The organism is Microbacterium sp. TWP3-1-2b2 (assembly GCF_049896145.1).
Taxonomy (GTDB): domain Bacteria; phylum Actinomycetota; class Actinomycetes; order Actinomycetales; family Microbacteriaceae; genus Microbacterium.
Genome location: NZ_JAFCTS010000002.1, coordinates 54,475 through 111,477, shown reverse-complemented (window position 1 = coordinate 111,477; position 57,003 = coordinate 54,475). Strand labels below are relative to the sequence as shown.

Below are 57,003 nucleotides of genomic sequence, written 5' to 3'. Positions count from 1 at the left end.
GCCGAGAGCGGCCACGTCGTGCGGGTGCCTGACGAGAACGACCGTCGACGGGTCTACATCGAGATCACGGATGCCGGCACGGCGGTCGTGACGGCGACCGTTCAGAAGCGCGACGCCGCTCTCGCTGACGCACTCGCAGAGTTCGACTTCACCGACGACGAACTGCACACGCTTCGCGACGCGGCAGCCCTCATGCGGAAGGTGGCCGAACGATGACGGCGATGTTCCGCTCCTTCTCGTCTTTCAACTATCGGATCTGGTTCCTCGGCGCCCTGGTGTCCAACATCGGTGGATGGATGCAGGCCACGGCCCAGGACTGGGTCGTGCTCACCGAGCTGACCGACAACGACGCCACCGCTATGGGCTTCACGATGGCGTTGCAGTTCGGGCCACCACTGGTGCTGGTCAGTCTCACCGGCTGGGTCGCCGACCGCTTCGATCGGCGCAAGATCCTGCTCCTCACGCAGACGGTGCTGATGGCGCTCGCGATCGGCGTCGCCGCGCTTCTGCTCACCGGCGTCATGACGCTGCCGCTGATGTTCTGCTTCGCACTCGCCTTCGGAGTGACGAACGCCTTCGACGCACCGGCACGCCAGGCGTTCGTCTCCGACATGGTCTCGGTGGGCGACGCCTCGAACGCGGTGGCACTGAACTCCGCGTCGTTCAACATGGCCCGACTCATCGGCCCCGCCGTCGGCGGCCTGCTCATCGTCGCGGTCGGCACCGGATGGGTGTTCGTGATCAACGCGGCGACCTTCCTCGCCATGCTCATCGCGCTCGTGCTGATCCGCTCCCGCGAACTGCTTCCCCGCATCAAGAACACCGGACGGACGCGTCTCGCCGAAGGCTTCCACTATGTCTGGGGCCGGAGCGATCTCAAGGTGACATTCCTCATGGTGTTCCTGATCGGCGCGTTCGGCATGAACTTCCCGATCTACGCCTCGACCATGGCTCTGGAGTTCGGGCGCGAGGCAGACGGCTACGGAGTGCTCAGCTCGGTGCTCGCGATCGGCTCCCTCGTGGGTGCGCTGCTGGCGGCGCGACGCGACAGGGCCCGGATCCGTGTGCTGGTCATCGCCGCGGGCGGTTTCGGGATCGCATCCATGATCTCCTCCTGGATGCCGAGCTACTGGAGCTACGCCGCAGTCCTCATCTTCGTGGGCTTCTCCACCGTGACCATGCTCACCACCGCCAACGGATACGTGCAGACCACGACCGACCCCGCGCTGCGCGGGCGCGTGCTGGCGCTGTACATGGCCGTCGTCATGGGGTCGACTCCGATCGGCGCACCGATCGCCGGTTGGATCACGGACGCCGCCGGCCCCCGGGCATCGATCCTGGTCGGCGGAATCGCCGGACTCGCCGCCATGGCGGTCGGGGTGACCTGGATGCTGGCCTCGGGGAGGCTGCACCGCCGGAAGAACACGCGATTCCGCCTCACGTTGGATGAGACGCGGCCGATCTCGGTCATGCGCGCCGACCCGGTGGAGTTCAGCGACGAAGTGGCCGCCGCCACCACGCCGATCAGGACAGTGCGCGCGGACTGACTCTCCCGCTCGCCCCCGTATCTGGCTAGCGTGTAGCCATGAGCGAACCGGAGAACAGCGAGAATCAGGGCGCTTCACCCGCCGCCGACACCGACGTCGTCGCTGCGCTGCCGAAACGTTCCCTCCCGCCGGTGCAGCGCTGGGTGTTCTGGCCCGCAGCGGTGATCGTCATCGTGTTCGTGGCCTTCACGCTCATCGCCCCCGACATCGCCGAGGCCATGTTCAAGACGATCCAGACCACGATCGTCAACGCCTTCAACTGGTACTACGTGCTCATCGCCGCGATCTTCGTCGCCTTCAGCCTGTATCTCGGATTCAGCAGGTTCGGCGACATCAAACTGGGTAAGGATGACGACGAGCCGGAGTTCTCGTTGATGAGCTGGTTCTCGCTCCTGTTCGCTGCCGGAATGGGCATCGGACTGGTGTTCTACGGAGTGTCGGAGCCACTGACCCACTTCGTCGATCCGCGCCCAGGGGTGGCGGGAACACCAGAGCAGCTGGCACAGGCCGCACTCGGTCAGACCTACCTGCACTGGGGCGTGCACGCCTGGTCGATCTACGTCGTGATCGGCCTCGCCTTGGCTTACGCCATCCACCGCCGCAAGCGCCCGATCTCCATCCGCTGGACTCTGGAGCCGTTGCTCGGCAAACGGGTCGAGGGCGGGTGGGGTCACGCGATCGACGTGATCGCGCTGGTCGGCACGCTCTTCGGCGTCGCGACGTCGCTCGGTCTCGGGGTGCTGCAGATCAGTGCCGGCCTCGATGCTGCCGGCATCGCCAAGCCCGATGCGACCACTCAGGTGATCATCATCCTGGTCATCTCGGTGTTCGTGCTCGCGTCGGTGCTCTCCGGTGTCACCAAGGGTATGAAGTGGCTGTCGAACATCAACCTGGTCATGGCCGGTCTCCTCGTTCTCTATCTGCTGGTGATGGGGCCGAGTGAGTTCCTGCTGCGCGACTTCGTCCAGTCGATGGGGTACTACATCCAGAACTTCGTCGGACTCTCGTTCAACGTGAGCGCTTTTCAGGGCACAGCGGGAGAGGAGTGGCAGGCCCAGTGGACCTCGTTCTACTGGGGCTGGTGGATCTCGTGGGCACCGTTCGTCGGGATCTTCATCGCGCGCATCTCGAAGGGCAGGACGGTGCGCGAATTCGTCGCCGGTGTCATCCTGGTGCCGACGCTCCTCGGCATCCTGTGGTTCTCGGTGCTCGGCGGCTCAGCGCTCGCACTCGAGCTGGCGGATCCCGGCACGCTCACGAACGCGGCCGGCGAGGTCGACCTGCAGGGTGCGCTGTTCGAACTGCTGCAGCACGTGCCCGGCGCCGGCATCGTCAGCGTTGGCGCGCTTCTCCTCATCGCGATCTTCTTCGTCACTTCGGCGGATTCCGGCGCACTGGTGATGGGGATGATCGCGACCGGCGGGCAGCAGAACCCGAAGCGCTGGATCCGCACGTTCTTCGTGCTGGTCACCGCAGCGCTCGCGATCGCACTGTTGTTGGCAGGTGGCCTGACGGCCCTGCAGACAGCGGCGATCACCATCGCGTTGCCGTTCAGCGTCGTGATGCTGCTGATCTGCTGGTCGACCATGGTGGCGTTCATCCGAGAACGGCGGGCGTACGCGAGGGCAGAGCGCGCGCAGCTCATCGACAAGATCGGCGACTACTACGGCCTCGAGGTGGAAGCGCGCGACGAGACTGGTCTGCTCGGAGCGCAGCCACGCTGGCTGCGCAACCTCCAGCGACGCCTCGGACTGCCGGTCGCGCCGACGACGCCTATCCGCATCCCTGCTGAGCTGCTCAGCGCAGAGAGTCGGGCGGATGCCGGCCCCGCGATGCTCGACGTCGACGACTTCGTGTCAGCGGACGAGCTCTCAGCGCATGACGACCAGGATGTGCCGTCGCACGGAGAGGACCAGGAGCCGCCGTTGCGCTGAACTCCGGGCACCGGAGCGCCGACGGCCGGCACCCTCACGTGCCGTCAGGTCTCAGCAGGAAGGATTTCCCGGCTGACATCCGTCGTCAGGCCGGGAAATCCTTCTTCTCACGCGAACGCGTGTCGCGCGCTCAGTGCTGCGATGCAGAGCCCTCGAGTACGAGCCGCAGCTGCTCGAGCGCCCAGTCGATCTCCGTGCTGCGGATGACGAGGGGCGGGGCGATGCGAATGGTCTGACCGTGCGTGTCCTTGACGAGCACGCCGCGTTCCATCAGCTTCTCGCTGATCTCCCTGCCGGTGCCGCGAGCGGGGTCGATGTCGACGCCGGCCCAGAGTCCTGCGACGCGCACGGCGGTGACGCCGTCGCCGATGAGCTTCTGCAGCCCTTCGTCGAGGTGGGCGCCGAGCGTGCGGGCGCGCTCCTGGAACTCACCCGTCTCCAGCATCTCCACGACGCGCAGCCCGACAGCGGCGGCGAGCGGGTTCCCGCCGAACGTGGAACCATGCTCTCCAGGGCGGATCACGCCCAGCACATCACGATCACCGACGACGGCCGACACCGGCAGGATGCCGCCGCCGAGCGCCTTGCCCAGCAGGTAGAGATCGGGCACGACGCCTTCGCGATCGCTCGCGAAGGTCTCGCCGACGCGGCCGAGGCCCGCCTGGATCTCATCCGCGATGAACAGCACGTTCTTCTCGGTGCAGATCTCGCGGACCCGCGCGAGATACCCCGCGGGGGGAATTATCACGCCGGCCTCGCCCTGGATCGGCTCGACGAGAACGGCTGCCGTGTCGTCCGTGATGGCGGCGGCGATCGCATCCGCGTCTCCGAACGGCACCACGTCGAAGCCGGGGGTGTACGGACCGAAGTCGTCGCGGGCCGACTCGTCGTCGCTGAAGCTGACGATCGTCGTGGTGCGGCCATGGAAGTTGCCAGCTGCGACGACGATCCGTGCCTTGTCCGCTGCGATGCCCTTGACCCGGTAGCCCCACGCACGCGCGACCTTGATGCCGGTCTCGACGGCCTCAGCGCCGGTGTTCATCGGCAGCACGAGGTCCTTGCCGCACAGCCGGGCGAGAGCGTCTGCGAAGGGCTCGAGCCGGTCGCTCTTGAACGCGCGGCTCACGAGCGTCACGCGGCCGAGCTGTTCGGTCGCAGCCGCGACGAGATCCGGATGCCGATGACCGAAGTTCACGGCCGAGTACGCAGCGAGCAGGTCGAGGTAGCGCTTGCCTTCGACGTCGGTCACCCACGCCCCCTCACCGGATGCGACGGTGACGGGCAGCGGACTGTAGTTCTGGGCGACGTGCGTTTCCGCGGGCGCCGTCGAGACGGTCATGCGTTCGTCTCCTCGCCACCGGCCGCGCGCAGTTCGAGAGTGCAGCACTTGATGCCTCCACCGCCGAGCAGCAGCTCGGACAGATCGACGGTGATCGGGTTGTAGCCGCGTTCACGCAGCTGCTTCTCGAATCCTGTCGCGCGCGGCGAGATGATGACGTTGTACCCGTCGCTCGCGGAGTTCAGCCCGAAGACGGCACCGTCCGCATCGTCGACGAGAATGGCGTCCGGGAAGCGCTCCTCCAGGATCGCGCGGCTCGCATCGTCGAAAGCACCAGGCAGGTACGCGATGTTCGCCCGCTCCGGCCCGCCGTTCGCGGCGCCCTCGACCGGGTCGAGCACCGAGAGGGCGGTGTCGAGGTGGTAGAAGCGCGGGTCCACGAGATTCAGCGAGATGACCTCACGACCGAACACCTCTCCGACCTCGCGGTGGCTGTCGCCGGTGGAGCGGAACCCGGTGCCCGCGAGGATCGTGTCGCCGACGAGCAGGAAATCGCCCTCGCCCTCGTTGACCTCTTCCGGCTCGACCGTGTCGAATCCGCTCGCACGGAACCAGTCCGCGAATGCGGGCGCCTCACCGGCGCGCTCGACGAAACGGAACTTCGGCACATATGCGCGCCCGTCGATCACGAAGCCGCCGTTGGCCGTGTAGACCATGTCGGGGAAGCCTTCGAGCGGATCGATCAGCTCGACCTCGTGACCGAGTTCCAGATAGAGGTCGTACAGCTTCTGCCACTGCGCCACGGCCTTCGCCGTGTCGGTCGGCTTCGCCGGTTCCATCCACGGGTTGATCTTGTAGCTCACCGTGAAGTGCTCAGGACGGCACATCAGATACCGGCGGTGCTGCGCGGTGCGGGCGGATGTGGTGGTGGTGACGGTTTCTGGCGTCGACATCTTGCTCCTTGAAGAGATGCGGCGGACGCTGTCCAGGGGCCCGGCGGAAGTTCGACCCGCTCGACCCTTCGACTGGCTCAGGGATCGAGGGCGGGGAAGATGCGACGCAGGCACGCCAGAGTTCATTCTGACATTCGAATCTGTGCGCGCGCCAGCGGCGCCTCGAACCCGGGCTCAGCGAAGCAGACCGACGGCGAACTCGTCACTCCTCGACACGGACGACGACCTTCCCCACAGCATGGCCGGTCTCGACACGCGCAAGGGCGGCGGTCGCCTCGGAGAACGGGTACGTGCGCTCGATCACCGGGGCGATGCGTCCCGCGCGCACCAGTTCGATCAGCGCCCGGGTCATCTCCGGCTTCGGCACGGCCAGAAGCGGTCGGATGCGCCGACGCGACCCGATCGAGAGGAGGGCGGCACGCAGCATCCGCGGCAGAGGGCCGAGTACGCTCCCGCCGGCCCCGCTGACCATCACGATCGTTCCCTCGGGGGTCAGGAGATCGCGCAGGGTGGGCAGCGGTTCTCTCCCCACGATGTCGATGATGGCGTCGTACCGACCTGCCTCCAGAACGGATGCCGACGTCACCCGGTGATCGAACGTGCGGGTCGCACCGATCCGCTCGACCAAGGCGCGATTCGACTCGCCGCACGTGGCGTCGACCTCAGCACCACGGTCGACGGCGAGCTGCACGGTGAAGGTGCCGACTCCGCCCGATCCGCCGAGAACGAGCACCCGGTGACCGGCTGCGACACCGGCAAGATCGAGCGCCTGCTGAGCAGTACCGGCCGAGACCGGGGGCGACATCGTCCGGTCGAACCACGATCCTGGCTGCGGGGGCCGCGACGAAGGCGGCGAGTCCTCCCCCGGCGTTCAGTTCGACGATGACCTCGTCGCCGATGCGTTCTCTCGGAACGCCCTCGCCGACGGCGACGACAGTGCCTGCGACGTCGATGCCGCGAATCGGCTGCTTCGGCCGGCGCAGCCCGAATGCGAGTCGCGCCAACTGCGGGTCCCCGAGCAGAAGACGCACATCACCGGCGGCCAATGCCGTCGCCCGCACTTTCAACAGCACCTCGTCCTTGCCGGGGCGAGGGACGATGACGTCCTGCTGTGTCGTGCCTGCGGCAGGGCCGTAATCGGCGCGAAGCCAAGCGGTCATGGTGGCGGGAATTACTGCGGTGTCCATCTCAATCCTCCGGATACTGGAAGAGGTCGTCGATGCCGACCTCGAATGCACGGGCGATCTGAAAAGCGAGCTCGAGCGTGGGCGAGTACCTGCCTTGCTCGATGGCGATGAGCGTCTGGCGCGTGACGCCGATACGGCCGGCGAGATCGGCCTGGGTGATCCCCGCCTCCTCGCGTCGGGAGCGGATGCTGTTGGTGACGAGAGTGGGCTTGACCATCAGACGAGACCCCGACGGTAGGCGATGATCCGCGCGATGCTGCCGATGAACGAGGAGACCGCGAACCCGAGGAACATCGCGTTCGCGATCCAGAACACGTCTGCACCGACGGCGCACAGAGCGATGACGCCGAGACCCGCGATGACGAGGAACGCATGCTCGACGCGCGCGCCCATGCGGTCGATGTCACGATCGCGGATGTCGGTGGCCGTCGCGCCCTTCGGGTCGCGCAACCCTGCGAAGATCCCCCACAGGAGGCTGAGGACGATGGTGGCCGCGATGCTGATCCCGATCGCCCACAACATGATGGGGAACCAGTCGACCGACGTGAGCGGCCCTCCGGCCGCCTGCTGGAGGACGACGACTATGTAGCCGGGGATGATGACGGCCGTGGCGATCAGCGTCGACCAGGTGTTGCGCTCCGTGTAGACCATGACGCCTCCGATGTAAAAGATTCTTGACACTTTGAAGGTACCGCCGCGGCGGCGTCCATGTCAAGAATCTTTTACACGAAAATGAGCGATCGCTCAGATGACGTCGGCACTCCAGTCGTCGGGGTTGCCGAACCGATGAGCCGTGATGCTGATCGACTGCTCGTACACGAAAGGCAGAAGCTCCAACCGTCCGGCTGACGTGACCTCGTTGTCATAGACGGCGACGTCGGGGTCGCCTCCCAGAGCGTCGGCCAGCGAGCGGTGCAGTCGGGCGACCGCACCACGCCCCCCGATGAGCCGCACGCGGACGCCCGACGCGCGTTCCGGCTCGTGCGCGGCAACCGCAGCGGGGGCCGGTTCCTCGCGCCGCAGCATCCGCTCGACCCACTCCGAGTCGCTCTCCACCGCGATGAGTGCGCCGAGGTCGCTGAGCGCACTGCGCACTTCGGCAGGAAGCCCCTCGGCGATGGAGACGAAAAAGCCCGCGCCTGAGCGGATGCCGGCTAGCACCACTCGGAGCACGTCCTGCAGCGGGGCGTCCGCCGTCGCGCGCACCATAACGGGCGCCGGCCGATAGCGGAAGAGATTCCGCTCGATGCCGAGCTGCGACACGTCGCGCACCTGGCCGAATTCACGATCCCATGCGACGGCATCCGACAGAGCCGACTGACGCAGCCATTCGAAGGCTTCGAAGTCCAACGATGACTGCGCCGACTCGATGAGCCCCGAGATACGACTGTCGAGTCCCCGGAGATGCAGGGTGCTCGATGCCCTGCCACGGGGCAACGAACGCCAGGTTCCCAGGCCGATCAGGTAGTTCGGGCCGCCCGCCTTCGCACCGGGTCCGATCGAGGATCGCTTCCAGCCTCCGAAGGGCTGCCGCTGCACGATCGCGCCGGTGATGCCGCGGTTGACGTAGAGGTTGCCGGCCCGCACCCGATCGAGCCAGAGGGCGAGCTCGTCGGGATCCTGGGTGTGCAGCCCTGCGGTCAGGCCGTATGCCACGTCGTTCTGCAGGGCGATCGCGGCAGAAAGGGTCGGCGCGTGCATGATTCCCAGCATCGGGCCGAAGAACTCCTCGCGGTGGGTGCGGGACCCGGGCTGTACGCCGACGCGGATGCCGGGGCGCCACAGCCGTCCGGTCTCATCGCCGCCCACCAGGGAGGGCTTGATCAGCCACTTCTCGTCGTCCTGGAGTTCGCTCAAGGCCCAGGCGAGCTTGCCCCGCGGCTCCTCGATCACCGGACCGACCTCGGCCAGCGGGTCGGTGGGCCACCCGATGTTGAGAGAGCGCACGGAATCCGCCAGTTGTCGGGCGAAGCGCTTGGAGCGTCCTACCGGGCCGACGAGTATCGCGAGCGATGCGGCGGAGCACTTCTGCCCCGCGTGCCCGAACGCGCTCTTCACGAGGTCGGCGACGGCGAGGTCGAGATCAGCTGACGGCGCGATGACGATCGCGTTCTTGCCGCTGGTCTCGGCGAGCAGTGGCAGGTCGTTACGCCAGGATCGGAACAGTGCGGCCGTGTCCCAGGAGCCGGTGAGGATGACGCGATCCACCGATTCATGCGCGATCAGCTGCTCCCCCAGATCGCCCTCTTCGATGTCCACGAGGGTGAGGACGTCCCTCGGGATGCCGGCCTGCCAGAGCGCTTCGGCGACGACAGCCGCGCACCGCCTGGCCTGCGGCGCCGGTTTGAAGAGCACGCCTGAACCGGCGGCGAGCGCTGCGAGCACACCGCCCGAGGGGATCGCGATGGGGAAGTTCCACGGCGGCGTGACGACGGTGACGCGGGCCGGTTCGAATGCGGCACCGGCGACGGCATCCAACTCGCGGGCCTTCGCACCGTAGTAGCGAGCGAAATCGACAGCCTCGCTGACCTCGATGTCCGCCTCGGAGAACACCTCGCCGGTCTCGGATGCCGCGACCTCGATGAGGTCACCGCGGCGGGATTCCAGTGCGGCGGCGGCGCGCAACAGTATCTCGGCGCGCTCGGACGCGGGGCGCGCACCCCACGCCGGTGCGGCAGCACGTACCTGTGCGATCTTCTGCTCCAACACTGCCGCGTCATCGATCCTGGCGTCCAGCACAGTGGAGTCACCGACCGTCGAGGTCGTGATGCGGCCGCGGATGGCGCCTGCCCATTCTCGGTTGGCCGGAAGAACAGGATCAGTGTCCGTGGTGTTGGCGAACCCCGGCGCCCCTGCGGAATCGGATTCCGCCTCACGGCGCGAATACACCGCAGTCTCGACGAACGCCTCGTCATCCGACCCGTCGGATCCTCTGGCGATGCCGAGCACGGCCTTCGTGAGGTCTGCGTCGTCGCTCTGCGAGGCAGACGTGGGCCGAAGCGATTCGTGCACCGGCGTCTGCCTGTTCTGGATGCGGAACGGGACGCGCCTCATCGTGCGATCGCCCGCCCGCTCGAGCGCGCGGAGGAACCGCCCCCGCTCCCTCTCGAAGAGTGTCGGATCATCGTGCAGATGGAACGCGCCGGAGAGGAAGTTCTCCGGAGCCGCGTTCTCCTCGAGCCGTCGGACGAGGTAGCTGATCGCCACATCGAACTCGTCAGGCTTCACCACCGGCACGTACAGGAGCACAGGTCCGACCTCGCGCGAGACGGCCTGCGCCTGCCCCTGCGCCATGCCGAGCAGCATCTCGAACTCGACGTCGTCTCTGACGCCGCGTTCGCCGGCGAGCAGCCACGCGTGCGCGATGCCGAACAGGTTGTGCCCGGCGACGCCGATCCGCACCGCAGCGGTGTTCTCCGGACGCAGCGCCTCATCGAGCAGCCGCAAGTGGTTCGCGTCGGTGTCGAGCTTCGTGTCGTAGGTGGCCAGCGGCCACCCGTGCATCACAGCATCCACACGCTCCATGGCGAGATTCGCGCCCTTGACGAGTCGGATCTTGATCTTCGCGCCGCCGTGCTCGACTCGTGTCTTCGCCCATGCGGTGAGCTCGCGCAACGCCTCGAGCGCGTCGGGCAGGTAGGACTGCAGCACGATGCCCGCCTCCACGAGCAGCAGACGCTCATCTTCGAGGATGCGGGTGAACACCGCGATCGTGAGATCGAGATCGCGGTACTCCTCCATGTCGAGGTTGATGAAGGTGCCGTTCGATGCGGCGGTCACATAGAGCGGCAGCAGGCGGGCGGCGACGGCATCGACGATCTCGTCGAATGCCCACATCGACACGTGACTGATGACGGACGAGACCTTGACCGATACGTAGTCGACGTCGTCCCGCTTGATCAGGTCATGGATGCCGTCGAGCCGGCGCTTCGCCTCCGCCTCGCCCAGCACGGCTTCGCCCAGCAGGTTGAGATTCAGTCGGGCACCCGTCTCACGGAGCTTCTGGATCGCAGCGCCGAGCTTCGCGGGACGCGCGTCGACGACCAGGTGCCCGACCATCTCGCGGAGCACGCGGCGAGCGATGGGCACGGTCGGGGTGGGGATCACGTGGGCGATCCCGCCGCCGAGGCGCACCGCGCCGCGCAGATACCAGGGCAGGAAGTCGGGAACGATCGGTGCGATCCGCTGAAGCTGGGCGGCTGCGGCACTCAGCGACTCCGGCCGCATCACCCCGTCGACGAACCCGAGAGTGAACGGAAGGCCGTTCTTGTCCTGCAGCAGATCGGCCAGGCGCGCAGCCGCCGGATCGACCTCGATCTCTGCCGCTTCGGCGATCCAGCGGCGCGCGAGTTCGACCGCTTGAGCGGCGAGTTGATCGGTCCCATGGGACGACGACTCTGACATGTGCCCAGCCTAAGAGCGCGACCGCACCATGACGCGAGTGACACTGCAAAGCAGCCGCTACTCGGCCCACCCGCACCGCTCTAAGATGTTGCTGTGACCGACCAGGGGGGCAAGCGGCGCTCTTCGAGCACGCCGGAGACTGGCGTCGCCAGGGCGAAGAATGCTGCCGCTCCGACTGCCGCTGCTCCTGATGCTTCGCCGCGTGTGGTTCCGCCGGCATCCGCGGCGCCACCCGCATCCGTGCCGCGGCGCAATCAATGGGCTCGCGCGGCCATCGACCGCGTGCCGGCGAGGTGGCTCGCAACAGGCGCGACCGGAGTCTTCCTCGCTGTCACCGCCGCGTTCGGTGGCCTTGCCTCCGTACCGGAGCCTCCGCTGCCCGAGATCGGTCCAGGCGAGACGTTCACCGGCGCAGAACTGGAGATGACGCCGATGCGGGTCACGGTCGCAGACGAGCTGGAATACTCCGGCCTCATCGCCGACGCGGGGGTGGACGAGCGCGTCTTGACGCTCATCATGGATGTCACGAACCTCAGCGACGTCCCCCGCCGGGCCGCAAGCGACGGTTCTGCTGTAGAAGTGCGCATCGAAGGATTCCCCGATGTCGCGCCCGCGATCGCCCGACTCGAAGACGAGAACTTCGCCGACGCGTGGTTGCAGCCGAACGTCCGGACGCAGATCGCCCTGAGCTGGCTGGTCTCGGCCGCTGATGTCGCTGATCTCACCGAGGTTCGGGTTGTGCTGCACACTGCGACCGAGTTCGTCGGCAGTTCGGTGATGCACGGACGATACTGGGACGCTGTCACCGTCGCTGGGTTCGCCGAACTCCCTGTGGAAGAGATCCCACCCGAGGAGGAATCCTGATGAAGAAATGGCTGCCCTGGGTCGCGACCTTCGTCCTGCTCGTCGGCGCCTGGTTCGTCCAGTTCCTCACGCCCTCCGACGACGCGGCGTCCGAGCCCTTCATCGTCGCCACCGCGGTCGGCTCCGAGACCGTCGGACGCGAGATCGTCGTCACGGTCCTCGACGTACGCGCGGCGAGCGCCGTCACGAGTTCGAACGGATGGAGCGCCGAGGGAACCTGGCTGCTCGTCGATCTGAAGGCCGAAGCCGTCACGACCGACAGTCTCCTCAAAGGCGCGACGCTGACGATCGGCGGTCGCGAATTCCGCGCGAGTGAGCGAATGGACTCGATCTTCTCGACCAAGCTCGTCCCCGGCATCCCTCGCACAGGCACAATCGCGTTCGAACTCCCGGACGACGCGCTGACCGGCACCGGCATCCTGCACCTCTCCCCCAGCGGCGACACCCGTCTCGATTCGGTCATCGAGCTGACGATCCCGCTCGACGAATTGACCATCAGCGCCGAGGAGTCAGTGCACGACACGGAATGGGCGACGCCATGACCGGCTGGTGGCGACGGAACACAGTGCCGCTGATCGCCTTGGCCGTGCTCGCGCCAGTCACGGCTGGAGTCATCGGATGGAACGAATGGCAGGAGTACTTCCAGGGCCGCTCGACCTCTGCTGTCGTACCCGAGACCGAAGACGGGACCGTCGAGCTCGCAGGTGCGACGTGGGGACCCATCCGCGGTCAGTACCTCGAGAACGTCGAAGGCCTGACGCTGCCCGACGGCACCGAAGTGGTCGTCGCCGTCATCCCCGTCGCTCCAGGCGAAGATCCGCCCTCCTGCCTCGCGCCGACGCTGATCGAGCAGAGCAGCGGACGCGAATGGAGTGAGGGGCGCTTCGATCTGGGGGTGTCGTCGAACCCCGACGAGCCGACCATCTGCGACAGCACCGCGACTGAGCCGTACGAGTTGCTCCTGCCCTACATAGTGCCGAAGGATGCGGAGGGCCCGTTCTGGGTGAACATCGCACCGGCGGCGGTCGCCCCGCAGATGGTTCAGTTCTCGATCGACCCCTGAGTCGTCGGCGCAGGACTCGGATCGACCACTTCGGCGGCCACGCGCTCGACGTTCGCCGATTCCGTGCCCTGCGTCGCTGCCACCTGTGGCGTGTCCGACGCCTGAGGCTCCTGTGCTTCCTCGGCCACCTGAGCCCGAAGGGCACCGAGTGTGGCGTCGTACGACGCGGCCACGAGCACGAATCGGATCGGCTCGAGGATCAAGGGCACGAGCAGGAAGATGAGGCTGTCGGCGACCTGCCAGAACGATTCGAGGTCGTTCGGGCCCAGCACACGCGTGATCGCGAGACTGAGCAGCGCGTCGGCAGCGATCACGACCGTGTACAGGAACACGTAGGTGGCGATCATCACGGGGCCGGCCCGCCACATCAGCACGATCGCCTTGCCGAGCGGACGGAAGCGGCCGATGAACTGCTCGCCGAACTCGCTCAGCCAGCGGGACACGGGCCCGGGGAGGCTTTCGACCCGCTGCCGGGTGCGCTTGAAGAAGCGGTGACGCAGCCGTACGTTCTCGGCCACGATCGCCTGCCCGTAGATCACGCCGGAGATGGCCAGCCACGCGAGCGGCTGGAGCAGGATGCCTCCGGCTTCGCCGAGCAACCATTCCACGCCGTCCCATATCCACGCGACCGGCGTGAGCTGCGAGCCGACCCACTCACGGATATCGTCGATCCACACCATGGCGGCGCGGCCGTCGACCCACGAGGTGACGGCCGCGATGCCATCGCTGATGAGGAAAAGGGAGAAGCAGACCCAGACCGCCTCCAGATAGACGGCGAGGAGTGAGAGAACCTTCGGCAGTCGCGCTCCGTACCGCTTCCACGCCCAACGTCCAGCGAAGGCCACCACGATGACGGAGACGCTCGCGACGTTGAAGCCGAGTTGCAGGACGGCATCCGCGGGCAGCGCATTCGCATTGGTCGCGGTGTCGCCTGATTCGATCTGCTCCGCGAGCTGCGTCCATGCCACGCCGGTTCGCACCTCCAGCGCCTGCGTGGCGTAGTCGGTGACGTCGTCTTGCAGGAAACCCCATGCGGCGTAGATCGCGAAGAACGGCAGGATGCTGACGAGCAACGTCTCGAGGAACGTCTTCCGGCGCTCGGCCGCGTTCTCGGACAGGGGCGCGATCGCCTGCAGGTTGTGCAGTCCGTCGCGTACGACGAGGAACATGGCCACGAAGCTGATGAGCTTGGAGAGGATCGCCAACGGCAGCAGCACGAATCCCCAGGTGGAGCTCCACGCGCCGACATAGCCGGCCAGCTGGATCGCGAGATAGTGCCCGAGCGTGCCGGCCGCGAACCACGCCAGCAGAGACGGCCAGTGCCGCAGCAGCACGCGCCCGGTCGTGGCGAGGATCGTCAGCACGCCCCTACGTTAGCGCGCCTCACATCCAGATGCTCGGGGCATCCGCGCGGGTGGCAGGCAGAGCGGACGCGATCGCCCACTCGTGCACCCACGGTTCGACGTCGGGCAGGCCCTCCGGCCGTCCGACGGCCGCGAACAGCTCCTGGTGAGACAGCGTGCCGCCGCTGCGCTTGAGCATGCGCGCGCGGACGATGACCCTGGCGTATATCTCACCGTCGACGACGGCACGGTGCTCGAGATAGATGGCCTTGTCATCATGACCGAGCAGACGCGACTCGATGTCGAAGCGCTGCCAGAGCTGCAGCGATTTGCGAAAAGTCACGGTCTCCGCTGACACGACGGCGTACCACCCGTTGCGCTTCATCGCGTCGCTCATGCCGGTGCGCACCAGCAGATCCCAACGACCGAGGTCGAACAGCGACAGGTATCGCCCGTTGTTCATATGGCGCAGGACATCGAGATCCGTGGGGAGCGTCGTCACCCTGATCCGCCCTACGTCGCCGGGCGCGAGCTGCCCTTCGCGGCGCAGTCTCCGGCGCGCACGCCACATCACGAGGAGGGTTCGCCAGATCACGTTCACGAGGATCGATAGTAGCCAGCGACGCACGAACGTTGAACTCCTTTGTGGGAACCAAACAGGAGCGCCGCTCGATTTCATCTTCGCCCGAGGCGCGCGTAGAGTCACGGGCATGAGCGCCGAAGCCCAGCCAGAAATCATCATCCGTCCGGTCCGTGATGTGGATGCGGAAGCTCTGGGACGCGTGCACGCGCAGTGCTGGCACGAGACCTACGATCACCTCGTCAGCAAGGCCGCTCTGGAGCGCGTGTCGCCCCGCCGTATGGCAGAGCTGTGGACTCACTGGGCCGCGCAAGGCGAGGACTTCCGAATGAGCGCAGCTCTCGTCGACGGCGAGATCGTCGGCTTCGTCGGCTCAGGACCCGCGCGCGACAAGGATGCGCCGGCGTTCCGCGAGCTGTACTTCATCTACCTGCTCGACAAGTGGCACTCCACGGGCCTCGGCCAGAAGCTGTTCGATGCCGCTGTCGAGAAGGACGAGCCGCTGTACCTCTGGGTCGCCGAGGACAACCCTCGTGCCCACCGCTTCTACGTGCGCAACGGCTTCTCGCTCGACGGCGCGAGCCACACCGAGCCCTTCCTCGGCGAGACGCTCACCGAAGTCCGCTTCGTGCGCTGAGACGGCCTTGCTCCCCCTACTTCCGCCGAGACCCCGTCTTCGTGACGAGACCCCGTCGTACTGACGTCAGTACGACGGGGTCTCGTCGATAAAGCGGGGTCTCAAGAAGGTCGCAGGTCAGCGGGCGGAGACGTTCCCGAACAGCTTCGCGATCGGGGCCAGCACCATCGGTCGTGCGGCGACCCACGCGGCGGCGATCACGACGAGCGATGCCACCAGGAACCAGAACCCGGTCCAGTTGTCGGCGTAGGCATTCGGGTCGACAGAGCCCTGCGCGGCGTACATATGGTTGAGATTTCGCAGCGCGCCGGTCGCGAACACGAGGAACACGTGGATCGCGATGAACACCACGAAATACAGCATCACCGGGAAGTGCAGCGCGCGCGCCCACTCGACCGGGTACGCCTTGTTGAGCCTCGCGGCGTTCTTCGGCCAGATGCCACTCATCCGCGCGCCGGTGATGGCGGCGAGAGGCGCGGCGATGAAGATCGTCGTGCCATAGGCGAGTTGCTGGAGAGAGTTGTAGTTCACCCAGCCGTTCTCGGTCGGCCAGTCCAGCGACACGTACTGCAGCGCGGCCGACAGCGCGTTCGGGAAGACGTCCCAGCTGGTGGGGATCACGCGCATCCACTGCCCTGTCGCGAAGAGCAGCACGACGAAGACGATGCCGTTGATCAGCCACAGGATGTCGAGCGACTGATGGAACCAGAGCGTCAGGCTGATCTTGCTCTTCTTGTTTCCGCGCGCAGTCCAGAACGCGGTGGGGCGTTTGTCGTGGCGCACGCTGAGACCTGAGCGGATGATCAGCACCATCAGGAACACGTTGAAGAAGTGCTGCCAGCCGAGCCAGCCGGGGAAACCGACCGGCGCGCCCTCTGGGAGGTGGTACTCGCCAGGGTAGGTCTGCAGGAAGTCCTGCATGCCCGACAGGCTCAGCAGCCAGCGCACGAAGAACACGGCCATCGCTGCGGCGCCGAGCAGACCGATACCTCCGACGATGACGACGCCTGCCCACTGGGCCTTGGTGAACGGTCCGATTCGCTTCGGCTCCGGTGCGGGCGCGGGGCGTGTGAACGCGTTCTTGCCCGCGAACACCGTGCGCTGGAACAGCAATGGACTGCTCACGTCGACCGGCGCCAACGTGGTCGACGGGGCCGCGGAGACGGATGCTGCGACCGCAGTCTCTTCGGCTGTTTCGGTCGCGGCTGCTTCGCTCCCTGAGCTTGTCGAAGGATGCGAGACGGCAGCGGCCGCAGTCGTTGCTGCGACGCGAGTGCCAGCCGGCGGCCACGGTTCAGCGCGGGGGGTGCGCGGCAGGCCACGGCGCAGTGCCGTGCCGTCGGAGGAGGCTTGGGGCCGGTCAGGAGCCGCGCTCGACGTCGCAGTCGCAGCGACAACGGGAGAGGCGACCGGCTCAGCCCTCGCGGACGCTGCGACCGGCTCAGCAACCGCTGAAATCGAGGAAGCTGCAGTCGCCGCCGTTCGCGCTGTGGCATCCGCCGGCGGCCATGGCTCACCACCCGGCGTGCGAGGCAGCCCGCGGCGCAGGACGGAGCCGGCGGCAGCGGCATCGCCCTTCTGGCCGCCGGAAGCGCCATGGTGCGCTGAGCGTGCGGCCGCCCCGGACGCGTCAACCGGTTCAGCTGCCGGCTCGATTGCGGGAGCAGGTGCGCGCACCTCTACGGGCGCAGCATCCACCGGCCCGGCGTCGACATCGGAGCCCGAGCCTGCGGCATCCGCGACCTCGACGTCGCCGGCAGGAGGCCATGGCTCGCCACCGATCACGCGAGGCAGGCCGCGTCTGAGCATCCGCGTCGCCATGGCTACTTCTTCCGCGCTTCGAGCGCCTCGACCACCTGCGGCACGATCTTGAACAGGTCGCCGACGATGCCGAAGTCAGCGACGTCGAAGATCGGCGCCTCGGCGTCCTTGTTGATCGCGACGATGTTCTTGGCGGTCTGCATGCCCGCACGGTGCTGGATCGCCCCGGAGATGCCGACGGCGACATACAGCTGCGGGGACACCGAGACGCCGGTCTGACCGACCTGGTGCGCGTAAGGGATGTAACCTGCGTCGACGGCAGCGCGCGAGGCGCCGATCGCCGCACCCAAGGCATCGGCGAGCTGCTCGACGAGCACGAACTGCTCCTTCGAACCGAGACCCCGACCGCCCGAGACGACCTTCGTCGCGCCGCGCAGCTCCGGACGAGAAGACTCGGCCTCGACGATCTCGATCGAGCCTGCGGTCGCAGCGGCGGCACCGGATGCTGTCACCTCGAGCGCCTCGACGGTCGGCGATGCGACGGCCTCGGCACGAGTGTCGACGGCACCCTGGCGCACTGTGATGATCGGCGCACCGTACGTCGGCGCGGAGTCCACGAGGTACGCGCCGCCGTACACGGAGTGGTGCGCGACGATCCCCTCATCATCGCGGGAGACGCCGATCGCGTCCACCGACAGCGCGAGCTTCTCGCGCACCGCAAGGCGACCGGCGACGTCGCGACCGGCGATCGAGTTCGAGATCAGCACGGCGGCAGGCTGAACCTTCTGGTACGCGGCCTGGAGGGCATCGACCAATGGAACGGTGAGGGATCCGGCATCTGCATCAGCCGTCAGCACGACCGATGCGCCGGCCGCTGCCGCGGCATCCACAGCACGTTGCACATCCGCACCGGGCGATCCGGCAGGAACCAGCGCGACCGGGGATCCGATCGTCGACGCGGCACCGATGAGCGCAGCAGTCGAGCTCGCGGCGTCGCCGGCAGGCGTCACGTCCACGAGGACGAGGATCGAGTTCTCGGGGTAGCTCATCATCACACCAGCCTGTTCTGCACGAGGTATTCGACCAGCTTCGCGCCGGCGTCGCCCTCATCGGTGATCTTCACGCCTGCCGCGCGCGGGGGCTTCTCGGAGACCGTGGTCATGATCGTTCGTGGTGCCGCCGCAGGATCGGCAGAGACACCGAGGTCGTCGAGGGAGAGCACCTCGAGCGACTTCTTCTTCGCCGCCATGATCCCCTTGAAGTTCGGGAAGCGTGCGTCGGGCAATGCCTCGGTGATCGAGATCACCGCCGGGTACGAGGCCGACACGGACTGATTGCCCTCGTCGGCGGCGCGGGTGCCGGAGACACCCTCCGCGGTGATCTCCACGGCATTGAGGGCGGTCGCCTGCGCGTAGCCGAGATGCTCGGCGAGCATGGCGGGGATGACGCCGCCTGAGCCGTCCGTTGAGAGGTTGCCGGTGATGACGAGGTCCGGCTCTGCGCGGCGGATGGCCGCGGCGAGCACCTCTGCGGTCAGCCCCAGGTCGGCGCCGACGAGTTGCTCGTCGACGACGTGCACAGCGGATGCCGCGCCGATGGCGAGCGCGCGACGAATCGACGCCGTCGAAGATTCCGGAGCCATCGCGAGGGCGACCACTTCGACGGAATCGTTCTTGTCGGCGTACGAAAGCGCGACTTCCAACGCGCGCTCTGTGATCTCATCCAGAACCACGTCGCCGGCCGCGCGATCGGCCAACCCGGTCTCCAGATTCAGCTTGCGATCGCCATAGGTGTCCGGCACCTCTTTGACAAGGACGAAGATCTTCATCGAATGCTCCTCACGACACGGCCGAGTCTATCCGCACTGCTCTCTATGTAGCCAAAACAGGTCATATTCTCCAAGTCACTCCCGGAATTGGCGACCTAATGTATACAGAGAGCGACATTCTTCGGTTCGACGCGCAAACGGTAGCGTAGAGTCGTGGCCCTTCCCCGTCCCCTTCCCACCGATCCGCTCGCCGAAGCGAAGCGCCAGTGGCTGGCGCACGGCTGGACGGATGCCGCCGACGGCATGACCGTGGTCACGTCGGTGATGCGGGCGCAGCAGCTGCTGCTCTCGCGAGTGGATGCCGCGCTCAAACCCTTCGGCCTCTCGTTCGCACGGTTCGAAGTGCTGCGCCTGCTCGCATTCAGCCGCACAGGAAGGCTGCCGCTGTCCAGCGTCGTGGCTCGTCTGCAGGTGCACGCCACCACGGTGACGAGCACGGCGGAGCGCCTCGTGCGCGACGGTCTCATCGTGCGCGAACCTCACCCGCACGACGGACGCGCCGCCATGCTTTCCCTCACCGACGACGGTCGTGCGCTCGTCGAGCGTGCGACGACCGCCCTCAACAGCGAGGTGTTCAGCCGCCCAGGGATGGACCCCACGGACGCTGCGGACCTCGTCGCGATCGTCGCCCGTATGCGCAAGAATGCCGGCGACTTCACTGAGCCGCGCCCGCAGCCGGATCCGCTGTGATGACTCCGCACCGCTGATGGCACAGTTCACGCTCGAGCGTGTCATCCGCATGACGCCTGCCGAGGTGTTCTCCGCGTCGATCGACCCCGCACTGCACGTCGAGTCCATGGCGCGATACGGCGAGATCATGGTCGAGGGTCCTGCCGGGGGCGTCTTCACCGAGGGCTCGACCGTGACATGGCGCGCGCGACACTTCGGGCTGCCGTTCCACCTCACCTCGACCGTCTTCGACATCGATCCGCCGCACCGGTTCCGCGACCGGCAGACGAAAGGTCCTTTCGCCGAGTTCCAACACGAGCACGTCTTCGACGAGCATCCACAAGGCACGCTCATGCGGGACACGATCACCTTCCGATCGCCGCTCGGCCCGATCGGCACGATCGTCGATCGGTTGTTCATGCGCGCGTATATGCGTCGCCTCATCGACGAGCGCAACGCGGTGCTGCAGGCATATCTCGAGGGATGACCGCGCCCTGCACCTGACCGCCCCGAAACCGACAATGCGGCGCGAAACCGACCGCGGCCATGTCGGTCTCGTGCCGCAGACTCGGTCTCGAAGACCGACGAGCCCCGCGCTACGCTGACGCCATGACCGAGTTGCATCTGAAGACCGTCCTGGTGGGTCGCAGCCCCGCAGCCGCGATCTTCCTGACCGACGAGCAAGTTGCGTCCCTCGGGGCAGGCAAGGCGTTCCCTGTGGTGGTCGACTTCGGCGATCGCAGCATCCGGCTTCGCCTTTCGCGCATGGGTGGCGAGAATGCGATCGGATTCAGCAAGGCCTCCCGTGCAGAGGCAGACGTCGAGATCGGCGAGGAGATCGAAGTGACGATCTCAGTCGACACCGAGGAACGCGTCATCGAGATTCCGCCGGCGCTGGCCGAGGCACTGGATGCCGACCCCGCCGTCCGCGCGGCCTTCGAGAACCTTCCGCCGTCCAGGCGGAAGGAGATGGCACGCCAGATCGCCGAGGCGAAGGCCGAGGAGACCCGTGCGCGCCGCCTGGAGAAGATCATCGATTCGCTCGGCGAGTAGCACCGACCACGACACCGACGTCACGGCACGAGACCGACCGTCGCCATGTCGGCCTCGTGCCGCAGACTCGGTCTCATCTGTTGGTGAAGGCAGGGCTCCGCTTCTCACGGAAGGCGGCCATGCCCTCCTTCTGGTCAGCGGTGTCGAACAGTGCGGCGAACGCCTGCTTCTCGTGAGCGAGCCCTTCGGCCAGCGGCGTCTCCATTGCAGCATCCAACGCGGCCTTCGCGGCATAGAGGCTCGGCAGCCCCTTCGAGGCGATCGTGTCGGCGAGCGTCGTGGCCTCGACGAGCAGATCGGATGCCGGCACCACCCGCGACACGAGCCCGGCACGCTCCGCCTCTTCGGCTCCCATCATCCGGCCGGAGAGGATGAGTTCGGCGGCCTTGTAATATCCGACCGCACGGATCAGACGCTGCGTGCCGCCCATCCCGGGGATGACGCCGAGGTTGATCTCGGGTTGACCGAACTTCGCGTTGTCCGCGGCGAGGATGATGTCGCACATCATCGCCAGCTCGCATCCGCCGCCGAGGGCGAACCCGCTCACGGCAGCGATCACAGGAGTGCGGACGGCGGCGAAGTCGCTCCACGCTCCGAAGTGATCGGTCGCCTGCATGTCCGAGGCCGACATCGACTCCATCTCCTTGATGTCGGCGCCGGCGGCGAACGCCTTCTCCGAACCGGTGACGACGATCGCGCCGATGCCGTCATCGACGTCGAACGCGACGGCCGCGGCGGTGACCTCCTGCGCGACCTGCGAGTTCAGTGCGTTCAGGGCCTGCGGCCGGTTCAGGGTGATCCAGCCCACGCGTCCGCGCTGTTCGACCAGGATCGTCTCATATTCGGTCATCTGCTCCCTTTCAGCGAAACGTCTCCGACGATCATCACACCTGTCCGTCGCGGATGTCGGTGATGATGCCGGAGAAGTCCCGCCCACCGCCGGAGCCCGCGGCGAATGCGGCATAGATCTCCTGCGCGAGGCGCCCCATCCTCGCATCCGTCGACGTCTGATCGATCGCCTGCAGGGCGAGGCCGAGGTCCTTCGCCATCAGCGCCCCTGCGAAGCCCGGCTGGTAGTCGCGGTTCGCAGGACTCGTGGGTACTGGACCCGGTACAGGACAGTTGGTCGTCAGCGCCCAACACTGACCAGAGGCGTTCGCCGCCACGTCGTACAGCGCATCATGGGACAGCCCGAGACGCTCGCCGAGCACGAAGGCCTCACCCACCACGATCTGCGACACCGCAAGGATCATGTTGTTGCACACCTTCGCGGCCTGCCCGAGTCCTGGTCCACCGCAGTGCACGATGCGTTTGCCCATCGCCTCGAGAAGCGGGAGAGCTGCGGCGAAGTCTTCGTCGGATGCTCCGACCATGAACGCCAGCGTCGCGTTCTCCGCTCCGACCACTCCACCGGAGACCGGAGCATCGATGTTGCGGTGCCCGGCGGCGATCGCGAGAGCGTGCGCCGCCTGTGCCTCATCCACTGCGATCGTGGACGACTCGATGAACAGTGTGTTCGGTCGGGCCGCGGCCAGGAGGCCGCCCTCATAGGCCTCGATCACGTGCTTGCCCGCCGGGAACATCGTGATCACGACATCCGCATCGGTCGCGGCATCCGTTCCCGATGCGGCGAGCGGCACGCCACCCGCCGCCGCGGCCTCCCGCGCAGCAGGCATGACGTCGAACCCGGCCACGTCGTGTCCTGCCGCCTGCAGGTTGCGCGCCATCGGCAGGCCCATGTGCCCCAGCCCGAGGAATGCGATCTTCATGACGCCGCCTTGAGGGCGTCGCGTCCGACGATCATGCGCATGATCTCGTTCGTCCCTTCCAGGATCTGGTGCACGCGCAGGTCTCGCACGACCTTCTCGATCCCGTAGTCCTGAAGGTACCCGTAGCCTCCGTGCAGTTGAAGAGCATCATTGGCGACGCGGAATCCGGCATCCGTGGCGAATCGCTTCGCCATCGCGCAGCGAACGGTCGCATCATCCGCGCCCTCGTCGACCGCGCGGGCGCCATCCTGCACGAGCAGCCGCGCCGCATGCAACTCGGTCTCCATGTCTGCGATCGCGAACACGATGCTCTGCTTCTCGGCGAGAGCCTCACCGAACGTGAACCGTTCGTGCACGTAGCGACGCGCCTGATCCAGCGCCCAGCGGGCACCGCCGAGCGAGCAGGCCGCGATGTTGAGTCGGCCGCCGTTGAGCGCCGACATCGCGATCGCGAAGCCCTGTCCTTCGACGCCGAGCAGAGCGGATGCCGGCACCCGCACCTCATCGAGGATCACCTGCCGCGTCGGCTGGGCATGCCAGCCCATCTTCTTCTCCGGCGCCCCGAAGGACAGTCCGGCGGCATCACCGGGGACGAGGAATGCCGAGATCCCTCGGGCGCCCGCCTCGCCCGTGCGCGCCATGACCACGTACACCGCAGCCTCGCCGGCACCGGAGATGAACTGCTTGACACCGGTCAGCACGTACTCGTCGTCCTCACGGATCGCACTCGACGCGATGGCAGCAGCATCGGACCCGGCACCGGGCTCGGTCAGGCAGTAGGCGCCGAATCCGGTCATGGCGGTGAGCTCTGGCAGCCATTCACCTCGCTGCGCATCAGAGCCGTACGTGTCGAGCATCCAGACGACCATGTTGTGAATGGAGATGTACGCGGCGACTGCGGGGTCGCCCTTCGCGAGCTCTTCGAAGATCGCGACGGTGTCGACTCGCGTGAGACCGGTGCCGCCGAACTCCTCGTCGACGTAGATACCGCCGAGGCCGAGGTCGCCGGCACGCTGCAGCGCCTCTCGGGGGAACACATGGTTCTCGTCGCGTTCAGCGGCGAACGGTGCGAGTTCGGCCTCGGCGAATTCGCGGACCGCGTGCAGGATCGCTGCCCGCTCCTCGTCGGTGGTCGTATTCGTAAGCATCGTCATCGGGGATCCTCTCGCCTTGTGGGCAGATCAGTGATGTGGTCGGTTTCAGTGCATGGTCGGGATGACGAAGCTCGCGCCGTCGCGCACGCCGTGCGCGGGCCAGCGGCTCGTCACCGTCTTGGTCTTCGTGTAGAAGCGGAATGCGTCTGCGCCATGCTGGTTGAGGTCTCCGAAGCCGCTCCGCTTCCAGCCGCCGAACGTGAAGTACGCGATCGGGACGGGGATCGGCACGTTGACGCCGACCATGCCGACGTTCACTCGTGCGGTGAAATCGCGCGCGGCGTCGCCGTCTCGCGTGAAGATCGCGACACCGTTTCCGAACTCATGATCGGATGCCATTGCCAGCGCCTGCTCGTAGTCCGCAGCGCGGGCGATCACGAGCACCGGCCCGAAGATCTCCTCACGGTAGATCGACATGTCTGTGGTGACGTGGTCGAAGAGAGTCGGGCCGAGATAGAAGCCCTCCTCATGACCGGCGACGGTGAGCCCCCGGCCGTCGGCGAGCAGTGTCGCGCCCGCATCGATGCCCTGCTGGATGTAGTCCTCCACGCGCTCGACGGCCGAGCGCGCCACGAGCGGCCCGTAGTCGACGTCATCTGCAAGAGCTGGTCCGACGCGCAGTTCACCGACCCTCTCCGTGAGCTTCGCGGCGAGCGCGTCGGCCGTCTCATCGCCGACCGGCACCGCGACCGAGATCGCCATGCAGCGCTCGCCCGCCGAGCCGTAGCCGGAGCCGATCAGGGCATCGGCGACCTGATCGAGGTCGGCATCAGGCATCACGATCATGTGGTTCTTCGCCCCGCCGAAGCACTGCGCACGCTTGCCGTGCGCAGTCGCGGTCGAGTAGATGTACTCGGCGATCGGCGTCGATCCGACGAACCCGACGGCCTGGATGCGCGGGTCGGTCAGTAACGTGTCGACCGCCTCCTTGTCACCGTGCACGACATTGAAGATGCCTGCGGGCAGGCCCGCTTCGAGGAAGAGCTCGGCGAGACGCACCGGCACCGACGGGTCGCGCTCACTGGGCTTGAGCACGAACGCATTGCCTGCGGCGATCGCCGGTCCGGCCTTCCACAACGGGATCATGGCCGGGAAGTTGAACGGGGTGATGGCTGCGACGACGCCGAGCGGCTGGCGCATCGAATAGACGTCGATTCCGGTGCCGGCCTCGGTCGAATACTCCCCCTTGAGAAGGTGCGGTGCGCCGGCGGAGAACTCGATCACCTCCAGCCCTCGCTGAATGTCACCTCTCGCGTCATCGACCGTCTTGCCGTGCTCACTGGAGAGCAGTCTGGCCAGCGAGTCCATGTCGCGGTGCACGAGGTCGAGGAATCGCAGCAGCACTCGCGCCCGCTTCTGGGGATTCGTCGCCGCCCAGGCCGGTTGGGCGGCCTCGGCATCGTCGATCACTCGACGCACCTCGCCGGCCGAGGCGAGCGGCACCTGGGCCTGCACGCTGCCGATGCTCGGGTCATAGACGTCGCCGAAGCGACCATCCTTAGGTGTGAGAAGCGATCCGCCTACGAGATGGGGGATTATACGAGTCATTATGCGATGTCCCTTCGCGCCTTCATTGGCACGATGAACAGATTACTCTGGCATCCGTCGATTTACTAGGGCATCCATGTATTCGCCGAGCAGAGGTCCAGCCATCCGATCGCCTGTGCGAGAACGGTCGACGTCGCGTGTTCGGCGCCAGTTCACCATCCGGTCACCTTCGACACGTAGAACTGCAGGTGCGCGGAAGAACTCAGACCGGATCGGGTAGTCAGAACTTTCCGCGCACCGGTGAGCACAGCTCCCGAGACCCCCGCCGAATCGGGTCGGCGGGGGTCTTTCCTTTCACGGCCGGATTCTGGTCTCGGCGCGACCCGCGGCCTGAGCGGGCGCGCCGAAGCATCGGTGCCCGTGCCCTCGACGTAGCGTTCGACCATTTCACCGCGACGCGGAACCCCTCGACATGCGTGACGGTCTTTTTGCTACGTCCACTGACGCGCTTGTCCACTGGGCTCAGTCGAGCCCGAGCACGGTCTCCACGAAGTGGGTGAGTCGCACAGCGGCGGCCTCATCGCGAACCGGCAGCAGCGGAATCTCATCCGTGACGACGCTGAGCCCCGCGTGCACCAGCACCGCCGCTTCACGTCCGCCCAGTTCTGGGCGCACGGCCTGCAGCAGGGCCGTCCAATCCGCCACATGCGCGCGCTGCATCGCACGGAGGCGGCGCTGATCCTCTGGCGCCAGATTGCCGAGCTCGGAGAAGTAGATGCGCATGAGCGCGAGGTTCTGGAAGGAATGGTCCACGCACGCTCGGCAGAGGCGTCTGAGCGCCTCATCCGGCGAGCTCGCCGACTCGCGCACGCGCAGTACTGCCCGCTCCAGCGCCACTGCCGCGCGATCACAGGCGGCGAGCAGCACTGCGGGCTTGCCGTCGAAGTGCCGGTAGACACCCGATGGGGTCAGGTCGACCTCGACCGCGAGGTCTTCGATGGTGACCTCGTTGTACCCACGGGCTGCGAACAGCCGGACGGCGGAGTCGACGAGCTGCTCGCGGCGACCGGCACCCGCTCCGATGCCGACGACTCCAGCGGCGGTGTCGGCGACGAAGTCGCCACCCTGGACCGTCGACGCACTGATCTCGGGGTCGATGTCGAGCAGGCGCCACGACGCCCCCTTCAGGAGCGTGCGCAGACTTCGTGCCGCCACGACCGTACGATGCGCTGTGATGCTCGCGACGACGCTGAGCGAGGCGAGGACGATGAGTCGCCGCTGCTCGTCCGAGATCTCCGGCCGGTAGACCCGGTGCGGACGCTCGAACCGTTCACGCAGCAGACGGAACTGGGCCGTCAAGTCCTCACGGTCGGAACGTTCGAGGTAGCGGCCCTCCCAGCGGTAGATCCCCCCGATCGCACGGAGGTCTGCCGTCGTGGAGATGACGGCATCGAGCAGAGCATCGAGCGCGACGCGAGCATCGGCGGCGTTCTCGACCGGCCGCTGCGCGGCATCCTCGGTGGCCTCGATCAGCTGCTGCACCAGGGCGAATGCAGTGCGGACGAACAGCGCGTACTTGTTCGGGAAGTGCCGGTAGAGGGCGGGCGCCGAGATGCCGACCGCATCCGCGATGTCCTGCATGCCCACCGCGTGGTAGCCGTTGCGCGCGAACGCCCCGGCTGCTGCCTCTTGGATATGACGCTTGCGGTCACGCGGGCGGGTGCGATTCGCAGGTGGACCGTCGGTGCGGATCATGATCGACAGCCTACCCGCCGGGATTCTCGCATCCGTTGCGATCTGATGTGACCGACGATTAACTTCCCGCGTCATAGGCATGTGAATAAGTGTTAACACGATTCGTGACGTCGAGGGCCGCGGACGAAGACGGTGCCCTGTACTACTTCGCACTGGAGCGAGTCGACGACCGTGCGGTCGCCACACCCTGAATCACCCGACGTCGCCGTGATGCTGGCCACGCTGGGCTCGGCCGCATCCCTGGCAGACGGTTCGGCTGAGCCTCGAAGCAAACACGAAACAAACCCCGCATACACTCGGATCCGCCACAAGCACGCTTAACTCCGAGGGGCCCACCATGTCCAGCGTTCCGATCACCGTCTCCATCCGACGCGAGGTGGACCCCGCGCGCATATCCGAGGCGACAGCCTGGGTGCAGACCGGCGTCAATCTCGCGAACAAGCACCCAGGATTCCTGGGCTCGGGGTGGGTGCGCGCCGGAGAGGACTCGCAGCTCTGGCACATGCTGTACCGATTCGCCAGCGTCGAGACGCTCGATGCATGGGAGCAGTCGCCGGAGCGCACGTGGTGGCTCTCGATGGGCGAGGGTTTCGTGCGCAGCGAGCATGCGCGCAGGCGCACGGGGATTGAAGGCTGGTTCGACGAGCCGGCGACGGGATCGATCCGGGTTCCGGATGCCGTCACCGTCGAGGATGCTCCGCCCGCACCGCCGCGATGGAAGCAGGCCGTCACGATCTGGCTCGGGTTCTTCCCCGTCAACCTGCTCTTCAGCCTTGCGATGACGCCGGTTCCGGGGTGGGGGGCGCTTCCGCTCTGGTTGCGGGTGCTCGCGACGACGATCGTGCTCACGCCGATCATGACCTACTGGGTGCTCCCCTGGGTCACTAGGGCGTTGCGCGGGTGGCTCGCGCGCTGAAAGACGAACAGCCGGAGGCTCTCACCTTCGGCCGCTCACTTCGATCTGATCAGTGGGGCATCAGTCCCAGGTGACGGTCGGAGTCTCCTGGGCGAAGTCGACCGACGGGGTGTCCATGTAGCCTCCGAACCAGACCTCGAACTCAGAAGTCGTGCCGTCCTTGGTTCCCTGCAGCGTCATGTCCACATCGGGGGTGTCGTACGTCGAGACGAGTGTGGGCGTGGAGTAGTCGACCTCCGGCACCATGCTGTCGAGTGTCGCCTGGCCGTCGCTGGTGATCGTCCGGGTGACGGTGCCGTCGACCGGCGTGTAGCCGCTGAGATCGATGTCGGTGATGTCCATGCCGCACGGCGTGGTGAGCGTCTTCATCGCGACGCACTCCTCGATCGCCGCTCGCACGAGCGATCGGAAGGTCGTGGCGCCCTCTTCGGTGAGCACGGGATAGATGTCCCAGAAGAGCTCGGTGTCGGCATCCGTCGTCAGGGTGAAGGTGTCCGTTTCAGCATCGAGCGCGAATTCCTCGTAGCCCAGCGCGAGCTGGTACGCACCCGGGAATAGCGAGGTCGAAGAATCCGCTGGTTCGGTGCCGTTCACCGTGAGACCGAGACCGTCGAAGTTCGACAGCGTCGCCATGACCAGGCCGTCGCTGATCAGCCATCCGTCGTCCGAGGAGCTGTACGCGGTGAACTCCCGCTCGATCGTCTCGGAGCCGACGGCGAACGAGGCAGAGATCGTCGCCTCGTACTCGGTCGCGTCCTCGGACTCCTCCACGACGATGTCGGTGATGGGGGCGAGCTCGAGCGAGGCTGCGAGCACCTCGTCGGTGAGAAGGCTGTCGTCGGCGTACGTCTCGACGAATGTGAGCGCCGTCTCGGCGTCGCCTTCGGACAGCGCCGTCAGGTACTTCTCCACCGCTTCTGATGCGGTCGGGGCAGCAGCTCGCAGAAGGTTCGGCACGATGACGGCCGCAGCGATCAGCAGCACGAGCACGGCGGCCCCACCGATGATGCCGAACAGCAGCCCCTTCGACATCGGCTTCTTCGGAGCGACGGGCGCTGCCGTGTATGCGCCAGGAGGATATCCGCCGGCGGGGTACCCCTGAGGCGCATTCGGATCGTAGGGCGGCGTAGCCTGATACGCGGCAGCGACCTGGTGCGCGGCCGCACCGGGCAGCTCGTGGCCCCCTGGAACAACCGTCGGGTACTCGGGCGCCTCACTCGCGGGAGCGACCACCGGCTCCGGCGCGGGAGTCGCGACGGGCTCCGGCGCGGTCGCGGAATCCGGCACAGCCTCCGACGGCGCAGCGGCTTCGGGTGCAGGATCCGGCGCTGCAACGTCCGATGAGAACGTACCGTCGAAGCCGTGCTGGCCCGCGGCTGCCTCGTTCCCGGGCTCGGGCACGATCGGCGGGTCGGTCTGGGGGTTCTCGGGTGTCTCGTTCGTCACGACCCCCATCGTATGGCCAGAACGAGAGGCCTCTCACGGGCAGAGGTGCCCGTGAGAGGCCTCGATCAGACCGCGCTGAACCGCCAGGACGCAGCGGCGACAGCTCCTGGATCGAGCACGATGAGATCGACCGTGGAGTTGAATGCATCCGGCGGGCACGTCATCGGCTCCACCGCCAGTCCGATCCGGTGGTTGTGGGCATCATCAGGAAGGTCGGCCGTGTGAACCTGAACCCACGGGCAGCTCTCGTCCCAGGTCAGTGCGACACCGTGCCCGTCCCGCGCCACCACTCGCACCTCGGCGATGCCGTCGGCACGTGAGAGTTCGGTGAATGCATGGTCGATGAACACGTCGCCGATCCGCCGAGGCGAACGGAAGTCCCATTCCGGATGCTGGTCGACCGGCTCGACCGCCACCGGGCTCAGCCGGTCGGGGGTGACGGTGAGCACTTCGGATGCCGGCAGCGTGAGCGTCCACTCGTCCACGCGTCCGTCTCCGCCCACCAGATACGGGTGAGGACCCGTGCCCCATGGCGCGGCATCCCCCCCGAGATTGCGCGCGGTGACCGTCTGACTCAGACCGTCCGGAGCGAGGCGGAATTCGACAGCGACCTCGACACGGAACGGGTAGCCGAGCTGCGGTTCGATCACTGCGACCAGTACGACCAGTTCGTCTTCCACGACGCGGTCGGCGAACTCCGCCCACGCCAGCAGACCGTGCAGCGCGTGGCCGCGGGCAGGCTCCGTGAGCGCCAGCTGATGCACGTCACCGCCGAAGGAGTACGTGCCGTCGACGACGCGGTTCGGCCACGGCGCGAGCGTGGCGCCTCGATACGCGGGGCGCACCTCGTCGGCATCGAAGGGCACGATGAGGTCGCGGCCGTCGTACGTGAGCGCGCGCAAAGTGGCGCCGACGCTCGCGATCACCGCTTCGTAGCCGTGCCCGACCAGCGTCAGCTGCCGTCCGGATGCGTCCACACGCTCAGCAACCGAGGCCATCACAGCCCCTGCGCGAGGCGGTAGTACGCCTGGTTCCAGCGCACCTGCTTCTGGAACTCCGGCAGAGTGGTGTCGTCGTCGATCACGAGCAGCTCGACCTCTGCCATCTCGGCGAAGTCGCGGAACGCCTCCAGCCCGACCGCGGTCGACATGACCGTGTGGTGCGCTGCACCTGCCGTCAGCCAGGCTGCGGCGCTGGTGTTGAAGTCCGGTGCGGGTTTCCAGACGGCCCGGCCGACGGGCAGGTTGGGCAGAGCCGCCCGAGGCGCGACGTTCTCGACCACGTTCGCGGTGAGTCGGAATCGGTCGCGCATGTCGCTCATGGCCACGACGATCGCCGGGCCGGGGTCGGCGGTGAAGACCAGGCGCACCGGGTCGTCCTTGCCGCCGATGCCCAGGGGATGGATCTCGAGCGTGGGCTTCGAGGTGGTCAGCGACGGCGAGACCTCGAGCATGTGGGCGCCGAGGATGAGCTCGTCGCCCGGCGTCATGTCGTAGGTGTAGTCTTCCATCAGGCTGGCGCCACCCGGCAGGCCGGCACCCATGACGTTCGCGATGCGCACGAGCACGGCGGTCTTCCAGTCGCCCTCTGCGCCGAAACCGTATCCTTCGGCCATCAGCCGCTGAACCGCGAGGCCCGGCAGCTGCTTCAGCGCACCCAGGTCTTCGAACGATGTGGTGAAGGCGCCGAAACCGCCCTCCTCGAGGAACGACCGCAGCCCGAGCTCGATCGCTGCGCCGTCACGCAGCGACTGGTGCCGCTCTCCCCCGCGACGAAGTTCGGGGACCACCTCGTAGAGCTCCTCGTACTCGGCGACGAGCGCGTCGATGTCCGATTCGGATGCCGCGGCGACAGCATCCGCCAGCTCGTTCACACCCCAGGTGTTCACCTGCACGCCGAAGCGCAGCTCCGCCTCGGTCTTGTCGCCCTCGGTGACGGCGACGAAGCGCATGTTGTCGCCGAAGCGCGCGAGCTTGAGGCTGCGGGATGCTGCGAGCCCGGCGGCCGCGCGCTGCCAGGTGCCGAGCTCCTTCTGCACGCGCGGGTCACTGGCGTGGCCGACGATGGTCTTGCGTGGCACCCCGAGACGGGTCTGGATGTAGCCGAACTCGCGGTCGCCGTGCGCGGCCTGGTTCAGGTTCATGAAGTCGAAGTCGATGTCGGCCCATGGCAGCTCGACGTTCGCCTGCGTGTGCAGATGCGCGAGCGGCTTCTGCAGCGCATCGAGGCCGGCGATCCACATCTTCGCGGGGCTGAAGGTGTGCATCCAGGCGACGAGTCCGATCACCCGGTCGTCGGCATTGGCCTCGAGCGCGATGCGCTTGATCGCTGCGGAGTCTGTCAGCACCGGCTTCCAGACGATCCTCACCGGTACGTCGGCGGCAGCATCCAGGGCCTCCGCGATCGAGCGCGACTGCTCGGCCACCTGCGCGAGAGTCTCGGGTCCGTACAGGTGCTGGCTACCGGTGAGGAACCAGACCTCGTAGTCGTCGAGGGCGGTCTTCAGCGGAGTACGGGTCATGGGGGTTCCTTCAGAGGGAGTCGATCGCGGCGGACTCGATGGCGAGGCCGGCGCGGTAGCGGGTGAGGTAGGTGGCGAAGCCGGCGGCGTCGGCGGGGTCGGGTGCGACGGTCGACAGGGGTGCCGCAGCGAACACCTGCTCGTCGAGGTATGCCCCGAGCGTCTTGTCGTCCGATTGCGCGAGGTACGAAGCCAGCACGGCGATGCCCCAGGCTCCGCCCTCGGATGCGAGTTCGCCGACGGCGACCGGCGCTCCGAGAGCGCCGGCGAGGAAACGCTGCGCCACACCCGCCGTGCGGAACATGCCACCGTGCGCGAACATGCGGTCAAGGCCGACGCCCTCGGCCTCGAGCACCTGCATGCCGAGGGCAAGAGTGCCGAACACACCGTAGAGCTGGGCGCGCATGAAGTTCGCGAGCGAGAAGTCGCTGTCGGGCGTGCGCACGAACAGCGGTCGGCCCTCGGAGAACCCCGCGATCGGCTCACCGGCGAGATGGTTGTACGCCAGCAAGCCACCGGCATCCGCTTCGCCATCGAGCGCTTCGCGGAAGAGAGCGTCGAACACCGCGTCATCGTCGAGCGGCTGACCGGCGGCTGCAGCGAACCGCGCGAACAGGCCGGCCCAGGCCGCGAGTTCGCTGGCGCCGTTGTTGCAGTGCACCATCGCGACGGCGTCCCCAGCCGGAGTCGTCACGAGATCGAGCTCGTGATGCACACTTGCGAGCGGTCGTTCCAGCACCACCATCGCGAATATGCTCGTCCCGGCCGAGACGTTGCCGGTGCGAGGAGCGACGGAGTTCGTCGCGACCATGCCGGTGCCGGCATCGCCCTCGGGCGGGCAGAACGCGATGCCTGGGCGCAGTGCGCCAGTCGGATCAAGAAGCGCCGCCCCCTCGGCGGTGAGCGTCCCCGCCGCTGCACCCGCAGGGAGCACGCGGGGGAACAGATCGCCGAGGGGCGCGGGAAGACGGTCGGCTGCGAGGACGGAGTAGGCGTCCAGCATCCCAGCGTCGTAATCGCAGGTGGCGGAGTCGATCGGGAACATGCCGGACGCATCACCGACGCCGAGGACCTTCTCGCCGGTGAGCTTCCAGTGCACGTAGCCGGCGAGGGTCGTGACGAAATCGAGTTGCGGCACGTGCTGTTCTTCGTCGATCACCGCCTGGTGCAGGTGTGCGATCGACCAGCGCAGCGGGATGTTCACGCCGAGCAGACCAGTGAGCTCTGCGGCCGCGACACCGGTGTTGGTGTTGCGCCAGGTGCGAAAGGGCACGAGCAGGTCGCCGGAGGCGTCGAAGGCGAGGTAGCCGTGCATCATCGCCGAGATACCGATGGCACCGAAGCTCTCCGGTCGTACGCCGTGCCGCTGCTCTGCGTCGCCGACGAGGTCGGCGACCGCGGCTTGCAGTCCCTTCCACACCTCATCCAGCGCATATGTCCAGAGTCCGCCTTCGAGGCGGTTCTCCCACGCGAACGATCCGGTCGCGAGCACCTCGGTGGCATCGGTCCCGATCAGACACGCCTTGATGCGGGTCGAGCCGAGTTCGATGCCGAGGCTGGTGCGGCCGGCGGCGATGTCGTCACGAGCGCTCATCGCCTGGAGTCCTCACTCTGGCCGTACACGTTCTGGTACCGGTTGAAGAGACTGTCGATCGCGTCCTGCGGGATCGGGATCGTCGGCCCCGCTTCGCGGGCGTAATGCACGGTGCGGGCGACGTCTTCCACCATCACTGCGGCCTTCACGGCATCCTTCGCATCGGTGCCGATCGTGAAGGGTCCGTGGTTCTGCATCAACACAGCACGTGAGCGGTGGCCGGTGAGCGTCTCGACGATGCCACGACCGATCGAATCGTCTCCGATGATCGCGAACGGACCGATCGGGATGGGACCGCCGAACTCGTCAGCCATCGCCGTGATGACGCAGGGGATCTCCTCGCCGCGCGCTGCCCACGCTACGGCGAACGTCGAGTGCGTGTGCACGACGCCGCCGACCTCCGGCATGTGGCGGTACACATAGGCGTGGGCCGCCGTGTCGCTGGACGGCGAACGATCACTGCCCGCACTGCCGATGATGACGTCGCCGTCGAGGTCGCACAGGATCATGTTCTCCGGCGCGAGGTCGTCGTAGCTCACGCCGGACGGCTTGATCACGAACAGATCGGAGCCGGGAACCCGGCCCGACACGTTGCCACCCGTCCAGACCACCAGCCCGTTGCGGACCAGCTCGCCGTGAAGGGCTGCGACGTCGGCACGGACTGCCGCGATGGCCGACTCGACCTCTGGGCTGAATTCGGGGGCTTCTTCGCTCACGTGTTCCTCATCGATGTCTCACCCTGACTGTGACCGGTCACAGTCAGAGTCTCAAGTGTATGTGCGGCTGTGTTGTACGGTCAACCCGTGGGCGATCCCCCGCCCTCGATCACGAAGGTGCGCGAGAGTGCTCGAGAGGCGTGTCGTGCGGCGGAGCCACCGAGCGACGCGAGACCAGCACCGGCGCGACGGGTGCGAGACCGGATGCCGCAGCATCCGTCCCACCTGTCAGTGACGCGACAGCACGACGGGCGAGCTCCTCGAAATCCTGCCGCACAGTGGTGAGCTGCGGCCAGTAGAACGCCGCATCGGGGACGTCGTCGAAGCCCACGACGCTGATCTCCTCCGGCACGGTGACACCCGCCTCGTGCAGACCTCCGAGAAGCCCCAGCGCCATCTGGTCGTTGGCCGCGAACACCGCCGTCACGCCGGCGGCCAGCAGCGTTCCGGTCGCCTCGTATCCGGAGCGCGCGGTCCAGTCCCCCACCAGGACCAGAGCGGGGTCAAGGCCCCGACGTGCAAGCTCTGCCGCGTATCCGTCCGCGCGGGACTCGGCCTCCAGCCAGTCCGCAGGGCCGGCGAGGTGTGCGATGCGCCGGTGTCCGGCATCCGCCAGTGCCGCGACGGCGAGGCGCGCGCCGGCGGCCTGGTCGACCGAGAGTCCACGGGGCCCGCGCCCAGCGGAATGCAGCGTGAGGACGGGGACCCCGACGCGAAGGGTGTCGAGTGCGCGAAGCGTGCGCGCGTGCGGGGCGACGACGACGATGCCCTCCACACCCTGCGCGATGAGGTGCTCGACGGCCGAGACGACCGACGCGTCGTCTCCGGCGTCGGCGAAGGCCGCACTCACCCAGTACCCGGCCGCTCGGGCCGCATTCTCGATCGCGGCGATGCTGCGCGAAGGCCCGTACTGCAGCGCATCCGACGCGAGCACGCCGAGCGTGCGGGAGCGGCGCGTGCCGAGCGCACGCGCCGCATTGTTCATCCGGTATCCGAGCTCGTGCATGGCCTGCAGCACGCGCGCCTTGGTCTCCGGTGCGACATCCGGGTGGTCGTTCAGGACGCGTGACACGGTCTGCCTTGAGACTCCGGCGAGCGCAGCGACGTCACGGACGCCGACGGCGCGCGCACCACCTGTCGGACTGCTGCTCGACTCGCTCACGCCGACGAGTGTACGGCGTGCACCGCGGACGGAGGCCTCGCGGCCTATCCGCCGCAGGCTTTTACATCGTGGTAATCCTCTGATTCAGCGCCAGCGCGACTAAACTGATCGCATGACAGCGCCGGCGCCGCCCCCTGCGACGATGAAGGATGTCGCCGCTCTGGCCGGCGTCTCGCAGAAGACTGTGTCGAACGTCGTCACGGGGGCTGTCCCCGTCCGCGACGAGACCAGGACCAGGGTCGAGGCGGCCATGCTGAAACTCGACTTCGTTCCCAATCTCAGCGCCAGAGGGCTGCGCAGCGGACGCTCGGGCACCATCGCCCTCGCCCTTCCGGATCTGGCCACCGCGTACTCGGCCGAACTGCTGCATCGCATCGTCGATGCCGCGCATGGACGCGGGCTGGCCGTGCAGATCGAGGAGACCGCCGCGACTCCCGAGAGGGAGCGGGAACTGCTCGCGCGCGCCCGCTCCCATCTGATCGACGGCCTCATCCTCAATCCGATCCGACTCGAGGACAGCGTCATCCGCTATGCGGACCGCCTGCCACCGCTCGTCGTGATCGGTGAGGTTGAGCAGAATCGCGCTGACCACGTGCGCATCGACAGCCGACTCGCGGCCGCGGATTCCACTCGTCACCTGCTGACGCGAGGCGCCAAGAGAATCGCGGTGATCGGCGCCGACGACAACGCGTCGATCGCCACCGCCACGAGCCGGCTCCGTCTGGAAGGGGTCCACGACGCTCTGCGCGAAGCGGGGATTCCACGTGACCCGAACCTGGAAGTCCATCGCATGCCCTGGTCGATGGCATCGGGCGCCGAGGCCGCACGGACGCTGCTGGCTCGCGGGATCGCTTTCGACGCCGTGGTGGCGTTCACCGACTCGCTGGCGGTCGGTGCGCTGCACGCACTCCACGATCACGGCATCCGCGTACCGGACGACGTGATGATGACGGGCTTCGACGACGTCGAGATCTCCGAATACACCTCGCCCTCACTCACCACGATCGCCTTCGATCGCGGCGCGTTCGCAGAGGCCGTTCTCGATCTGCTCGAGTCCAGGATGATCGATCGCACGACGGCGCCACGATCCCTCACCATTGCGCACCGCGTCGTGGAACGAGCGAGTACCGCACGGACCTGAGCCGCCCTCGCACCTTTGAGGGGCGGACCACCGATCTTCGGCGTGTCCTTGCGTCCTGATTACTGCGATGTAATCATGTAGACGCCAACCCCGGTCACGAAGGAGTGACGATGACACCCCCGCTCAATCTGTCCCGCCGACAGTTTCTGACTGCCAGTTCGCTGGCCGCCGGCGCAGCCCTGCTCGCAGGATGCGCTCCCGGCCCGGCGAGCGGCGCCAGTACCCAGACACTGCAGTTCTGGCACCTCCTGAGCGGTGGTGACGGCGTCACGATGTCGTCCCTGCTGGACGGAGTCAACAAAGCGCAGGACGCATATCGCATCCGCCCCACCGTGCTCGCGTGGGGGACGCCGTACTACACGAAGCTCGCAATGGCCGGTGCCGGTGGTCGTGCTCCGGATGTCGCGATCATGCACGCCACCCGCGTCAACGGCTGGGCCCCCGGTGGCCTGCTCGACGATTGGGATCTCGATCGGCTCGCGGAACTGGGCGTCGACGAAAGCGCGTTCCCGACCCCCATCTGGGAGAAGGGCTTCGTCGGAGACCGGCTCTTCAGCATCGCTCTCGACGCGCATCCGTTCGTCCTGATGTTCAACACCGACGTCTGCGACGCAGCCGGCGTGCTCGACACGGACGGGCGGTTGTTGGAGACGACCTCGCCCGACGAGTTCCTCGATCAGCTCCGCACGGTCAGCGGCTCGGCCGACGGGCACGCGCTGTCCTATGGCTACCTCGGCGACGGCGCGCAGATGTGGCGACTCTTCTACGGCCTGTATGCGCAGCATGGACTCGCGATGGAACTGCCTGTCGGCGGCAAGGCCGTGATCGACAAGGATGCAGCTGTCGAGTCCCTCACCTTCATGCAGTCCCTCCTCGACGGCGAGATCGCCGCAGCGCAGAATGATTACGGATCGGCGATCGCAGAGTTCGCCACCGGCAAGAGCGGCATGCTCATGACCGGCGTCTGGGAGCTGCGCACGATGCAGAACGCGGGTATCCCGTTCGACGCGACGATGATCCCGACGCTCTACGGCACCCCGGCCGTGTATGCCGACTCGCATTCGTTCGTCCTCCCCCACCAGGCGAATGCCGACGAGACCAAGCGCGATCTGACCTATCAGTTCGTGGCCGACGTGCTGAAGGGCTCGTTCGACTGGGCCGAAGCGGGACACATTCCGGCATTCCTGCCCGTCACCGAATCGCCGGAGTACGCCGATCTGATCCCCCAGTCGAATTATGCCGAGGCAGCGGAGCACGTCGTCTACGACCCGGCCGCGTGGTTCACCGGATCGGGCTCCAGCGTTCAGGAGGACTTCGGCGCCGCCGTGCAGGGTGTCCTGCTCAGCGGCGACGATCCGGCCGCGGCGATAGACCGTTTCGAGGCACGCGTGAACACCATGCTCGCCCAACCGAATCCTGCCGACCCCGAAGGGACGTGGAAGCCATGATGACCTCTGCCACCGCATCAGGTGCCGCCACGCGCACGATCGTCACCGGCTCCGCCTCGTCCGCCGTCCAGGTCCGCCGCGCGGGAAGCCGCAATCGTGAGCAGCTCATCAGCTGGGCGTTCCTCGCTCCGTTCCTGGTCGCCTTCGTGCTCTTCCTCGTGTGGCCGATCGCGCACGGGATCTACCTCAGCTTCACCGATCAGTCGCTGACGGGTGCAGGAGGATCGTTCGTCGGCTTCGCCAACTACGGCGAGGCACTGACGGATCCGGTGATGTGGCAGTCGATGTGGAACACCGTGTGGTTCACGCTGCTGTCCACCGTGCCTCTCGTCGTGATCGCACTGCTCATGGCGGCCCTCGTCGATCGCGGGCTGCCAGGCCAGTGGCTCTGGCGGCTCTCGTTCTTCATGCCGTATCTGCTCGCATCCACCGTGATCTCGCAGATCTGGGTGTGGATCTTCAATCCGCAGATCGGCGCGGCCAACAACATCCTGAAGGCCTTCGGCCTCGAACCGCTCGCCTGGCTGCAGAACCCCGACACCAACATGCTCTCGATCGTCATCGCGACGGTGTGGTGGACGGTCGGATTCAACTTCCTGCTCTACCTCGCGGCCATGCAGAACATCCCGCCGCAGCAGTACGAAGCGGCCTCGCTCGACGGCGCAGGCCCGTGGCGGCAGTTCTGGTCCATCACGCTCCCGCAGCTGGGACCCGCCACCGTGCTGATCCTGATCCTGCAGATCCTCGCCTCACTGAAGCTCTTCGATCAGGCGTATCAGATGCTCGGCGGGGTTGCGAGCGACACCACTCGTTCCATCGTGCAGTACATCTACGAAGCCGGCTTCGTCAACTACCGATTCGGCTACTCGGCCGCGATCTCGTACGTGTTCTTCGCCCTCATCGTCATCATCGGCGTCGCGCAGGCTCTGGTCTCGCGTCGCCGGAAGGAGCTGTGATGTCCACCGCCACTCTCTCGCAGACCGAGGCGATCATCGCACCAGGTGCGCAGCGCAACCGCCGTCCGCATCTGCCGGGCCAGAAGCCGTTCGGCCCACTGCGCGTCACCGCCTTCGTGGTGCTCGCCGTGCTCGCGATCGGCTGGCTGCTGCCGTTCCTGTGGGCGATCGCCACCGCGTTCAAGACCGAGACGGATGCCGCATCCGGCGATCCGTCGTGGATCGGCGCCACGGGGCCCACCGTCGAGGCCTTCGCGGCGATCCTCTCGCAGGGCAACGTGTACACCTGGGCGTTCAACAGCCTGTGGACGTCGGCCGCGGTCACACTCATCACTCTCGCGATCTCCGCACTGGCCGCCTATGCGTTCTCGCGGATGGACTTCACAGGGCGCAAGTGGCTGTTCATCGTGATCATCGCGTCGATCATCGTGCCGCCGCAGGTGCTGATCATCCCGTTGTTCTACCAGATGCTGACCTTCAACATGATCGACACGTACTGGGGTCTGATCCTGCCGCAGGTCGTGGCGCCGGCGATGGTGTTCATCCTCAAGCGGTTCTTCGACGCCATCCCGATCGAGCTCGAGGACGCCGCCCGTGTGGACGGCGCCAGCAGGTTCCGCATCTTCTGGTCGATCGTGCTGCCGCTGTCGCGTCCGATCCTCGCGTCGGTGGCCATCTTCGTTTTCATCGGAGCGTGGAACAACTTCCTCTGGCCGTTCCTGGTCATCAACGACACCACGCTGATGACACTGCCAGTGGGCCTTCAGACCGTGATCAGCGCGTACGGCGTGCAGTACGCGCAGGTCATGGCGCAGGCGGTGCTCGCCGCGCTCCCACTGATCATCGTGTTCATCATCTTCCAGAAGCAGATCGTCAAAGGCGTCGCGACCAGCGGCTTCGGCGGTCAGTAGTTCCCCCCAGCACCCCGGCAACTCAGCCAGAAACAAGGAGAGCAATGTCCCACGCCCGTATCACCATCGACCGCGACTACACGATCGCCGACGTGCCGCGCAGGCTCTTCGGTTCGTTCGTCGAGCACATGGGCCGCTGCGTGTACACCGGCATCTACGAGCCGGGACACCCGCAGGCCGATGAACGCGGCTTCCGCAGGGACGTACTCGCGCTCGTCAAGGAGATGGGGCCGACGGTCATCCGCTACCCGGGGGGCAACTTCGTCTCCGGTTATCTCTGGGAGGACGGCGTCGGCCCAGCGGCCGATCGCCCGACGCGCATCGACGGCGCTTGGCACACGATCGAGACCAACGCGTTCGGTCTGCACGAGTTCGTGGACTGGGCGCGTGAGGCCGACGTCGAGATCATGGAGGCCATCAACCTCGGCACCCGAGGCGTCGAAGAGGCGCGGGCGCTCGTCGAGTACGCCAACCACCCCGGTGGCACGTACTGGTCTGACCTGCGTCGCAGCAACGGCGCGGCCGATCCGTTCGACATCAAGCTGTGGTGCCTCGGCAACGAGCTCGACGGTCCGTGGCAGATCGGGCACAAGACGGCTGCCGAGTACGGCCGCCTCGCGCAGGAGACCGCCAAGGCGATGAAGCTGGTCGATGACTCGATCGAGCTCGTCGCGGTCGGCTCTTCCAACCGCGGCATGCCGACGTTCGGCACGTGGGAGCACACCGTGCTCACGCACGCCTACGAAGAGGTCGACTACATCTCGATGCACGCCTATTACCAGGAGCACGACGGCGACGCCGAGTCGTTCCTCGCCGAGGCCGTCGAGATGGACGCCTTCATCGAGGGCGTGGTCGCGACGATCGACGCCGTGAAGGCTGCGGGCAAGCACACCAAGCAGGTCGACATCTCGTTCGACGAGTGGAACGTCTGGTACCAGTCCGGTCTCGACACCGAGGACCAGCCGCATCAGGTGTCCAAGTCATGGCGCACGCATCCGCGCCTCATCGAGGACACCTATTCGGTGACGGATGCCGTCGTCGTCGGCACGTTCCTCAACAGCCTGCTGCGTCACGGCGACCGCGTGCGCATCGCCAATCAGGCGCAGCTGGTCAACGTGATCGCCCCGATCCGCTCCGAAGAGGGCGGAGCGGCGTGGCGGCAGTCGACGTTCTGGCCCTTCGAGCGGATGGCACGACTCGCCCGCGGGCAGATCCTGCGCCTGGCAGTCTCGTCGTCGCAGATCAGCACGAAGCGCTACGGAGATGTGGATGCCGTCGACGCGGCCGCGACGTGGGACGAAGAGACCGGCCGCTTGGTCGTGTTCGTCGCGAACCGCTCGCTGGACCAGTCGAACGACCTCACGATCGACCTGCGCGGGCTGGGTGAACTTCGAGTGCGACAGGCCGAGACGCTGACCGTCCCGGAGGACGGCGACCGCCACACAGCGAATCTCGAGTCCACGCCGGACGCCGTGCGCATGGTGCCACTGGCCGCCGCTGAGGTCGTCGAGGGTGCTGTCCGTGCCACGCTGCCGCCGCTGTCGTGGTCGGTGATCGAACTCGGCTGAGTCGCCCCGCCTGTTCGAGTCGCGCCCGTCGATGCATCCCAGCCGGGTGCAGCGCGGGCGCGACTCGAACTGCCTGAGGGCGAAGGCCTTCCGTTGAGGGCTTCTCATGCCAGTCTGGGGACATGCGCATCGCACTGACCGGATCATCCGGCAAACTCGGCACCGTCGTCGCTCGTGAACTTCGCGCGAAGGGCTACGACGTGATCGGCATCGACGTCGCCGGCGAGCGCGGGCCGTCCTTCGTGCAGGTCGATCTGACCGACTACGGCCAGGTCATCGACGCGCTCTCGTCCGTCGGCGACCGACACGACGGCGTTGACGCGGTCGTGCACCTCGGGGCGATTCCCGCGCCAGGCATCCGCAGCGACGTCGCCACCTTCCACAACAACATGCCCGCCACATTCAACGTGTTCTGGGCCGCCGTCCGTCTCGGCATCCGGCGGATCGTCTACGCATCCAGCGAGACCGTCCTCGGCCTGCCGTTCGACGCGCCGCCGCCCTACGTACCGGTCGACGAAGAGTATCCGGCGCGGCCGGAATCCGTGTACTCCCTGGTGAAGACGCTCGAGGAGCAGTTGGCGGGTGAGCTCGTACGCTGGCATCCCGATCTCTCGATCACCGCGCTGCGATTCTCCAACGTGATGACGCCGCAGGACTATGTCGAATTCCCTTCCTTCGACGCCGATGCGACACGGCGCAAGTGGAACCTGTGGAGCTACATCGACGCCCGCGACGGCGCTCAGGCCGTGCAGCGGGCACTGGAGGTCGCCGCCCCGGGTTTCGACCGGTTCATCATCGCGGCGGCCGACACCGTGATGTCGCGCCCGAACGCAGAGCTGCTCGCGGAGGTCTTCCCTGATGTGCCTGCCTCACGCGAGTTCGGACCGAACGATACGCTGCTTTCGATCGACAAGGCACGGCGCGTCCTCGGGTACGAACCGCAGCACTCCTGGCGCGAGCACGTGTAGTCGCACGAACGCGGACCTTCGACGGTGCGGGTGCGGATCCGAGGAGTCGACGGCGTCTAACGTCGCAGAGTGCTGGCGCGCACGACGAGTTCCGGCGTGCGCATCGCACTCTGCGCGGCGACCTCATCATCGCGCAGAGCCGCGAGGACGGCCGCCGTCGCCTCCTGCCCGAGGAGCATGAAGTCCTGCCGCACAGTGGTGAGCGGCGGTGAGAAATGCGCGGAATCCGGCACGTCATCGAATCCGACGACGCTCACATCCTCCGGCACGCGCAGACCGGCATCCTGCAGCGCATGCAGCAGCCCCAGCGCCATCTGATCGTTCCCGACGAAGACCGCCGCCGGAGTCCGCTCGTCGAGCAGCCTGCGCCCGAGGGTGTATCCGGAGCCGGAGGACCAGTCGCCGCGCAGTGGGTCTGCGGCCGACAGCCCCGCGGTGGCGAGGGCGTCGCGCCATCCGCGCAGCCTCTCCTCCGCGTCCATCGACCCCGCCGGTCCTGCGAGATGGACGATGTCCCGATGGCCCAGCTCGAGCAGGTGGGCGACCGCGCGCCGCGCACCGCCGTACTGATCGAGGCTCACGCGCACGCCGCGACCGCGCGCCTCTGAGGCGATGGAGATGAGCGGGACTCCGAGCTCCCAGCCGTCGAACGCATCGAGCACTCCGCGCTCGGCTGCCAGCAGCACGATCGCCTCGACGCTCTGCCTGATCAGCATCTCGGCCGATGACCGCAACGTCGATCCCTCGATGTCGGTCGGGTTCGTGGCGATCACCGCATAGCCGGCGGCGCGCGCCGACTGGTTGAAGCTCAGCACGATGCTCGACGGACCGAAATCGGGAAGCCCTGTCGCGACGAGACCGATCGTGCGCGAACGCCGGGTGACCAGCGCACGTGCCGCCTGTGAGGGGACGTAGTGCAGCTGGCGGATCGCCTGCTCCACCCGCTCCCGCGTGCTGGCGCGCACATTCGGGAGGTTGTTCAGCACTCTCGAGACCGTCTGGTGGGAGACCCCCGCCAGGCGTGCGACATCGAAGATCGTCGTCGCGCTGTGCGACTGATCGTCGTTCGGACTCACCGCTTCCGCCTGCTCCCTCTGGCGTCCTGCGACGCGCACCGTACCCCCATTATCGTGTCGGGCGTCTCGCACTCCGCGCCATCACGTCTTACGCCTGGTGAGCACACGCTGCAATCCGATGAACGCGAGCAGGAGAGCACCGATGAAGATCTTCGTCCACCATGACGACAGCGTCCCCTCGAAGGTGATGATCGTCTGAATGATGCCCAGCACCAGCACGCCCAGCACAGAGCCGAGAACGAACCCGTATCCGCCGGCGAGGAGCGTGCCGCCGATCACCACCGCCGCGATCGCATCGAGTTCGGTTCCGATGGCCGTGAGCGGATAGCCGGAGAGCGTGTAGAACGAGAACAGGATGCCGGCCAAACCCGAGCACAGGCCGCTCACGGCGTACACGAGCACCTTGGTGCGTGCCACCGGTAGGCCCATCAACTGCGCACTGTGCTCGCCGCCGCCGATCGCGTAGACCGTACGTCCGAAGCGCGTCCGGTGCAGCGTCCACACCGCGATGGCCACGATCACGAGCGCGATCACGACGCTCCAGGTGATCGACATCCCACCGCCGAGAGAGATGCGCGACACGGCGAGCGCGATGAACGACGGGTCGGAGATCGAGATGGAGCTCTGGCTGATGACGTAGCAGAGACCGCGGGCGAGGAACATCGCCGCGAGCGTCGCGATGAACGGTTGCACCTTGAAGTAGTGGACCATCAGCCCGACCAGCAGTCCCAGCCCGGTCGTCGCGACGATGATGACCGGGATCACGACCACCGCGGGCACTCCGCTCTGCAGCAGACTCGCGACCATCATCGTCGACAATGCCACGACGGCGCCGACGGAGAGATCGATGCCCCCGGTGAGGATGACGAAGGTCATGCCGACGGCCAGGACGATGAGGTACGCGTTGTCCACGAACAGATTGAGGATCACCTGCCCCGCGAAGAATCCGGGGTAGCGGATCCCGCCGGCGATGAACACCACGACGAACAGGATCGCTGTGACGAGCACCGGCCCGTACTTCGGGCTGGTGAATGCGGAGCGCGCGCGGCGCAGCATCCGCTCGGTCTGCGTGGGAGCGGGTGTCTTGATCAGCGTGCTCATACCGACACCGCCTCCTTGCCTGCTCGCAGGGCGAGCCTTCGTCGGAACGCCGCAAGCGCCTCATTCGTCGTCGGCGACTGCAGCAGGCACACGAGCGTGACGACCACGGCCTTGAAGACCATCGTGATGATCGGCGGGATGCCGACGGTGTAGACCGTCGTGACGAGGGTCTGGATGACCAGCGCCCCCACCACTGTTCCGACGAGCGAGTAGCGGCCGCCTGCGAGTGAGGTGCCGCCGATGACGACGGCGAGGATCGCGTCGAGTTCGATGAAGAGCGCGACGTTGTTCGCGTCGGCGGCCATCGTGTTCGCGGTGAGGATGAGTCCGCCGACGGCAGCGCACAGCGCCGCGAAGACGTACACGAGGAAGAGCAGCCCGCGTGCCCGCACGCCGGCCTGACGTGAGGCCTCTGGGTTGATGCCGACCGCTTCGATGAGCATGCCGAGCGCGGTGCGCCGCGTGAACAGCACCGCGATGAGGAAGACGCCGGCAGCCAGGTAGATCGCGACCGGCACACCCCAGACGAAGCCCGCCCCCAGCACCTTGAACGGCGCGCTGCTGACGGTGAGGATCTGCCCCTCGGTGATGAGCATCGCTGCCCCGCGGCCGGCGGTCATCAGGATCAGTGTCGCGATGATCGGCTGTATCCCCACCACCGCGACGAGGAATCCGTTCCAGGTGCCCAGGACGAGCGCGATCAGGATCGCGGTGAGGATCGCGATGGCGACAGTGCCGGGATCCGCGGGGTCGGGCGCGCCGAGCAGGATGCTGCACGCGACGGAACCGGCGATCGCGGCGACGGCGCCGACGGAGAGGTCGATGCCCCGGGTGGCGATGACGAGCGTCATCCCGATCGCCACGATCATCATCGGTGCGCCGTTGCGCAGGATGTCGATCAGGCTGCCGTAGAGATTGCCGTCGCGGACCGTGATCGAGAAGAAGCCGGGGAACGCGATCACGTTGATCAGGAACAGGACGGCGAGCATCACGAGCGGCCAGAACAGGCGGCTGGAAACGATACGGGCCAGCAGTGCGCTCATGCGGTGTCTCCGAGTTCCTCGTCGGCATCGCCCTCGGCGATGAGAGCGAGCAGGTTGTCGATGGTGAGGTCGTCGTTCTCGAGATCGGCGACCTTGTGACGGTCGCGCATCACGACGATCCGATGGCTGAGCCGCAGGACCTCCTCGAGTTCGGCGCTGATGAAGATCACGCTCATGCCGTTCTCCGCGAGGCTGATCACGAGCTTCTGGATCTCGGCCTTCGCTCCGATGTCGATGCCGCGAGTGGGCTCGTCGAGGATCAGCAGACGTGGTGCGACGGCGAGCCATCGACCGAGCAGCACCTTCTGCTGGTTGCCGCCGGACAGATTGCGCACGATCGCGTCGGGGTTGGCCGGGCGGATGTGCAGGGCTTCGATGTAGCTCTGGGCTAGCTCGTCCTGACGCTTACGCGGGATCGGCCGGAACCAGCCTCGATCGGCCTGCAGCGCGAGGATGATGTTGTCGCGGACCGTGAGCTCGTCGACGATGCCCTCAGCACGGCGGTTCTCACTGGAGTACGCGATGCGCCGCGACAACGCATGCCGAGGAGTCCTGAGCCGGATGCCGTCTCCGAGGATCTCGAGCGTGCCGGTGTCCGCCCTGTCGATGCCGCCGAGCAGCCGCGCGACCTCCGTGCGGCCGGAGCCGAGCAGGCCGGCGAAGCCGACCACCTCACCCTCGCCGATGCGGACGTCGACGGACGAGACCGAGCCCTTCCTCCCGATACCGGTGGCACGAAGGAAGGGCACGGACTCCGGTGTGCTCGGGTCGTTCTCGCGGACGCGCTGCTCGAGATCCTCGAGCGTGCCGATCTCCTTGCCGATCATCTTCTCCACCAGCTCGATGCGCAGGATCTCCGGTGTCAGATGCTCGCCGACAAGACGCCCGTTGCGCAGCACGGTGAGCCGATCCGCGATCTCGTAGACCTGGTCGAGGAAGTGCGACACGAACAGGATGGCGACGCCGTCGTCTCGAAGGTTGCGGATGATGCGGAAGAGTTCGGCCACCTCGTCGGCGTCGAGGCTCGAGGTCGGCTCGTCGAGGATGAGCACCTTCGCGTTGATGTGGATCGCGCGGGCTATCGAGATGAGCTGCTGGATCGCCAGCGAGTGGCTGCCGAGCATCGATTCGGGGTCGACATCCAGGCCGAGTGTGTCGAGGACGACCCGGCTCTGCGCCCGCATGGCCCTGTAGTCGATGGATCCCCATCGGCGGGGTTCTCGCCCCAGCATGATGTTCTCGGCGACGGAGAGATTGGGAAGGAGGTTCACCTCCTGATAGACGGTGCTGATGCCGGCTTCCTGCGCCTGCGCTGTGCTGCGGAAAGAAGCCGGGGCGCCATCGAAGACGATGCTGCCGGAGTCGATCTGGTACACGCCGGTGAGCGCCTTGATCAGGGTGGATTTGCCCGCGCCGTTCTCCCCCATCAGGGAATGCACCTCACCGGGGAACATCCGGAACGACACCTCGTCGAGTGCCTTGATACCGGGAAAGGAGATCGACGCGTCGCGGATCTCGATGATCGGGTCGGGGTGTCCTGCGGGTGCGGCGGGCCTGCTCAGCTCAGTCATCCTGCTTCTCCATCGAAGGGGTGATACCGGGAGCGGACGCGCATCCGCTCCCGGTCTGGTCGTGCTCAGTACTTGCGGTCGGGCAGCGCCTCGATGGCCTGCTCCTTGGTGAAGGTGGTCTCCTCCGTGACGATACGCGGCTCGACGGTCCCGCCGTCGTTCAGCGTCTTCACGATGTCGACCAGCTGCTGACCGAGCAGGGGTGAGCACTCGACGATGAAGTTGATCTTGCCGTCGGCGAGTGCCTGCATGCCGTCCTTGACGGCGTCGACCGTGATGATCTTGATGTCGACACCCGGCACGAGACCGGCGGCTTCGATCGCCTCGATGGCGCCCAGCCCCATGTCATCGTTGTGAGCGTAGACGAGGTCGATGTCCGGGTTGGACTTGAGCAGCGCCTCCATCACCTGAAGGCCACCGGCACGGGTGAAGTCACCGGTCTGGCTCGCGACGATCTCGAATTTGTCGTCTTCACCGATCACGTTCGCGAATCCTTCTGCACGATCGATCGCCGGTGCAGCACCGGTCGTACCCTCGAGCTGGACGATCTTGACGGAATCCGCGTCAGCGAACTCCTCGACCGCCCATTCCCCCGCCTTCTCACCCTCCTCCACGAAGTCCGAGCCGAGGAACGAGACGTACAGCGACTCGTCCTTCGAGTCGACTGCGCGGTCGGTGAGGATGACGGGGATGCCTGCTGCCTTGGCCTCGTTGAGCACCGCATCCCACCCGGTCTCGACCACAGGGGAGAACGCGATGTAGTCGACGCCCTGCTGAATGTACGAGCGGATCGCCTTGATCTGGTTCTCCTGCTTCTGCTGAGCATCGGAGAACTTCAACTCGATGCCGGCGTCTTCGAATGCCGCCTGGATGTCCTTCGTGTTCGCCGTGCGCCAACCGGATTCCGCGCCGACCTGGGCGAAACCGACGACGAGCTCGTCGAGCGCCTTGGCATCTCCGCCGCCACCGGCGTCGCCGCCGCCGGCATCGCCTCCGGACGCGCAGCCTGCGAGACCGAGCAGCAGCACGCCGGCCGCTGCGATCGAAATGAGCTTCTTCATGGGTGAACCTCCTTGTTCGTCCGGTAGCTGCTGCGGCTGGTGCTCCGCGGTGCATTCGGGCGGCCACCGTGGCCGCATTCGAAATGTTAGCGCTCACTGTTAGCGCTCACAAGAGCGTGATCACGGCCCCTGCGCAACGAAACGGTAACGGCTCCGCAGCGCACACGAAGGGCGCACTCCCCCGCTCGCAGCGGACGAGTGCGCCCTGAGTCGCCTGCCGGTCAACCGATCGTGGCGAGGATGGCCTCGGAGAGCCACAGGCCGAAGCGGCGCAGTCCCGGCTCCTGATCGCCGGCAGTACCTGCTGCACGAACGAGCTCCGCATCAGGGCTGGGCTGACCGTTGATGATCGCCACCAGTTCGAGGTAGCGCCCCTCGGTCGCGCGGTACCCCTCGTGCTGGAGCGCCTCCGATGTGATCTCGTCCACCCGGCTGTAGACGTTCGCCAGGCGCTTGCGCAGAGCGTCGTCAGGCGTGACGCCCGCGGCTGACGCACTCTGCTGGATGAACTGATCAGCGAGCCGAATGACCAGAGGATCATCAGATGCGAGCCCAGCCCCGCGAGCCGCACCGAGCTTCGGCATCAGGTCGCCGCCCGCGGAGCTGATGAACTCCTGCACAGCCGGCGTCGACATCCACCTGCCGACCTCGGTCGCATACGTCTCACGGAGGTAGACGCGAGTCTCCTCCCGGTACTTCTCATCCCTCAGCAGCTCCGAGAGGCCGATCCACGCCTCGAGCTGCTCCGGGGAGGGATCCTCCGGGAGCCGGGGATGCGCATCTCGCATCTTCTCGACCGCAGCATCCGGAAGGTCTGCCGAGACGCTAGCCAGGAAGTCGTCGACCAATTGCTGCCGCTCGGTGTCGGACATCGTGACGAGACGCTGCAGGAGCTTCGCCCGTTCGGAGGTGCTCTCCTTGCGTACGAGCGCTCGCAGGACCGCCCGTCTCGCCTGGAGTTCCTTCGCACGGCCCTCCACGACGTCGAGGTGCTCGGCGAGAAGATCCCGCAACGACACGACTCCGGTGAGGACGCGACGGATCTGATCCAGACCCGTGTCGAGGTCGCGCAGGGTGCGGATGAACTCGAAGCGGGCGATGGCATCCAGATCGTAGAGACGATGCCCGCCGTCTGTCTCGCCGGTCGGCCTCACGAGACCTTCGTCGGAGTAGTAGCGGATGGCGCTGACGCTGAGGCCTGTGCGGCGTGCGACGTCACCGATGAGATGGAGGAAGGGTTGTGTATCGGTCATGTCCTCCACTCTGCGACCTCAAGCCGCTTGAGGTGCAAGTGCCTCTTTTTCCATCATGGCCGATGCTCGCGTCTTCTCGCGCTCACCCCAGCGCGATCGCGTTCCACGAGACCGGGGGAAGCACGATCGTGAGCGCGCCGTCGACGAGAGAAGCTGTCTCGTTCGGATGCGGAGCGACGCGCTCGCGCTCTTCGAGGGTGTTCTTGGCGTAGATGTCGGCGTCGCTCAGCATGTGCGACTCGAGCACAGAGACGTCTCCGAGCCCGGCGACGTCGATCGTGACCGTGATCTGATCCGTCACGCTGCGATTCACGAGGAACACGGCGGAGCGACCGGTCTCGGCATCGTGGGTCGCCACGGCGTCCACCAGCGCGACCTCGCCGAAGCGCGCGGTCTCGTACGTCGGGGAGTCGAGCTTGAGTTCGAGCGATTCGCCCTGCGCCAGGCGCGATGTGATCGAGAACGGGAAGAACGTCGTCTGCCGCCAGGCGGGGCCACCCGGTTCGGTCATGATCGGGGCGATCACGTTCACGAGCTGAGCCAGTGAGGCACTCGTGACACGATCGGCGTGCTTGAGCAGCGAGATCATCAGACCGCCGAAGACGACGGCATCAAGTACCGAGTAACTGTCCTCGAGGATGCGCGGCGCCACCGGCCAGTTCTCGATCCCGGCGATCTTGTCGACGCCGTGATAGCGATCGATGTACCAGACGTTCCACTCGTCGAAGGAGATGTCGATCCGCTTCGCGCTGCCACGCACGGCGCCGACGTGGTCTGCCGTCGCGATGACCGACTCGATGAAGCGATCCATGTCGACTCCCGAGGCGAGGAAGGAGTCGATGTCCCCGTTCTTCTCCTCGTAGTACGCGTGGCACGAGATGTAGTCGACATCGTCGTAGGTGTGGCCGAGCACCACGCGCTCCCATTCGCCGAAGGTCGGCATGTGGGCACCGGATGAGCCGCACACCACGAGCGCGACATCCGGATCGATCTGACGCATTCCCTTCGCGGTCCGCGCAGCGAGCTTGCCGTAGTCGTCCGCCGAACGGTGTCCCAACTGCCAGGGTCCGTCCATCTCGTTGCCGAGGCACCACATCTCCACGGCGAAGGGCTCGTCACGCCCATTGGCACGGCGGCGCTCACTGAGTTCCGTGCCCTGGGGAATGTTGGTGTACTCGAGAAGGTCGAGCGCCTCCGAGGTGCCCCTGGTGCCGAGGTTCACGGCGAGCATGAGATCGCTGCCCACCTTCTCCAGCCATGAGGAGAACTCGTGCAGGCCCACTTCGTTCGTCTCCGTGGAGTGCCATGCCAGATCGAGTCGGCGCGGCCGCTGCTCCCGCGGGCCGACCGAGTCCTCCCAGCGGAACCCCGAGACGAAGTTCCCGCCCGGGTAGCGGATCGTGGAGACACCGAGCTCTCGGACGAGCTCGATCACATCCTGACGGAACCCTTCGGCATCAGCCGTCTCATGCCCCGGTTCGTAGATGCCGTCGTAGACGTGCCGGCCCAGGTGCTCGACGAAGCCCCCGAACAGTCGGCGGTGGATCCGCCCCACGACGAACTGCGGATCGATGGTCAGATGGGCTGCGGGCATTCTCTGTTCCTCTTCTGTGACGAGATCGTGGGGACTGCTGTTGCTGTCGGCGCTCATGCGACCTCGGTTCGGAGCACGGGGTCGACGACCTCACGCGTGGCACCGGTCATGACGAGCGTCTGCGATCGCACGAGGGCCCCGACGGAGAACCCGGCGGAGAGCACGATCTCTCCCGCTTCGACGATCCGGCGGCGAGCGAGACCGGTGAACGAGAAGCGGTCGGCGTGCAGGGTGAACGACACCCGTGTGCTCTGACCGGCTTCGAGTGCGATCCGCGCGTAGCCGACGAGCTGCTGCACCGGCCGCGTGACCTGTGCGACAGGATCGGCGCAGTACAGCTGCACGACGGTCTCCCCTGCCAGGTCACCCGTGTTCGTCACGGTCGCCGATGCCGTGACCGTACCGTCCGTGGTCATCTCGGCGCGGTCGAGGACGAGGTCGTCGATCTCGAACGTCGTGTACGAGAGACCATGCCCGAAGGGGAAGGCGGCAGCGATCGACAGGTTACTGATCCTGTCCCCATCCTGTCCGAGCGGGGGTGCGAGGTAGGTGTGCGGAAGCGCTGCGCCCCCGTGCGGCACCTGCACCGGCAGATGGCCGCTCGGATTGATCTCTCCCGCAAGGATGCGCGCGAGGGCGCCTGCGCCCTCGACTCCGGGCATGAATGCCTGCAGCATCGCGGCCGCACGGCCGACGAATCGTCCGAGCGCATAAGGACGACCGGACAGGACGAGGAGCACGACGGGGGTGCCCGTCGCCAGGATCGCCTCGACGAGGTCGCCCTGATCACCGGGAAGTTCGAGGGAGGGCGCGTCGGACCCCTCGCCCGACGTACCCTTGCCGAACATGCCGGCGTGATCGCCCACGACGACGACCGCGATGTCGGCGAGCGTCGCGGCGTGAACGGCGCGCGCGAGATCCTCCGGCGTGCCGGGCGCCTGCAGCGGACAGCCGCGCTCCACGACGACATCCGCGTCGGGGAAGGACGCGCGCACGGCGTCCGGCAGCGACGACGCGTCGAGCCCGAGCCCGAACTCCCGATGCCGGGAGAGCACGTGAACCGGGAACGAGTAGGCCCCCATCATCGCGCTCGGGTCATCGGCACAGGCTCCGATGACCGCGATGCGCGATGTCGATCGGGACAGCGGGAGCAGACCCGCGGGGTTGTCGAGCAGAACGACGGACTTCTCCGCCATCCGTCGCGCGATGCCGCGGTTGGCTGGACTGTCCAGGTCGTGGTCGGCGGGTTCGGCCGGTTGCCAGCCCTCGTCGAGCAGCCCGAGTTCGATCTTCTGCCTGAGCACGCGGCGCAGCGCCGTGTCGATGTCGGCGGCGGTGCGCCCGGGATCGGGATCGTCCTCGTCCAGAGCGAGGAACGCAGAGATATCGGGCAGTTCGACATCGAGTCCGGCGTGGAGGGCGAGACGGCCCGCCTCGGCCATGGACCCGGCGACCGCGTGCTTGGACTTCAGGAAGGCGACGGCCCAGTAGTCGGAGACGACCGTGCCGTTGAAGCCCCATTCGCCGCGGAGCAGATCCGTGAGCAGCCATCGATCCGCTGCTGCGGGCACCCGGTCGGTCTCGGTGTAGGAGTTCATCACGCTGCGCGCTCCGGCCAGGCGAACGGCCATCTCGAAAGGTGGGAGCACGAGATCGCGCAGCTCTCGCTCACCCATCGCGACGGGCGCATGATTGCGTCCGCCTCGCGAGGTCGCATGCCCGGCGAAGTGCTTCAGCGTCGCGATGACACCGGATTCCTGCAGGCCGTGGACGTACGCGGATGCGAGCGTGGCGACTACATAGGGGTCTTCTCCCATGGTCTCCTCCACCCGACCCCAACGGTAATCGGTCGCCACATCGAGCACTGGGGACAACCCCTGATGGACACCGACCGCCGACATGTCGCGACCGATCGCGCGAGCCATCTGCGCCACCAGCTCAGGGTCGAAGGTGGCGCCCCAGGCGAGCGCGGTCGGATAGACCGTCGCCCCGAGAGTGGTGAAGCCGGTGAGGCATTCCTCGTGGACGATCGCAGGGATGGCGATGCGCGTGGTGTCGAGCAGGTGCCGCTGCGCATCGCGGATGCGTTCCATCCCGTCGCGCGCCGAGACCGGCGCAGTGCCGAAGACCCTGGTGAGCTGACCGATGCCGTGGCGCACGACGTGCTCGAACGGCGCCCTGCCCTCGGAGAACACGTCCTGCATCGGCGCGATGATCTCGCCCGAGGTGCGCTGGTCCGCCCAGTATGCGCCGAGCTGAGCGATCTTCTCGTCCGGGGTCAGCTCTGCGACCAGCGCGTCGAGTCTCTCCTCGACATCGGTCCGGGGATCCCGCCAGATCTCGTCCGCCATTGGTGCGCCTTCCGTCATCGGCTCTTCACTGCTCGCATCCGTGCACGACATCAGCTCAGGATCGTATGCCGGGCGCAGAAATACAACGTTGTAAATTTTCTCTCCGGAGTATAGCCTTCTCAACCGAGGACGGAGAAGTTCAGTCCCAGAGGCATAGTTCGAGGAAGAAACTGCCATGGCCGAAACGCATCGCATGAAGAAGCTGCTCTACAACCAGCGGCTCGCCCCCTACCTGTTCATCCTGCCGTTCCTGGTGACGCTGCTCATCTTCTGGCTGGTCCCGGTAGGACGCTCCGTGATCATGAGCTTCCAAGAGGTTCTGTACGGTCAGGCGACGTTCATCGGCACCGCGAACTACGACCGGCTCTGGCGCGATCAGGTGTTCTGGAAGGCGATGTTCAACAGCATCCGCTACATGGTGCTGACGCTCGTGATCCTCGTTCCGATCCCGATGGTGCTGGCGGCCCTCATCAACTCGAAGCTGGGCAGCAGCCGGATCAAGAACTTCTTCAAGTCGTCGCTGTTCGTGCCGGCGCTGACGTCGGTCGTGGTCGCGGGCATCGTGTTCCGACTGATGTTCTCCGAGACCGACTCGGGGCTGATGAACCAGATCGTCGAGTTCCTCGGCTTCGGGCCGGTGCGCTGGCTGCGGGAGGATCTCACCGGCCTGTTCGCGCTCCTGCTCCTCGCCCTGTGGCGCTGGGCAGGTGTCAACACGATGTACTTCCTCGCCGGGATGCAGGCGATTCCGAACGAGTACTACGAAGCGGCATCGATCGACGGCGCGAGCAAGATCCAGCAGTTCTTCAACGTGACGCTCCCCGGCATCAAGCCGACGATCGTCTACGTCACCACCATCAGCGTGTACGGCGGGCTGGCGATGTTCCTGGAGAGCTTCATGCTCTACGCCGGCAACAACTCTCCCAACAATCAAGGTCTCACGATCGTCGGCTACCTCTACCGGAAGGGCATCCAGGAGAACGATCTCGGCTTCGCCTCCGCCGTCGGCGTCGTGCTCCTCGTCGTAGTGCTCGCCATCAATCTCACCCAGCTCACCGCCACGGGGACGTTCAAGAAGGAATCGACTCGATGAGTAAGCAGACAGCCACGAGGCCCGACCGCACCCCGACCGTCGGTGCGTCGCGCCCGGGCATGAGCCGCAGAACGGCCGCGCTCATCCAGGGCGCCTTCCTGATCGTGATCGCACTGATCTCGCTCGTCCCGGTACTCGCGATCTTCGTCGGCACCTTCCAGGATGGCAACGAGGTCATCCGCAACGGCATCTCGTTCTCGATCGACCTCTCCGAACTGAGCTTCGACAACTACGTGATGCTCTTCACCGATTCCGGCATGTACTTCCAGTGGTTCTGGAACAGCCTGGTGCTGACCGTCGTCCAGGTGGTCGGCACGCTGCTGGTGAGCTCGTTCGTCGCGTACGGATTCGCGATGTACGAGTTCCGCGGCAAGAGCCTGGGCTTCATCCTCGTGATCATCCTGATGACCATCCCCTTCGAGATGCTCATGCTGCCGCTGTACGTGCAGGTCAACGACATCGGCGCCGCGGACCAGTACTGGATCGTGGTCCTGCCGTTCCTGGCCCAGGCCGTCACGATCTTCTTCTTCCGGCAGTACTTCCTGGGCGTGCCGAAGGAGATCCTCGAAGCCGGTCGCGTGGACGGCGTCTCCGAGTTCGGCATCTTCTTCCGACTCGTCGTCCCCATCGCCAAGCCCGCTTTCGCCGCCATGGCGATCCTCAACGGGATGACCATCTGGAACAACTTCCTCTGGCCGCTTCTGGTGCTGCGCTCACCCGAGAAGTTCTTGCTCCCGATCGGCCTCAACACCCTGCTGACGCCGCATGGCAACAACTACGAACTGCTGATCATCGGCTCGTTCTTCTCCCTCATCCCGATCCTGATCCTCTTCCTCGCATTCCAGCGATTCTTCGTCGCAGGCATGACCGCCGGCTCGGTGAAGGGCTGATCTCAGCACCGTCTCCCTATCCCTTACCCGCAGTACCCAACACACAGTCAGGAGTATCACCATGCGAATCCGAAGGATTCTGACCGCAACGATCGCGACAGGGCTGGTAGTCGGAGCTCTCTCCGGCTGCACGAGCGGTGGCCAGTCGGACGGCGGCGGCGAAGGCGAAGGCGGAGCCACCGAGCTGGAGATGTGGGTGTTCGCCGAGCTCCACGGCCAGGTCTACGAAGAGATGGCCGAGAAGTGGAACGAGGAGAACCCCGACAAGGCCGTCGACCTCAACCTCACCGTCTACCCGTACCAGGACATGCACGACAAGCTGCTGCTCGCCGTGAACTCCGGCCAGGGCCTGCCCGACCTCGCCGACATCGAGGTGGGCAAGTTCGCGAACTTCGTCAAGGGCGACAACCCGCCGCTCGCCGATCTGACGGAGGCCGCCGCCCCCTACGCCGACGACATCGTCAAGGCCCGACTCGACCTGTACAGCCGGGACGGCAAGATCTACGGCTACCCGACGCACGTCGGTGCGTTCGTGGCCTTCTACAACACCGAGCTGCTCGAGGGCGCGGGGATCGACTACACGACGATCAAGACCTGGGAGGACTTCGCCGCAGTCGGAGCCGAGTACAACGAGGCAACGGACAAGGCGTTCAGCGTCGCCAGCACGAGCGTGTACTTCACCGAGCCACTCGCGATCGCGCAGAACGGCGGGCAGCTCTTCGAGGACGACGGTCTCGGCGCTCCCGCTGTGAACAGCCCCGAGGTCGTCGAGACGATGCAGATGTTCCAGGACATGAAGGACTCCGGCGCGATCTCTACGATCCCCGGCGGCAGCCCCGACAGCGAAGAGGCCTTCGGCGCCATCAACAAGGGCGACTACGCGGCCATCGTCTACCCGGCGTGGTACACCTCGCGCTTCGTCGACTACATGCCCGACCTGGCCGGCAAGATCGCCATCGCTCCCGCTCCGCAGATCGAGGGCTCGGATGTGCTCACGATCGGTGGCGGCGGAACCGGCACCACGGTGATGGCGGCCAGCGAGAACAAGGAGCTCGCCAGCGAGTTCCTCGCCTTCACGAAGCTGTCCCTCGACGCCAACGTGGCGGTGTGGGAGGTCCTCGGCTTCGACCCGGTCAACATGTCGGTCTGGGAGGACGAAGCGGTCACGCACAACCCGGACAACAAGTTCAACAAGTACTTCCAGACGAACCTGTTCGACGTGCTGAACTCGGTGAAGGACGGCATCGGCCACTTCGAGTCGTTCTCCAACGAGAACCTGCCCACCGTGGACAACCAGTTCCGGACCGTCACTCTCAACGAGATCTACGAGAGCGGCACTCCCGCCGAGGACGCCC

At 66.6% G+C, this 57,003-nt stretch carries 51 protein-coding genes (2 of these 51 cut by a window edge); 20 read left to right on the top strand and 31 right to left on the bottom strand.

The features are described 5' to 3' along the window. The 3 genes in view from ACP7AR_RS16015 to ACP7AR_RS16005 are tightly spaced (at most 38 nt apart) and all read left to right on the top strand, a layout consistent with a single transcriptional unit that may run on beyond the window. On the top strand, positions 1-216 hold the 3' end of the coding sequence (locus tag ACP7AR_RS16015) for a MarR family winged helix-turn-helix transcriptional regulator (RefSeq protein WP_426188018.1). It extends 225 nt beyond the left edge of the window; the window shows 216 of its 441 coding nt (coding positions 226-441); its start codon lies off the left edge, out of view; the stop codon is at positions 214-216. 5 nt (positions 217-221) lie between these two features. Next, positions 222-1,547, top strand: coding sequence for an MFS transporter (locus ACP7AR_RS16010; RefSeq protein ID WP_426188016.1), 1,326 nt, complete (start codon positions 222-224; stop codon positions 1,545-1,547). A 38-nt stretch (positions 1,548-1,585) separates the two neighbouring features. Further along, positions 1,586-3,481, top strand: coding sequence for a BCCT family transporter (locus ACP7AR_RS16005; RefSeq protein ID WP_426188014.1), 1,896 nt, complete (start codon positions 1,586-1,588; stop codon positions 3,479-3,481). A gap of 130 nt (positions 3,482-3,611) precedes the next feature. Here the strand turns inward: ACP7AR_RS16005 and rocD are convergent, their stop codons facing one another. From rocD to ACP7AR_RS15970, 7 genes are all read right to left on the bottom strand, one after another. After that, a complete protein-coding gene (gene rocD, locus ACP7AR_RS16000; RefSeq protein ID WP_426188012.1) occupies positions 3,612-4,820 on the bottom strand; it encodes an ornithine--oxo-acid transaminase in 1,209 nt (402 codons plus the stop codon). Continuing rightward, complete coding sequence (gene ddaH, locus ACP7AR_RS15995; protein ID WP_426188010.1) at positions 4,817-5,713, bottom strand: dimethylargininase; 897 nt, start codon at positions 5,711-5,713, stop codon at positions 4,817-4,819. Before ddaH ends, rocD begins: the two co-directional genes overlap by 4 nt. 202 nt (positions 5,714-5,915) lie before the next feature. Then, entirely contained in the window at positions 5,916-6,446 is a 531-nt protein-coding gene (locus tag ACP7AR_RS15990; protein WP_426188008.1) for a zinc-binding dehydrogenase, read from the bottom strand. Then, positions 6,376-6,900, bottom strand: a complete 525-nt coding sequence (locus ACP7AR_RS15985) for an alcohol dehydrogenase catalytic domain-containing protein (protein WP_426188006.1) — start codon at positions 6,898-6,900, stop codon at positions 6,376-6,378. The genes ACP7AR_RS15990 and ACP7AR_RS15985 overlap by 71 nt, the downstream gene beginning before the upstream one ends. A gap of 1 nt (position 6,901) precedes the next feature. Beyond that, entirely contained in the window at positions 6,902-7,117 is a 216-nt protein-coding gene (locus tag ACP7AR_RS15980) for a helix-turn-helix transcriptional regulator (RefSeq protein WP_206475827.1), read from the bottom strand. Continuing rightward, a complete protein-coding gene (locus tag ACP7AR_RS15975; protein ID WP_426188004.1) occupies positions 7,117-7,551 on the bottom strand; it encodes a hypothetical protein in 435 nt (144 codons plus the stop codon). Before ACP7AR_RS15975 ends, ACP7AR_RS15980 begins: the two co-directional genes overlap by 1 nt. 93 nt (positions 7,552-7,644) lie before the next feature. Beyond that, positions 7,645-11,304: a proline dehydrogenase family protein gene (locus ACP7AR_RS15970; protein WP_426188002.1), complete on the bottom strand. Its 3,660-nt coding sequence runs from the start codon at positions 11,302-11,304 to the stop codon at positions 7,645-7,647. Between the two features lie 93 nt (positions 11,305-11,397). Here ACP7AR_RS15970 and ACP7AR_RS15965 point away from each other — a divergent pair, with 93 nt between their 5' ends. Genes ACP7AR_RS15965 through ACP7AR_RS15955 form a run of 3 tightly spaced genes read left to right on the top strand, consistent with a single transcriptional unit; the run spans position 11,398 to position 13,231 of the window. Further along, entirely contained in the window at positions 11,398-12,168 is a 771-nt protein-coding gene (locus tag ACP7AR_RS15965; protein WP_426188000.1) for a hypothetical protein, read from the top strand. Continuing rightward, entirely contained in the window at positions 12,168-12,710 is a 543-nt protein-coding gene (locus ACP7AR_RS15960) for a hypothetical protein (protein WP_426187998.1), read from the top strand. Before ACP7AR_RS15965 ends, ACP7AR_RS15960 begins: the two co-directional genes overlap by 1 nt. Beyond that, positions 12,707-13,231 carry a hypothetical protein gene (locus ACP7AR_RS15955; protein WP_426187996.1) on the top strand — a complete coding sequence of 175 codons (525 nt, stop codon included), beginning with the start codon at positions 12,707-12,709 and terminating at the stop codon, positions 13,229-13,231. Before ACP7AR_RS15960 ends, ACP7AR_RS15955 begins: the two co-directional genes overlap by 4 nt. Here ACP7AR_RS15955 and ACP7AR_RS15950 read toward each other — a convergent pair. Together ACP7AR_RS15950 and ACP7AR_RS15945 are read right to left on the bottom strand one after the other, a co-directional pair. Next, positions 13,210-14,595 (bottom strand): hypothetical protein, encoded by a 1,386-nt coding sequence (locus tag ACP7AR_RS15950; RefSeq protein WP_426187994.1) that lies wholly within the window; start codon positions 14,593-14,595, stop codon positions 13,210-13,212. The genes ACP7AR_RS15955 and ACP7AR_RS15950 overlap by 22 nt on opposite strands. Before the next feature lie 19 nt (positions 14,596-14,614). Continuing rightward, entirely contained in the window at positions 14,615-15,175 is a 561-nt protein-coding gene (locus ACP7AR_RS15945; protein ID WP_426187992.1) for a thioesterase family protein, read from the bottom strand. 109 nt (positions 15,176-15,284) lie between these two features. Here ACP7AR_RS15945 and ACP7AR_RS15940 point away from each other — a divergent pair, with 109 nt between their 5' ends. Further along, positions 15,285-15,791 carry a GNAT family N-acetyltransferase gene (locus ACP7AR_RS15940; RefSeq protein WP_426187990.1) on the top strand — a complete coding sequence of 169 codons (507 nt, stop codon included), beginning with the start codon at positions 15,285-15,287 and terminating at the stop codon, positions 15,789-15,791. Between the two features lie 117 nt (positions 15,792-15,908). On the opposite strand, the gene ACP7AR_RS15935 is transcribed toward ACP7AR_RS15940, so the two are convergent. From ACP7AR_RS15935 to ACP7AR_RS15925, 3 genes are read right to left on the bottom strand one after another with little or no spacing between them, the layout of a single operon-like run. Next, positions 15,909-17,612 (bottom strand): cytochrome b/b6 domain-containing protein, encoded by a 1,704-nt coding sequence (locus ACP7AR_RS15935; protein ID WP_426187988.1) that lies wholly within the window; start codon positions 17,610-17,612, stop codon positions 15,909-15,911. A gap of 2 nt (positions 17,613-17,614) precedes the next feature. After that, a complete protein-coding gene (locus ACP7AR_RS15930) occupies positions 17,615-18,604 on the bottom strand; it encodes an electron transfer flavoprotein subunit alpha/FixB family protein (protein WP_426187986.1) in 990 nt (329 codons plus the stop codon). Beyond that, positions 18,604-19,380, bottom strand: a complete 777-nt coding sequence (locus tag ACP7AR_RS15925; protein ID WP_426187984.1) for an electron transfer flavoprotein subunit beta/FixA family protein — start codon at positions 19,378-19,380, stop codon at positions 18,604-18,606. Before ACP7AR_RS15925 ends, ACP7AR_RS15930 begins: the two co-directional genes overlap by 1 nt. A 153-nt stretch (positions 19,381-19,533) precedes the next feature. On the opposite strand from ACP7AR_RS15925, the gene ACP7AR_RS15920 reads away from it, so the two are divergent. The 3 genes from ACP7AR_RS15920 to ACP7AR_RS15910 all read left to right on the top strand — a co-directional run bounded on the left by ACP7AR_RS15920 (position 19,534) and on the right by ACP7AR_RS15910 (position 21,102). Further along, positions 19,534-20,070: a MarR family winged helix-turn-helix transcriptional regulator gene (locus ACP7AR_RS15920; protein ID WP_426187982.1), complete on the top strand. Its 537-nt coding sequence runs from the start codon at positions 19,534-19,536 to the stop codon at positions 20,068-20,070. A gap of 16 nt (positions 20,071-20,086) precedes the next feature. Then, positions 20,087-20,536: an SRPBCC family protein gene (locus ACP7AR_RS15915; RefSeq protein ID WP_426187980.1), complete on the top strand. Its 450-nt coding sequence runs from the start codon at positions 20,087-20,089 to the stop codon at positions 20,534-20,536. Positions 20,537-20,658: 122 nt separating this feature from the next. Next, positions 20,659-21,102, top strand: coding sequence for a YdeI/OmpD-associated family protein (locus ACP7AR_RS15910; RefSeq protein ID WP_426187978.1), 444 nt, complete (start codon positions 20,659-20,661; stop codon positions 21,100-21,102). Positions 21,103-21,175: 73 nt separating this feature from the next. Here the strand turns inward: ACP7AR_RS15910 and ACP7AR_RS15905 are convergent, their stop codons facing one another. The 5 genes from ACP7AR_RS15905 to ACP7AR_RS15885 all read right to left on the bottom strand — a co-directional run bounded on the left by ACP7AR_RS15905 (position 21,176) and on the right by ACP7AR_RS15885 (position 27,268). Continuing rightward, complete coding sequence (locus tag ACP7AR_RS15905) at positions 21,176-21,952, bottom strand: enoyl-CoA hydratase-related protein (protein ID WP_426187976.1); 777 nt, start codon at positions 21,950-21,952, stop codon at positions 21,176-21,178. Between the two features lie 34 nt (positions 21,953-21,986). Beyond that, positions 21,987-22,871 carry a 3-hydroxyisobutyrate dehydrogenase gene (gene mmsB, locus ACP7AR_RS15900; RefSeq protein ID WP_426187974.1) on the bottom strand — a complete coding sequence of 295 codons (885 nt, stop codon included), beginning with the start codon at positions 22,869-22,871 and terminating at the stop codon, positions 21,987-21,989. Beyond that, on the bottom strand, positions 22,868-24,025 hold the full coding sequence (locus tag ACP7AR_RS15895) for an acyl-CoA dehydrogenase family protein (RefSeq protein WP_426187972.1): 1,158 nt from the start codon (positions 24,023-24,025) through the stop codon (positions 22,868-22,870). The genes mmsB and ACP7AR_RS15895 overlap by 4 nt, the downstream gene beginning before the upstream one ends. 45 nt (positions 24,026-24,070) lie before the next feature. Continuing rightward, the gene (locus tag ACP7AR_RS15890) at positions 24,071-25,573 is read right to left on the bottom strand and encodes a CoA-acylating methylmalonate-semialdehyde dehydrogenase (protein ID WP_426187970.1); all 1,503 of its coding nucleotides are present in this window, start codon (positions 25,571-25,573) and stop codon (positions 24,071-24,073) included. A 462-nt stretch (positions 25,574-26,035) separates the two neighbouring features. Then, positions 26,036-27,268: a TetR/AcrR family transcriptional regulator gene (locus ACP7AR_RS15885; RefSeq protein WP_426187968.1), complete on the bottom strand. Its 1,233-nt coding sequence runs from the start codon at positions 27,266-27,268 to the stop codon at positions 26,036-26,038. Positions 27,269-27,605: 337 nt separating this feature from the next. On the opposite strand from ACP7AR_RS15885, the gene ACP7AR_RS15880 reads away from it, so the two are divergent. Next, positions 27,606-28,184, top strand: coding sequence for an antibiotic biosynthesis monooxygenase (locus ACP7AR_RS15880; RefSeq protein ID WP_426187966.1), 579 nt, complete (start codon positions 27,606-27,608; stop codon positions 28,182-28,184). Between the two features lie 60 nt (positions 28,185-28,244). Here the strand turns inward: ACP7AR_RS15880 and ACP7AR_RS15875 are convergent, their stop codons facing one another. The 6 genes from ACP7AR_RS15875 to ACP7AR_RS15850 all read right to left on the bottom strand — a co-directional run bounded on the left by ACP7AR_RS15875 (position 28,245) and on the right by ACP7AR_RS15850 (position 35,623). Next, positions 28,245-29,630 carry a hypothetical protein gene (locus ACP7AR_RS15875; RefSeq protein ID WP_426187964.1) on the bottom strand — a complete coding sequence of 462 codons (1,386 nt, stop codon included), beginning with the start codon at positions 29,628-29,630 and terminating at the stop codon, positions 28,245-28,247. Positions 29,631-29,695: 65 nt separating this feature from the next. Continuing rightward, positions 29,696-30,628: an aldose 1-epimerase family protein gene (locus ACP7AR_RS15870; protein WP_426187962.1), complete on the bottom strand. Its 933-nt coding sequence runs from the start codon at positions 30,626-30,628 to the stop codon at positions 29,696-29,698. After that, complete coding sequence (gene araA / locus ACP7AR_RS15865) at positions 30,628-32,151, bottom strand: L-arabinose isomerase (RefSeq protein WP_426187960.1); 1,524 nt, start codon at positions 32,149-32,151, stop codon at positions 30,628-30,630. Before araA ends, ACP7AR_RS15870 begins: the two co-directional genes overlap by 1 nt. Before the next feature lie 10 nt (positions 32,152-32,161). Further along, positions 32,162-33,745 carry a xylulokinase gene (locus tag ACP7AR_RS15860; protein WP_426187958.1) on the bottom strand — a complete coding sequence of 528 codons (1,584 nt, stop codon included), beginning with the start codon at positions 33,743-33,745 and terminating at the stop codon, positions 32,162-32,164. Further along, the gene (locus ACP7AR_RS15855) at positions 33,742-34,461 is read right to left on the bottom strand and encodes an L-ribulose-5-phosphate 4-epimerase (RefSeq protein WP_426187956.1); all 720 of its coding nucleotides are present in this window, start codon (positions 34,459-34,461) and stop codon (positions 33,742-33,744) included. The genes ACP7AR_RS15860 and ACP7AR_RS15855 overlap by 4 nt, the downstream gene beginning before the upstream one ends. Positions 34,462-34,570: 109 nt before the next feature. Further along, a complete protein-coding gene (locus tag ACP7AR_RS15850) occupies positions 34,571-35,623 on the bottom strand; it encodes a LacI family DNA-binding transcriptional regulator (RefSeq protein ID WP_426187955.1) in 1,053 nt (350 codons plus the stop codon). A 112-nt stretch (positions 35,624-35,735) separates the two neighbouring features. Between ACP7AR_RS15850 and ACP7AR_RS15845 the strand changes: the two genes are divergently transcribed. From ACP7AR_RS15845 to ACP7AR_RS15820, 6 genes are all read left to right on the top strand, one after another. Beyond that, a complete protein-coding gene (locus ACP7AR_RS15845; RefSeq protein ID WP_426187953.1) occupies positions 35,736-36,764 on the top strand; it encodes a LacI family DNA-binding transcriptional regulator in 1,029 nt (342 codons plus the stop codon). A gap of 110 nt (positions 36,765-36,874) precedes the next feature. Then, positions 36,875-38,212, top strand: a complete 1,338-nt coding sequence (locus ACP7AR_RS15840; RefSeq protein ID WP_426187951.1) for an extracellular solute-binding protein — start codon at positions 36,875-36,877, stop codon at positions 38,210-38,212. After that, a complete protein-coding gene (locus ACP7AR_RS15835; protein WP_426187949.1) occupies positions 38,212-39,168 on the top strand; it encodes a carbohydrate ABC transporter permease in 957 nt (318 codons plus the stop codon). The genes ACP7AR_RS15840 and ACP7AR_RS15835 overlap by 1 nt, the downstream gene beginning before the upstream one ends. After that, on the top strand, positions 39,168-40,079 hold the full coding sequence (locus ACP7AR_RS15830; protein ID WP_426187947.1) for a carbohydrate ABC transporter permease: 912 nt from the start codon (positions 39,168-39,170) through the stop codon (positions 40,077-40,079). The genes ACP7AR_RS15835 and ACP7AR_RS15830 overlap by 1 nt, the downstream gene beginning before the upstream one ends. A 44-nt stretch (positions 40,080-40,123) precedes the next feature. Further along, a complete protein-coding gene (locus ACP7AR_RS15825; RefSeq protein ID WP_426187945.1) occupies positions 40,124-41,647 on the top strand; it encodes an alpha-N-arabinofuranosidase in 1,524 nt (507 codons plus the stop codon). Positions 41,648-41,769: 122 nt separating this feature from the next. Beyond that, positions 41,770-42,615 carry an NAD-dependent epimerase/dehydratase family protein gene (locus tag ACP7AR_RS15820; RefSeq protein WP_426187943.1) on the top strand — a complete coding sequence of 282 codons (846 nt, stop codon included), beginning with the start codon at positions 41,770-41,772 and terminating at the stop codon, positions 42,613-42,615. Positions 42,616-42,671: 56 nt separating this feature from the next. On the opposite strand, the gene ACP7AR_RS15815 is transcribed toward ACP7AR_RS15820, so the two are convergent. From ACP7AR_RS15815 to ACP7AR_RS15780, 8 genes are all read right to left on the bottom strand, one after another. After that, entirely contained in the window at positions 42,672-43,691 is a 1,020-nt protein-coding gene (locus ACP7AR_RS15815) for a LacI family DNA-binding transcriptional regulator (RefSeq protein ID WP_426187941.1), read from the bottom strand. Between the two features lie 81 nt (positions 43,692-43,772). Beyond that, the gene (gene yjfF / locus ACP7AR_RS15810; protein ID WP_426187939.1) at positions 43,773-44,792 is read right to left on the bottom strand and encodes a galactofuranose ABC transporter, permease protein YjfF; all 1,020 of its coding nucleotides are present in this window, start codon (positions 44,790-44,792) and stop codon (positions 43,773-43,775) included. Further along, positions 44,789-45,835: an ABC transporter permease gene (locus tag ACP7AR_RS15805; protein ID WP_426187937.1), complete on the bottom strand. Its 1,047-nt coding sequence runs from the start codon at positions 45,833-45,835 to the stop codon at positions 44,789-44,791. Before ACP7AR_RS15805 ends, yjfF begins: the two co-directional genes overlap by 4 nt. Further along, a complete protein-coding gene (locus ACP7AR_RS15800) occupies positions 45,832-47,406 on the bottom strand; it encodes a sugar ABC transporter ATP-binding protein (protein WP_426187935.1) in 1,575 nt (524 codons plus the stop codon). Before ACP7AR_RS15800 ends, ACP7AR_RS15805 begins: the two co-directional genes overlap by 4 nt. A 65-nt stretch (positions 47,407-47,471) precedes the next feature. After that, positions 47,472-48,467 carry an ABC transporter substrate-binding protein gene (locus tag ACP7AR_RS15795; protein WP_426187933.1) on the bottom strand — a complete coding sequence of 332 codons (996 nt, stop codon included), beginning with the start codon at positions 48,465-48,467 and terminating at the stop codon, positions 47,472-47,474. A gap of 221 nt (positions 48,468-48,688) precedes the next feature. Continuing rightward, positions 48,689-49,720 (bottom strand): MerR family transcriptional regulator, encoded by a 1,032-nt coding sequence (locus tag ACP7AR_RS15790; protein WP_426187931.1) that lies wholly within the window; start codon positions 49,718-49,720, stop codon positions 48,689-48,691. An 82-nt stretch (positions 49,721-49,802) separates the two neighbouring features. Continuing rightward, positions 49,803-51,314 (bottom strand): alpha-N-arabinofuranosidase, encoded by a 1,512-nt coding sequence (locus ACP7AR_RS15785; RefSeq protein WP_426187929.1) that lies wholly within the window; start codon positions 51,312-51,314, stop codon positions 49,803-49,805. A 53-nt stretch (positions 51,315-51,367) separates the two neighbouring features. Continuing rightward, positions 51,368-53,665, bottom strand: a complete 2,298-nt coding sequence (locus ACP7AR_RS15780) for a glycoside hydrolase family 3 N-terminal domain-containing protein (RefSeq protein WP_426187927.1) — start codon at positions 53,663-53,665, stop codon at positions 51,368-51,370. A gap of 175 nt (positions 53,666-53,840) precedes the next feature. On the opposite strand from ACP7AR_RS15780, the gene ACP7AR_RS15775 reads away from it, so the two are divergent. From ACP7AR_RS15775 to ACP7AR_RS15765, 3 genes are all read left to right on the top strand, one after another. After that, positions 53,841-54,758, top strand: coding sequence for a carbohydrate ABC transporter permease (locus ACP7AR_RS15775; protein WP_426187925.1), 918 nt, complete (start codon positions 53,841-53,843; stop codon positions 54,756-54,758). After that, on the top strand, positions 54,755-55,648 hold the full coding sequence (locus ACP7AR_RS15770; RefSeq protein WP_426187923.1) for a carbohydrate ABC transporter permease: 894 nt from the start codon (positions 54,755-54,757) through the stop codon (positions 55,646-55,648). Before ACP7AR_RS15775 ends, ACP7AR_RS15770 begins: the two co-directional genes overlap by 4 nt. Before the next feature lie 61 nt (positions 55,649-55,709). Further along, positions 55,710-57,003, top strand: the 5' portion of a protein-coding gene (locus ACP7AR_RS15765) for an ABC transporter substrate-binding protein (protein ID WP_426187921.1). It continues 44 nt past the right edge of the window; only the first 1,294 of its 1,338 coding nucleotides appear in the window; its start codon is at positions 55,710-55,712; the stop codon falls past the right edge of the window.

Bases quoted from the DNA above. Each gene is read 5' to 3' on its own strand.
- ACP7AR_RS15910 (WP_426187978.1), top strand. From the start codon at position 20,659: ATGACCGAGTTGCATCTGAAGACCGTCCTGGTGGGTCGCAGCCCCGCA.
- ACP7AR_RS15800 (WP_426187935.1), bottom strand. From the start codon at position 47,406: ATGACTGAGCTGAGCAGGCCCGCCGCACCCGCAGGACACCCCGACCCG.
- ACP7AR_RS15955 (WP_426187996.1), top strand. From the start codon at position 12,707: ATGACCGGCTGGTGGCGACGGAACACAGTGCCGCTGATCGCCTTGGCC.
- ACP7AR_RS15785 (WP_426187929.1), bottom strand. From the start codon at position 51,314: ATGCCCGCAGCCCATCTGACCATCGATCCGCAGTTCGTCGTGGGGCGG.
- ACP7AR_RS15825 (WP_426187945.1), top strand. From the start codon at position 40,124: ATGTCCCACGCCCGTATCACCATCGACCGCGACTACACGATCGCCGAC.
- ACP7AR_RS16005 (WP_426188014.1), top strand. From the start codon at position 1,586: ATGAGCGAACCGGAGAACAGCGAGAATCAGGGCGCTTCACCCGCCGCC.
- rocD (WP_426188012.1), bottom strand. From the start codon at position 4,820: ATGACCGTCTCGACGGCGCCCGCGGAAACGCACGTCGCCCAGAACTAC.
- ACP7AR_RS15975 (WP_426188004.1), bottom strand. From the start codon at position 7,551: ATGGTCTACACGGAGCGCAACACCTGGTCGACGCTGATCGCCACGGCC.
- ACP7AR_RS15795 (WP_426187933.1), bottom strand. From the start codon at position 48,467: ATGAAGAAGCTCATTTCGATCGCAGCGGCCGGCGTGCTGCTGCTCGGT.
- ACP7AR_RS15840 (WP_426187951.1), top strand. From the start codon at position 36,875: ATGACACCCCCGCTCAATCTGTCCCGCCGACAGTTTCTGACTGCCAGT.
- ACP7AR_RS15775 (WP_426187925.1), top strand. From the start codon at position 53,841: ATGGCCGAAACGCATCGCATGAAGAAGCTGCTCTACAACCAGCGGCTC.
- ACP7AR_RS15830 (WP_426187947.1), top strand. From the start codon at position 39,168: ATGTCCACCGCCACTCTCTCGCAGACCGAGGCGATCATCGCACCAGGT.
- ACP7AR_RS15870 (WP_426187962.1), bottom strand. From the start codon at position 30,628: ATGGCCTCGGTTGCTGAGCGTGTGGACGCATCCGGACGGCAGCTGACG.
- ACP7AR_RS15805 (WP_426187937.1), bottom strand. From the start codon at position 45,835: ATGAGCGCACTGCTGGCCCGTATCGTTTCCAGCCGCCTGTTCTGGCCG.
- ACP7AR_RS15890 (WP_426187970.1), bottom strand. From the start codon at position 25,573: ATGACTCGTATAATCCCCCATCTCGTAGGCGGATCGCTTCTCACACCT.
- ACP7AR_RS16010 (WP_426188016.1), top strand. From the start codon at position 222: ATGTTCCGCTCCTTCTCGTCTTTCAACTATCGGATCTGGTTCCTCGGC.
- araA (WP_426187960.1), bottom strand. From the start codon at position 32,151: ATGACCCGTACTCCGCTGAAGACCGCCCTCGACGACTACGAGGTCTGG.
- ACP7AR_RS15895 (WP_426187972.1), bottom strand. From the start codon at position 24,025: ATGACGATGCTTACGAATACGACCACCGACGAGGAGCGGGCAGCGATC.
- ddaH (WP_426188010.1), bottom strand. From the start codon at position 5,713: ATGTCGACGCCAGAAACCGTCACCACCACCACATCCGCCCGCACCGCG.
- ACP7AR_RS15940 (WP_426187990.1), top strand. From the start codon at position 15,285: ATGAGCGCCGAAGCCCAGCCAGAAATCATCATCCGTCCGGTCCGTGAT.
- ACP7AR_RS15860 (WP_426187958.1), bottom strand. From the start codon at position 33,745: ATGAGCGCTCGTGACGACATCGCCGCCGGCCGCACCAGCCTCGGCATC.
- ACP7AR_RS15985 (WP_426188006.1), bottom strand. From the start codon at position 6,900: ATGGACACCGCAGTAATTCCCGCCACCATGACCGCTTGGCTTCGCGCC.
- ACP7AR_RS15980 (WP_206475827.1), bottom strand. From the start codon at position 7,117: ATGGTCAAGCCCACTCTCGTCACCAACAGCATCCGCTCCCGACGCGAG.
- ACP7AR_RS15820 (WP_426187943.1), top strand. From the start codon at position 41,770: ATGCGCATCGCACTGACCGGATCATCCGGCAAACTCGGCACCGTCGTC.
- ACP7AR_RS15960 (WP_426187998.1), top strand. From the start codon at position 12,168: ATGAAGAAATGGCTGCCCTGGGTCGCGACCTTCGTCCTGCTCGTCGGC.
- ACP7AR_RS15780 (WP_426187927.1), bottom strand. From the start codon at position 53,665: ATGGCGGACGAGATCTGGCGGGATCCCCGGACCGATGTCGAGGAGAGA.
- mmsB (WP_426187974.1), bottom strand. From the start codon at position 22,871: ATGAAGATCGCATTCCTCGGGCTGGGGCACATGGGCCTGCCGATGGCG.
- ACP7AR_RS15770 (WP_426187923.1), top strand. From the start codon at position 54,755: ATGAGTAAGCAGACAGCCACGAGGCCCGACCGCACCCCGACCGTCGGT.
- yjfF (WP_426187939.1), bottom strand. From the start codon at position 44,792: ATGAGCACGCTGATCAAGACACCCGCTCCCACGCAGACCGAGCGGATG.
- ACP7AR_RS15970 (WP_426188002.1), bottom strand. From the start codon at position 11,304: ATGTCAGAGTCGTCGTCCCATGGGACCGATCAACTCGCCGCTCAAGCG.
- ACP7AR_RS15790 (WP_426187931.1), bottom strand. From the start codon at position 49,720: ATGACCGATACACAACCCTTCCTCCATCTCATCGGTGACGTCGCACGC.
- ACP7AR_RS15845 (WP_426187953.1), top strand. From the start codon at position 35,736: ATGACAGCGCCGGCGCCGCCCCCTGCGACGATGAAGGATGTCGCCGCT.
- ACP7AR_RS15835 (WP_426187949.1), top strand. From the start codon at position 38,212: ATGACCTCTGCCACCGCATCAGGTGCCGCCACGCGCACGATCGTCACC.
- ACP7AR_RS15935 (WP_426187988.1), bottom strand. From the start codon at position 17,612: ATGGCGACGCGGATGCTCAGACGCGGCCTGCCTCGCGTGATCGGTGGC.
- ACP7AR_RS15905 (WP_426187976.1), bottom strand. From the start codon at position 21,952: ATGACCGAATATGAGACGATCCTGGTCGAACAGCGCGGACGCGTGGGC.
- ACP7AR_RS15925 (WP_426187984.1), bottom strand. From the start codon at position 19,380: ATGAAGATCTTCGTCCTTGTCAAAGAGGTGCCGGACACCTATGGCGAT.
- ACP7AR_RS15880 (WP_426187966.1), top strand. From the start codon at position 27,606: ATGTCCAGCGTTCCGATCACCGTCTCCATCCGACGCGAGGTGGACCCC.
- ACP7AR_RS15915 (WP_426187980.1), top strand. From the start codon at position 20,087: ATGGCACAGTTCACGCTCGAGCGTGTCATCCGCATGACGCCTGCCGAG.
- ACP7AR_RS15930 (WP_426187986.1), bottom strand. From the start codon at position 18,604: ATGATGAGCTACCCCGAGAACTCGATCCTCGTCCTCGTGGACGTGACG.
- ACP7AR_RS15885 (WP_426187968.1), bottom strand. From the start codon at position 27,268: ATGATCCGCACCGACGGTCCACCTGCGAATCGCACCCGCCCGCGTGAC.